This window comes from Pseudomonas sp. 1928-m (assembly GCF_029269135.1).
Lineage (GTDB): Bacteria > Pseudomonadota > Gammaproteobacteria > Pseudomonadales > Pseudomonadaceae > Aquipseudomonas.
Window position 1 is genome coordinate 1,820,146 of record NZ_JARIXO010000001.1, and the last position, 57,671, is coordinate 1,877,816.

Here is a 57,671-nt window from a genome sequence, read left to right on the forward strand (position 1 = left end):
AAGTGCTTTTAATTCATTGGTTTAGTGTTTCAGCGGGCAGGTGTGCGGCAAGGCTTTGCCGGTTAACTGGCGTGGCTGCTGGCAATTTGATGCCAGGTGATCTGGCTGCCGCCGGAAAACCGGCGGCAGTAGTGATGACTTATTGCGCGTCAAATGCCTGACCGTTGACGCCCTTACTGTCCGGCCCCATCAGGTACAGGTAGACCGGCATGATCGCTTCAGGCAGCGTGTTGTTCTGCGGGTTTTCCCCGGGGTAGGCCTGGGCACGCATATCGGTGCGCGTGGCGCCTGGGTTGACGCTGTTGGCGCGCACGCTGGCGATGCCGTCGATCTCATCGGCGAGTACCTGCATCAGGCCCTCGGTGGCGAACTTCGATACGGCATAAGCACCCCAGTAAGCGCGACCTTTGCGCCCGACGCTGCTGGAGGTAAACACCACCGAGGCGTCTGCCGACAACTTGAGCAGCGGCAGCAGGGTGCTGGTGAGCATAAACATGGCGTTGACGTTGACCTGCATCACGCGCATGAAGTTGTCGCCGGACAGCTGCTCCAGCGGTGTGCGTGGGCCGATGATCGAGGCGTTGTGCAGCAGGCCGTCGAGCTTGCCGAACTCGGCTTCGATCATCGCCGCCAGTTCGTCGTACTGATGCGGCAGGGCGGTTTCCAGGTTGAACGGGATAACTGCGGCCTGCGGGTGGCCGGCGGCTTCGATGGCGTCATACACGCGGCTGAGGTTTTCTTCGGTCTTGCCCAGCAGCAGCACCGTGGCGCCGTGGGCAGCAAAGGTCTTGGCGGCGGTTGCACCAATGCCACGGCCGGCACCGGTCACCAGAATCACGCGGCCCTTGAGCAGGTCGGGGCGGGCGGAATAGTCATGCATGGGTAAAGCCTCATTAATTCAAAAACGGGTGGCGTCGGCGCGCGCCTGGCAGGCGATTTTCAGCAGCTGCACAGGGCTCGTTCGAGTACGGCGCGCAGTTCTAGCGGGTGGTCCACCACCACATCAGCGCCCCAGTTGCGTGGGTTGTCCTGCGGGTGGATATAGCCGTAGGTGACAGCGGCGGTCTTGCAGCCGGCGGCGCGGCCGGCTTCGATATCGCGCTCGTCATCGCCGATAAACAGGGTGGCGGCGGGCTCTACACCCATCTTCGCGCAGGCCAGCAGGATCATCTCCGGGTCGGGCTTGCTGCGGCTGACGTGATCCGGGCAGACCAACACCGCCGAGCGCTGCGCCAGACCGAGCTGCTGCATGATCGGTTCGGCGTAGCGCGCCGGCTTGTTGGTCGCCACACCCCAGATCAGCTTGGCCTGTTCGATGTCATCGAGCAGCTCATTCATGCCATCGAATGGTCGGGTCAGCACCGCGCAGTGGTTCTGATAGCGTTCGAGAAACTCCAGGCGCAAGGCTTCGAAACCTTCGGCTTCGGGGTCCATGGCAAAGTTGGCGGCGACCATGGCGCGCGCCCCGCCGGAGACCTGATCCCGAATCAGCTTGTCGGCAATCGGCGGCAGGCCGCGCTCGGCGCGCATGGCCTGGCTGATGGCGACAAAGTCCGGCGCGCTGTCGAGCAGGGTGCCGTCCATATCGAATAAAACCGCGCGCAAGCGCATCAGGCCTCCTTGAGGGTCTGGATCATGTAGTTGACGTCGACATCGGCTTCCAGCTTGTAGCGTTTGCTCAGCGGGTTGTAGGTCAGGCCGATGATGTCCTTGACCTCAAGGCCCGCTTCGCGGCTCCAGGCGCCCAGTTCGGACGGCCGGATAAATTTCTTGAAGTCATGGGTGCCGCGCGGCAGCAGGCGCATCAGGTATTCGGCGCCGATGATGGCGAACAGGTAGGCCTTGGGGTTGCGGTTGATGGTGGAGAAGAACACCTGACCGCCAGGCTTGACCATGCGGTAGCAGGCACGGATCACCGACGCCGGGTCGGGCACGTGCTCCAGCATTTCCAGGCAGGTGACTACATCAAACTGCTCAGGCATCTCTTCAGCCAGAGCTTCGGCGGTGATCTGCCGGTATTCGACGCTGACGCCCGATTCCAGCTGATGCAGCTGGGCCACGGCCAGCGGCGCTTCGCCCATGTCGATGCCAGTGACGCTGGCGCCGCGCTGGGCCATGGATTCGCTGAGGATGCCGCCGCCGCAGCCGACGTCCAATACCTTCTTGCCGGCCAGGCCAACGCGTTCGTCGATCCAGTTGACCCGCAATGGGTTGATGTCGTGCAGTGGCTTGAATTCGCTTTCGCGGTCCCACCAGCGATGGGCGAGGGCTTCGAATTTGGCGATTTCGGCGTGGTCGACGTTGCTCATATAAATCCCTGAATCAGGCTGCGGCGAGAATGGGAGCGCAAGGTGCTCATGTTGCCAGTTTCGCCGGGTGGATTGGACGCCTGTTATGCGGCCAATGTATGTCAGTTTGTCGCAGTGTCTGCTGTGTAGCCCGGATGAAATCCGGGGTGGGCGCAACAGATGCGCGGTTGTTCCCGGATTTCATCCGGGCTACCTATCATCTTCCAGCGATCTTTTTCCCCCAGGCGCGGGCGTTGGCGATGATCCGTTGTTCGTCCAGGCGCGTCAGTTGGCCGGCGTCGAGCAATTGCTTGCCGCCAACCCATAGGTGTTCGACGCAGGCGCGGCCGCCAGCGTAGATCAGCTGCGATACCGGGTCGTAGACCGGTTGCTGGGCCAGGCCGGAGAGGTTGAACGCCGCTATGTCTGCAGCCTTGCCCAGCTCCAATGAGCCGATCTGCTCGTCCAGACCCAGGGCGCGTGCGCCGTTCAGGGTGGCCATGCGTAGCGCGCTATGGGCGTTAAGTGCCGTTGCCGAGCCGGCCACGGCCTTGGCCAGCAGGGCTGCAGTACGGGTTTCGCCGAGCAGGTCGAGATCGTTGTTGCTGGCTGCGCCATCGGTGCCGATGGCCACGTTGACTCCGGCCTGCCAGAGTTTTTCCACCGGGCAGAAGCCGCAGGCCAGCTTGAGGTTGGATTCCGGGCAATGGATCACGCTGCTGTTGCTTTCCACCAGCAGGGCCAGGTCTTCATCATTAATCTGGGTCATGTGCACGGCCTGGAAGCGCGGGCCGAGCAGGTCGAGGCGCGCCAGGCGGGCCAGTGGCCGCTCGCCGCGCTGCTCCAGGCTTTGCTGCACCTCAAAAGCGGTTTCGTGCACATGCATATGAATGCCGGCGTCCAGCTCTTCGGCGAGCATGCGGATGTTTTCCAGCTTGTCGTCGCTCACTGTATAGGGCGCGTGTGGGCCAAAAGCCACGCTCAGGCGCGGGTGATGCTTGAGGTCGTCGAACAGCGCCAGGCCCTTGCGCAACGACTCGTCTGCGTCGCGGGCGCCGGGAATCGGGAAATCTAGCACCGGAATGGTGATTTGCGCGCGGATGCCGCTGCTGTGCACCAACTGGCTGGCGGTTTCCGGGAAAAAGTACATGTCGGAGAAGCAGGTGATGCCGCCTTTGAGCTGTTCGGCGATGGCCAGCTCGGTGCCGTCCTGGACAAACTGCTCGTTGACCCACTTGGCCTCGGCCGGCCAGATGTGCTTCTCCAGCCAGGTCATCAGCGGCAGATCATCTGCCAGGCCGCGGAACAGGGTCATTGCCGCATGCCCGTGGGCGTTGACCAGGCCGGGTGTGAGTAGCCGGCCGGGCAGTTCAAGCACCTGCAGGGCTGCGTGTTTGAGTGCTTCAGCGCGCGGGGCGATCAGCGCGATGCGCCCGTCACGGATGCCCAGGCCGTGTTCCAGCAGCACCACGCCAGCAGGCTCGACCGGGACCAGCCAGGTGGGCAGCAACAGCAGGTCGAGTGGGGCTTGGGGCATGGCGACGCTTCCGACAGATATAAAGTGGCGAGTTTATAGGGGAACGCCCTAGGCTTGAAGCTGCACAGGCTTTATCTGGCGGGCTGCTGGCGCGATGCGCCGGGCGGTGTGCGTATAATGGTCGGCTTTTTCCGGCGGAGGTGTGTAATGCGCGAGCAATTGCTAGCGGCAGAGAAGGTCAGGGCCATTGAGTGGCGTGACGGCGCTCTGCACCTGCTTGATCAGCGCGCGCTGCCTTTCGAGGAAACCTGGCTGAGCTACCACTCGGCGGCGGATGTCGCTGAGGCGATCCGCAGCATGGTGGTGCGCGGTGCTCCGGCCATCGGCATCACTGCGGCCTATGCAATCGTCCTGGCTGCCCGGGCTCGTTTGCAGGATGGCGGCGACTGGTGTGCGGCGTTGCAGGCAGATTTCGACCTGCTGGCGGCCTCGCGGCCGACCGCGGTCAACCTGTTCTGGGCGCTTGAGCGCATGCGTGAGCGGCTGGCTCGGCTGAAAAGCCGCGACGATCCGCTGGCGCTGCTGGAGGCTGAAGCCATCGGCATTCATCAAAGTGATCGCGAAGCCAACCTGACCATGGCCCAGCTGGGTGTTGATCTGATCCGCAAACATCAAGGTAATCAGCAGAACCTGCTGACCCACTGCAATGCCGGCGCTCTGGCCACGGGCGGCTTTGGTACGGCGCTGGGGGTGATTCGCGCCGCTTTTCATGATGGGTTGCTTGAGCGGGTATACGCCGACGAAACCCGGCCCTGGCTGCAGGGTTCGCGTCTGACTGCCTGGGAGCTGGCGGCTGACGGCATTCCGGTGACGGTGAATGTCGATTCGGCTGCTGCGCACCTGATGAAAACCCGTGGCATCACCTGGGTCATAGTCGGGGCGGATCGCATTGCTGCCAATGGCGATGTGGCCAACAAGATCGGCACCTATCAGTTGGCGGTGAACGCCATGCACCACGGTGTGCGCTTTATGGTGGTGGCGCCCAGTTCAACCATCGATATGGCCATGGAGCACGGTGACGACATCGTGCTGGAGGAGCGCGATGCCAGCGAGCTGCTGGAACTGGGCGGCAAGCGCATCGCCGGCGGAATCGAAGCGCTCAATCCGGTATTCGATGTGACCCCGGCGGACCTGATCGACTTTATCGTCACCGAGAAGGGTGTGGTTGATCGTCCGGATGCCGAGAAAATGGCGCAATTGATGTGCCGCAAGCGCCTGCACTGAGTTTTTCTGCGGGTACGCGCACCTAGTCGGTAGGGTGGCGCTGGGGATAGGTGCGCCGCGGTGATTGTGGTAAGCTCCGGCGGTTTTCGGGGGTGCCCGTTATGGGCCTCTTATCCTGCGCAGATACATGGCATAACTTATTGATTTGTCGTGAGTCGCTATGAGCCTCAAGGCACGGCGACAGGCTCCACACCACTCAGGACGAGCGGCGCGGAGTTTCACCAGAAAAAGGAACAAGGCTACTCATGGGCGAACTGGCCAAAGAAATCCTCCCGGTCAATATTGAAGACGAACTCAAGCAGTCCTACCTCGATTACGCGATGAGCGTAATTGTTGGGCGCGCGCTGCCGGATGCACGTGATGGCTTGAAGCCCGTGCACCGCCGCGTGCTGTTTGCCATGAGTGAGTTGGGCAACGACTGGAACAAGGCATACAAGAAGTCCGCCCGTGTGGTCGGTGACGTAATCGGTAAGTACCACCCGCACGGTGATACCGCGGTGTACGACACCATCGTCCGCATGGCGCAGCCATTCTCCCTGCGTTACCTGCTGGTCGACGGCCAGGGCAACTTCGGTTCGGTGGACGGCGATAACGCGGCCGCCATGCGCTACACCGAAGTGCGCATGACCAAGCTGGCCCATGAGCTGCTGGCTGACCTGCACAAAGAAACCGTGGACTGGGTGCCGAACTACGACGGCACCGAAATGATCCCGGCGGTTATGCCGACCAAGATCCCCAACCTGTTGGTCAACGGCTCTAGCGGTATCGCCGTGGGCATGGCCACCAATATTCCGCCGCACAACCTCACGGAAGTGATCAATGGTTGTCTGGCGCTGATCGACAACGGCGAGCTGACTGTCGATGAGCTGATGCAATACATCCCCGGTCCGGACTTCCCGACTGCGGCGATCATCAACGGTCGCGCCGGCATCATCGAGGCCTACCGCACTGGCCGTGGCCGCATCTATATGCGTGCCCGGGCGATTATCGAAGACATCGACAAGGTCGGTGGCCGTCAGCAGATCATCGTCAGCGAGCTGCCGTATCAGCTGAACAAGGCGCGCCTGATCGAGAAGATCGCCGAGCTGGTTAAAGAGAAGAAGCTCGAAGGCATCACCGAGCTGCGCGATGAGTCCGACAAAGACGGCATGCGCATCGTGATCGAGCTGCGTCGCGGCGAAGTACCGGAAGTGGTACTCAACAACCTCTACGCCCAGACCCAGATGCAGTGCGTGTTCGGCATCAACGTGGTGGCGCTGATCGACGGCCAGCCGAAGGTCCTTAACCTCAAGGACATGCTCGAAGCCTTTATTCTGCATCGCCGTGAAGTGGTCACCCGCCGCACCGTATTTGAGCTGCGCAAGGCCCGTGAGCGTGGCCATATCCTTGAAGGCCAGGCGGTTGCTCTGTCCAACATCGACCCGGTCATCGCTCTGATCAAGGCCTCGCCGACCCCGGCCGAAGCCAAGCTGGCGCTGATTGCCACGCCCTGGGAATCCAGTGCAGTGGAAACCATGGTCGAGCGCGCGGGTGCTGACGCCTGCCGCCCGGACGATCTCGATCTACAGTACGGCCTGCGCGACGGCAAGTATTTCCTCTCGCCGGAACAGGCCCAGGCCATCCTCGAGCTGCGTCTGCACCGTCTGACCGGTCTTGAGCATGAAAAACTGCTAGCCGAATACCAGGAAATTCTCACCCAGATCGGCGAGCTGATCCGCATCCTCACCAGCGCCACGCGCCTGATGGAAGTGATCCGCGAAGAGCTGGAAGCGGTCAAGGCCGAGTTCGGCGATAAGCGTCGCACCGAGATTCTCGACAACCGTCTGGACCTCAGCCTGGCTGACCTGATCACCGAAGAAGAGCGTGTGGTCACCATCTCCCACAGTGGTTATGCCAAGAGCCAGCCGCTGCATGCCTACCAGGCGCAGCGTCGCGGCGGTAAGGGCAAGTCGGCTACCGGCGTGAAGGATGAGGATTACATCGAGCATCTGCTGGTCGCCAACAGCCACGCCACGCTGTTGCTGTTCTCCAGCAAGGGCAAGGTGTACTGGCTGAAGACCTACGAAATTCCGGAAGCCTCGCGCGCCGCCCGCGGTCGTCCGCTGGTCAACCTGTTGCCGCTGGACGAAGGCGAGCGCATTACCGCCATGCTCCAGGTCGATCTGGAAGCGCTGCGTCAGCAGGCTCCGGAAGGCGACGAGCAGGACGATATCGAAGGCGTAGTGGTCGAGGCTGAAGAAGTTGAAGACCTGGTTGAAGGCGATGACGCCGACGACGAAACCCCGGATGAGCCGACCGGTGCCTACATCTTTATGGCCACGGCCAAAGGCACTGTGAAGAAGACCCCGCTGGTGCAGTTCAGCCGTCCGCGCAGCTCGGGCCTGATCGCCCTCAAACTGGACGAAGATGACACCCTGATCTCCGCTGCCGTAACTGACGGCGCTCGCGAAGTGATGATGTTCTCCGACGGCGGCAAGGTGATTCGCTTCAAGGAAAGCAAAGTGCGCACCATGGGCCGTACCGCTCGCGGTGTGCGTGGTATGCGTCTGCCGGAAGGCCAGGAAATCATCTCCATGCTGATTCCTGAAGCCGATGCGCAGATTCTCACCGCTTCCGAGCGTGGCTACGGCAAGCGCACGGCGATGGCCGAGTTCCCGCGTCGCGGTCGTGGCGGCCAGGGCGTGATCGCCATGGTCAGCAACGAGCGTAACGGCAAGTTGGTCGGCGCCGTGCAGGTGCTGGAAGGCGAGGAAATCATGTTGATTTCTGACCAGGGTACTTTGGTGCGTACCCGCGTCAGCGAAGTCTCCAGCCTCGGTCGTAACACCCAGGGTGTGACCCTGATCAAGCTGGCCAAGGATGAAACCCTGGTTGGTCTTGAACGCGTGCAAGAGCCTTCGGCGGAAGACGACGAAGAGCTGCTGGAAGGCGAAGAGGGTGTTGAAGGCACAGTTGAGGATGCAGGTGATGCACCCGAAGCTGCCGCTGACGAAAGCCCAATCGGCGAAGAGTGATCTGTCGGGGCGAGTGCACTCGCCCCTGACGGCGTAGGATTTGGCGGCTGAGCAGTCATGGTCAGCCCGCCCACCATTTTTGAGCGAGAGTGGATGTGAGCAAGCGAGCCTTTAACTTCTGCGCCGGCCCGGCCGCGCTTCCTGAAGCTGTTCTGCAACGCGCCCAGGCGGAGCTCCTCGATTGGCAGGGTAAAGGCCTGTCGGTGATGGAGATGAGCCACCGTAGCGACGAATACACCGCCATCGCGGAAAAGGCCGAGCAGGACCTGCGCGACCTGATGGAAATTCCGTCCGACTACAAAGTGCTGTTCCTGCAGGGTGGGGCCAGCCAGCAGTTCGCTGAAATCCCGCTCAACCTGCTGCCCGAAGATGGCGTCGCCGACTATATCGATACCGGTATCTGGTCGAAGAAAAGCATCGAAGAAGCCAGCCGCTACGGCAATATTAATGTCGCCGCCAGCGCCAAGGCCTACGACTATTTCGCCATTCCCGGGCAGAACGAGTGGCAGCTGTCGAAAGACGCCGCCTACCTGCACTACGCCAGCAATGAAACCATCGGTGGCCTGCAGTTCGACTGGGTTCCCGAAGTCGGTGACGTGCCGCTGGTGGCGGATATGTCTTCCGACATCCTTTCGCGCCCGATCGATGTGTCGAAGTTCGGCCTGATCTACGCCGGCGCGCAGAAGAACATCGGCCCTAGCGGCCTGGTGGTGACCATCGTCCGTGAAGACCTGCTTGGTCGTGCCCGCAGCGTCTGCCCGACCATGCTCAATTACAAGATCGCTGCCGATAACGGCTCGATGTACAACACCCCGGCGACCTTCTCCTGGTACCTGTCCGGCCTGGTGTTCGAGTGGCTGAAAGAGCAGGGCGGGGTGGCCGCTATGGAGCGGATCAACCGCGCCAAGAAAGACCTGCTGTACAAGGCCATTGATACCAGCGATTTCTACAGCAACCCGATTGCCCATAACGCCCGCTCTTGGATGAACGTGCCGTTCCGCCTAGCCGATGAGAAACTGGATAAACCGTTCCTAGCCGGTGCCGATGCGCGTGGCCTGCTCAACCTCAAGGGCCACCGTTCGGTCGGCGGCATGCGTGCCTCCATCTATAACGCCGTGGGCCTGGATGCGGTTGAAGCGCTGGTGGCCTATATGGCTGAGTTCGAGAAGGAGCACGGCTGATGACCGATCCAATTTCCGAGCAGGAACTGCAGGCCCTGCGCCTGCGCATCGACAACCTCGATGAGAAGATTCTCGCGCTGATCAGTGATCGCGCCAGCTGCGCCGAAGAAGTCGCGCGGGTAAAGATGAAGGCCTTGCCGGAAGGCGAGAAGCCGGTGTTCTATCGCCCTGAGCGCGAAGCCCAGGTGCTCAAACGCATTATGGAGCGCAACCAGGGGCCGCTGGGCAACGAGGAAATGGCGCGGCTGTTCCGCGAAATCATGTCCTCCTGCCTGGCCTTGGAGAACCCGCTTAAGGTCGCTTACCTCGGCCCGGAAGGTACTTTCTCCCAGGCCGCGGCGATGAAGCATTTCGGTCACGCAGTGATCAGCGTGCCGATGGCGGCTATCGATGAAGTGTTCCGCGAAGTGGCTGCCGGTGCGGTGAACTTCGGCGTGGTGCCGGTGGAAAACTCCACCGAAGGCGCGATCAACCACACCCTCGACAGCTTCCTCGAACACGACATGGTCATCTGTGGTGAAGTCGAGCTGCGCATTCACCATCACCTGCTGGTCGGTGAAACCACCAAAACCGACAAGATCACTCGCATCTATTCCCACGCCCAGTCCCTGGCGCAGTGCCGCAAGTGGCTGGACGCGCATTACCCCAACGTTGAGCGCGTGGCAGTGTCGAGCAATGCCGATGCAGCCAAACGGGTGAAAAGCGAGTGGAACAGCGCGGCGATTGCCGGCGATATGGCGGCCAGTCTGTATGGCCTGACTAAGCTGGCGGAGAAGATCGAAGACCGTCCGGACAACTCCACGCGCTTCTTGATCATCGGCAGCCAGGAAGTGCCGCCGACCGGCGACGACAAGACCTCGGTCATCGTCTCCATGCGCAACAAGCCGGGCGCCCTGCATGAGCTGCTGGTGCCGTTCCACAACAACGGCATCGATCTGACCCGCATCGAAACCCGCCCGTCGCGCAGCGGCAAGTGGACCTACGTGTTCTTTATCGACTTCGTGGGTCACCACCGCGACCCGCTGATCAAGGACGTGCTGGAAAAGATCAATCAGGAAGCCGTGGCGCTCAAGGTGCTGGGTTCCTACCCGAAAGCGGTACTCTAAAACTGCTGCGGCACGCCTCAGGTCTCAAGCTACACGCGCATCGACGCCGGGCTGTACTTGAGGCTTGCGGCTTTAAGCGTGAGGCTTTGCTATGACCGATTTCCTCGCCCTGGCCCAGCCAGGCGTACAGCAGCTGTTGCCCTACGTGCCGGGTAAGCCGGTGGATGAGTTGGCCCGTGAGCTGGATCTGGACCCGGCCAGTATCGTCAAGCTGGCCAGCAACGAGAATCCGCTGGGCCCAAGCCCTAAGGCGCTGGAGGCGATTCGCAGCGAGCTCTCGGAGCTGACCCGTTACCCTGATGGCAATGGTTTCGAGCTGAAAAGCCGTCTGGCTGCGCGTTGCGGCGTGCAGATCAATCAGGTCACCCTGGGCAATGGTTCCAACGACATTCTCGATCTGGTCGCCCGTGCCTATCTGGCCCCCGGCCTTAATACGGTGTTCAGTCAGTATGCCTTTGCCGTTTACCCCATTTCGACCCAGGCCGTAGGTGCCCAGGGCAAAGTGGTGCCGGCGCAGGATTACGGCCACGACCTGGAAGCCATGCTCGCGGCCATCGACGCCAACACCCGCGTGGTGTTTATCGCCAACCCGAACAACCCGACTGGCACCTGGTTCGGCCCCGACGCACTGGAGCGCTTTCTCGCGCGCGTACCCAGTAATGTGCTGGTGGTACTGGATGAGGCTTATATCGAGTTCGCCGAAGGTGATGAGCTGCCGGACGGCCTCAAATACCTGGCGCGCTATGAGAATCTGCTGGTCTCGCGCACCTTCTCCAAGGCCTATGGTTTGGCGGCGCTGCGCGTCGGTTATGCGCTCAGCTCGGCGCAGATCGCCGATGTGCTCAACCGTGTACGCCAGCCATTCAACGTCAACAGCCTCGCCTTGGCGGCCGCCTGCGCGGCGCTGGATGATGCCGATTACCTGGCGCAAAGCCGTCAGCTCAATGACGCCGGCATGGCACAGCTGGAAGCTGGTCTGCGCGAGTTGGGTCTGAGCTGGATCCCATCGAAAGGCAACTTTATTGCCGTGGACTTTGGTCGTGATACCGCTGCGATCAACCAGGCGCTATTGCGCGCCGGTGTGATCGTGCGTCCGGTTGCCGGTTACGGCATGCCGAATTTCCTGCGCGTATCGATTGGCCTGCCGGCTGAAAATGAGCGGTTCCTCGAGGCCCTGGCCAAGGTGCTGAGCGCGTGAGTGAGGCCAAATCTGCTGTCACTCAGGTGCAACCTGTTGCCCCTAAGCTCGGCCGCCTGGTGGTTATCGGCCTGGGCCTGATTGGTGGCTCCTTCGCCAAGGGCTTGCGTGAACGCGGCTTGTTTCGCGAAGTGATTGGCGTCGATCTGGACCCCGAGTCGCGCCGGCTGGCCGTCGAGCTGGGGGTGGTCGATCGTTGTGAGTCTGATTTGGCTGCCGCTTGTCAGGGTGCCGATGTGGTCCAGCTGGCGGTGCCTATCCTGGCCATGGAGAAGCTGCTGACCGAGCTGGCCAAGCTTGAACTGGGCACGGCGGTGTTGACCGATGTCGGCAGTGCCAAGGGCAACGTGGTACGCGCGGCACGCCTGGCCTTTACCGGTAAGGCGGTGCGCTTTGTGCCTGGGCATCCGATTGCCGGCTCCGAGCAGAGCGGGGTGGAAGCGTCCAATGCGCAACTGTTCCGCCGCCACAAGGTCATCCTCACGCCCTGCGAGCAGAGCGATGAGCCTGCCCTGGAGCTGGTCGATGTGCTGTGGCGCGAGCTGGGCGCGGATGTTGAGCATATGGAGGTCGAGCATCACGATCAGGTGCTGGCCGCGACCAGTCACCTGCCGCATTTGCTGGCCTTTACCCTGGTTGACTCACTTGCCAAGCGCAGTGAGAACCTGGAGATCTTTCGTTACGCCGCCGGCGGTTTCCGCGACTTTACGCGGATTGCCGGCAGTGATCCGGTCATGTGGCACGACATCTTCCTCGCCAATCGCGAGGCGGTGCTGCGCACGCTGGACGTATTTCGCGACGACCTCGACGCCTTGCGCGACGCGGTCGACGCTGGGGATGGGCATCAATTGCTGGGCGTATTCACCCGCGCCCGCGTGGCCCGTGAGCATTTCGGCAAAATTCTGGCCCGCAGGGCCTATGTGGACGCTATGCACTCGAACGATCTGGTTTTTCTGGCTAACCCTGGCGGCAAACTCTCCGGGCGTATTCGCGTTCCGGGCGACAAGTCCATCTCCCACCGCTCGATCATGCTCGGCTCGTTGGCTGAAGGCACCACGCATGTCGAAGGCTTCCTGGAAGGTGAAGACGCCTTGGCAACGCTGCAGGCATTTCGCGACATGGGTGTGGTCATCGAAGGCCCGCATCATGGTCGCGTGACCATTCATGGGGTAGGCCTGCATGGCCTGAAGGCGCCGGCTGGCCCGCTGTACATGGGCAACTCAGGCACCTCGATGCGTCTGCTTTCTGGTCTGCTGGCGGCACAACCGTTTGACACCACGCTTACTGGCGACGCTTCGCTGTCCAAGCGGCCGATGAACCGCGTCGCCAAGCCGCTGCGCGAAATGGGTGCCGTGATAGAAACCGCTCCGGAAGGCCGTCCTCCGCTGATGATCAAGGGCGGTCAGCGCCTGACTGGCATGGACTACGAGATGCCCATGGCCAGCGCCCAGGTCAAATCTTGCCTGTTGCTGGCCGGTCTCTATGCTGCAGGCCGCACCTCGGTGACTGAGCCTGCGCCAACCCGTGACCACACCGAGCGTATGCTGCGCGGCTTCGGTTACCCGGTTACGGTGGATGGCAGCACGGCGAGCGTCGAGTCGGGGCATAAGCTGACCGCGACCCATATCGAAGTGCCGGCGGATATTTCCTCGGCCGCGTTCTTCCTGGTGGCCGGCAGCATTGCCGAAGATTCGGAACTGGTGCTGGAGCATGTTGGGATCAATCCGACCCGTACGGGCGTGATCGACATCCTCAAGCTGATGGGCGGCGACATCACCCTGGAAAACCAGCGTGAGGTCGGCGGCGAAACCGTGGCCGATATTCGTGTGCGCAGCGCCAAGCTGAAGGGCATCGATATTCCGGAAGATCTGGTACCGCTGGCTATCGACGAATTCCCGGTGCTTTTCGTCGCTGCTTCGGTAGCCGAAGGTCGCACCGTGCTGCGCGGCGCCGAGGAGCTGCGGGTCAAGGAGTCCGACCGGATTCAGGTGATGGCTGATGGTTTGATTGCGTTGGGCGTCAAAGCCGAGCCAACGCCGGATGGCATCATTATCGAAGGCGGCAGCATCGGTGGCGGCGAAGTCTGGGCGCACGGTGATCACCGTATCGCCATGTCGTTCAGCGTGGCATCGCTGCGCGCCACGGCCCCGATCCGCATTCATGATTGCGCCAACGTCGCCACCTCGTTCCCCAACTTCCTGGCGCTGTCGGCTCAGGTGGGTATCCGTGTAGCCGAGGAGGGCAAGTCATGATCGTCGCTCCGGTTATCACCATCGACGGGCCGAGCGGCTCGGGCAAGGGTACCATTGCCGGCCTGCTGGCCAAGCAACTGGGCTGGAATCTGCTGGACTCTGGCGCGCTGTATCGCCTGCTGGCCTTTGCCGCCGGTAATCACGGCGTTGATCTGACCAACGAAGAAGCGATGAAGCTGCTCGCCGCTCATCTGGATGTGCAGTTCATCGCCGCGGGTGATGGCCATGGTCAGCGCATCATTCTTGAAGGTGAGGAGGTCACTGATCTGATCCGCAATGAGCAGGTCGGTGCCGGTGCTTCGCAGGTAGCCTCGCTGTCTGCCGTGCGTGAAGCGCTGCTGCAGCGTCAGCAGGCATTCCAGGAAATGCCGGGTCTGGTCGCCGATGGTCGCGACATGGGTACGGTGGTATTTCCCGATGCGCCGCTGAAGGTTTTCCTCACCGCCAGCGCCGAGGAGCGTGCCCGTCGCCGCTACTTGCAGTTGAAGGCCAAGGGCGATGATGTTAATCTCGCGAGTCTTCTTGATGAGATTCAGGCGCGCGATGAGCGCGATACCCAGCGTGCAGTGGCTCCGCTCAAGCCGGCAGCCGATGCGATCCAGCTGGATTCCACTGAACTCTCCATCGAACAAGTGCTTGAACGAATTCTGAGTGAAGTCGCCAATCGCGATCTCGCCGGATGATCAGAGCCACAGCTGCTTTAAGCTGACCGGCTCGCAAGGAGGCGTACGGGAACCCAGTCCTCGTCCCGTTTGCCTCTTTTTATATGAACGTACCCACATTGTCTGGAGTGTGGTTTGGGCGGATTCCCTGCCCTGAATCAACAGGAATTAAAATGAGCGAAAGCTTTGCTGAACTGTTTGAAGAAAGCCTAAAAACCCTGAATCTTCAGGCTGGCTCGATCATCACCGCTATCATCGTCGACATCGATTACCAAGCTGGTTGGGTAACCGTTCACGCTGGTTTGAAGTCTGAAGGCCTCATCCCGCTGGAGCAGTTCCACAACGACGCTGGCGAGCTGACCATCAAGGTCGGTGACGAAGTTCACGTTGCCCTGGACGCGGTTGAAGATGGCTTTGGTGAAACCAAGCTGTCCCGCGAAAAAGCCAAGCGTGCCGAGTGCTGGATCGTTCTGGAAGCAGCTTTCGCCGCTGAGGAAGTGGTTACGGGCGTTATCAACGGTAAGGTTAAGGGCGGCTTCACTGTCGACGTTAACGGCATCCGTGCGTTCCTCCCAGGTTCCTTGGTTGATGTCCGTCCGGTGCGTGATACCACTCACCTGGAAGGCAAAGAGCTCGAATTCAAAGTCATCAAGCTGGACCAGAAGCGCAACAACGTTGTCGTTTCCCGCCGCAGCGTGCTGGAAGCCGAGAACAGCGCCGAGCGCGAAGCTCTGCTGGAATCCCTGCAGGAAGGTCAGCAAGTCAAAGGTATCGTCAAGAACCTCACCGACTACGGCGCGTTCGTGGATCTGGGTGGCGTCGACGGCCTGCTGCACATCACCGACATGGCTTGGAAGCGTATCAAGCATCCGTCGGAAATCGTCAACGTTGGCGATGAGATCGATGTCAAGATCCTCAAGTACGATCGCGAGCGCAACCGTGTTTCCCTCGGTCTCAAGCAGCTGGGCGAAGATCCATGGGTTGCCATCAAGGCGCGTTACCCGCAGGACACCCGTGTTACTGCGCGCGTAACCAACCTGACCGACTACGGCTGCTTCGCAGAGCTGGAAGAAGGCGTGGAAGGCCTGGTGCACGTGTCCGAAATGGATTGGACCAACAAAAACATCCATCCTTCGAAAGTCGTTAACGTCGGCGACGAAGTGGAAGTTATGGTTCTGGATATCGACGAAGAGCGTCGTCGTATTTCCCTGGGTATCAAGCAGTGCAAAACTAACCCGTGGGAAGATTTCTCCGGTCAGTTCAACAAGGGCGACAAAATCTCCGGCACCATCAAGTCGATCACCGATTTCGGTATCTTCATTGGTCTGGATGGCGGCATCGACGGCCTCGTTCACCTGTCCGACATCTCCTGGAACGAAGTCGGCGAAGAAGCTGTACGCCGCTTCAAGAAGGGTGACGAGCTGGAAACCGTTATCCTCTCCGTTGATCCGGAGCGTGAGCGCATTTCCCTCGGTATCAAGCAGCTGGAAGAAGATCCGTTCTCCGACTACGTTGCTGTTAACGATAAAGGCACCATCGTGCGCGGTATCGTTAAAGAAGTTGACGCCAAAGGCGCCATCATCACCCTGGCCGACGGCATCGAAGCCACTCTGAAAGCCTCCGAAATCAGCCGTGACCGCGTTGAAGACGCGCGCAACGTTCTGAAAGAAGGCGAAGAAGTCGAAGCCAAGATCATCAGCGTTGACCGTAAGAGCCGTGTAATCAGCTTGTCGGTCAAGTCGAAAGACGTTGAAGACGAAAAAGAAGCCATCAAAGAAATGCGCAAGCAGGAAGTTGAAACTGCTGGTCCGACCACCCTGGGTGATCTGCTCCGCGCGCAAATGGAAAAACAGAACTAAGTTCGGTTTGCCCAGAGAAAAAGGGCGACTTCGGTCGCCCTTTTTTGTACCTGAAAATCGCTAAGGTGTTGTTTTATAGGCTGTTCAAATCTGGCGAGGCGTGCTAAAACCTTTCTATCTAGTGATCTAGCCGCTTGAAAAAGAAGGGAAAACCATGACCAAGTCGGAATTGATCGAGCGCATCGTTACCCATCAGGGGCAGCTCTCGGCCAAGGATGTCGAGCTGGCGATCAAGACCATGCTTGAGCAAATGTCGCAGGCGCTGTCGACGGGGGATCGTATCGAGATCCGCGGTTTTGGCAGCTTCTCACTGCACTATCGCGCGCCGCGTGTAGGGCGTAACCCGAAAACTGGTGATTCGGTCAGGCTGGATGGGAAGTTTGTGCCGCATTTCAAGCCTGGGAAGGAATTGCGTGATAGGGTGAATGAGGATGAGTGATCCTGCGATCTTGGTCTCGCTCACCTTCGATGCTTGCTCTCAGTCGGTTGCTTATCTCCGTTGAGGCTACTGCTTTACCTTTTTGAAGCGGTGGCGCTCGTCTCGTGTAAAATATCCCGCATTGGAATGGTGCGTGCCTATTGCGCTGCCAGCGTTTCCCATCACCTATGATCTACTAGTGGGCCATGTGTCAGGTCTGCTATTCTTCAGGTTTTTCATTTTTACTTATGAGATATTTTGATGCTTCAGGTTTTTAAAAAGCTGAAAAATTTGCTTAGCGTCAGTGAGCGGATGCGAGCTTTTCTAGTGTTCTTATTAATGCTGGGTACTGCTTTTTTAGAAATGATTGGCGTGGCATCTATAATGCCGTTTGTAGCTGTTCTTGCTGACTCTCAAGCGGTAGAGAAGTACGAGTACTTAAGGTTTGTTTACGATGCTATGGGCTTTACTGATGCCAATAGTTTTTTGATCTTGCTTGGCGGGGCTGTTCTTTTATTATTTGTATTTAGTCTTGCTCTTAAAGCATTCACCACCTATGCGGTTTTACGATTTTCTAATATGCGGGCGCACAGTTTTTCCTTTCGTCTTCTTGAGGGATACCTGCATCGGCCATACAGCTTTTTTCTGGGGCGTAATACTGCTGAATTGAGTAAACGAATATTTTCCGAAGTGGGCGAGGTCATAAATGGTGCTCTGATTCCTGCGATGAAAGTAGTCTCAGGAGGCTTGGTTGCCGTTATGATCAGCGTTCTTCTTCTTGCGGTTGAGCCATTGCTTTCTGTGTTAGTCGGCGTTGTTTTGGGGGGGGCGTTTGTAGCTGTGTACGTTTCAACAAGGGGGTTGTTGCGTCGATTAGGGGAGCGTCGTGTCTATACCAATGAAAGAAGATTTATTCTAGCCTCTGAAGCCTTAAGCGGAATTAAAGAGTTAAAATTGATGGGGCGCGAGGGTAGTTATCTTGGTCGCTTTTCTCAGGTTTCGAAGTCTTTTGCTAAAGATGTTACTGTTAGTAAAGCGATTGGTGATTTGCCGCATTTTGCAATTCAGTCTATCGCGTTTGGTGGGGTTTTAGTTTTAGTTCTTTATCTGATGGGGGTGCATGGAGGGTTGCAAGGTGCTTTACCTGTGATCGCTCTTTACGCTTTTGCAGGTTATCGTCTATTGCCTGCGTTTCAAGAAGTTTTCAAAAATATTACTCAGTTGCGCTTTTATGATGCCGCTTTGGATAGTCTGGCTGAAGACTTGCTGGCTTTGTCGGCAGCTTCTGTCGCTAAAGTTGGACCGCACAGTGAAGTTAGACTCGGTGGTGATATTAGCTTGTCTGGTATTTGTTATCGTTATCCAGGTGCAGAAAGTAATTCCCTTTCAGATATATCGATTTCTGTTGCAAAAGGTACCAGTGTGGCGTTTGTAGGGACAACGGGTGCTGGGAAAAGCACTGTCGTCGATTTGATCCTTGGGTTGCTTGAGCCAAGTGCAGGTTGTATGCGTGTAGGGGGGCATCTTTTACAAGATGAAAGCCTAAAAGCGTGGCAGCGCAATATTGGTTATGTACCTCAAGCCATATATCTAGCCGATGCATCTATTGCTGAAAATATAGCGTTTGGGGTCCCCTCCCACGAAATCGATATGCAAGCAGTAGAAAAGGCCGCAAAAGCGGCGCGCCTGCACGACTTTATTATCAGTGAGCTCCCTGAAGGCTATCAGACTTCTACAGGAGAGAGGGGGGTGCGACTTTCTGGCGGTCAACGTCAGCGAATCGGTATAGCAAGGGCGCTGTACCATGATCCTGAGGTCGTGGTTTTTGATGAGGCTACCAGTGCCCTGGATAATGCGACAGAAGCGTTGGTCATGCAGGCAATCAATGAGCTGAGAGGCGGTAAAACTATCATTCTGATTGCTCATCGGCTAAGCACTGTAGAGCGTTGTGACACCATCTTTATGCTTGAGCATGGAAAGTTATGCGCGAGTGGTACATACAACGAATTAATGCTAAACAGCAGCGCCTTCGGCCGTCTGACTAGCGCCAATTCCTGAGCGGGAGCAGCAGCAGTGTTCAATGACAAAACTATTCTCATAACAGGCGGTACCGGCTCCTTCGGTAATACCTTCGTGCCCATGACTCTCGCCAAATACAACCCCAAGAAAATTATCATCTTCTCCCGCGATGAGATGAAGCAGTGGGATATGGCGAAGAAGTTCGAGGGCGACCATCGTGTGCGATTCTTTATCGGTGATGTGCGCGATAAGGATCGTCTATATCGCGCGCTGGATGGTGTCGATTATGTGGTGCATGCGGCGGCAACGAAGATTGTTCCGACTGCTGAGTACAACCCTTTTGAATGCGTGAAAACCAATATCAATGGCGCCATGAACTTAATAGATGCATGCATTGATAAAGGTGTTAAGGGTGTGGTGGCGCTTTCAACTGATAAAGCCAGCAGTCCGATCAATCTGTACGGCGCGACCAAATTGGCTTCGGATAAATTGTTCGTCGCTGGAAACTCCTACGTCGGTGGTCATGAAACGCGCTTTTCCGTGGTGCGTTACGGCAATGTCATGGGCTCGCGTGGCTCGGTTATTCCGTTCTTCATGTCGATCAAAGACAAAGGCGTGCTGCCGATTACTGACGAGCGTATGACCCGCTTTATGATTTCTCTGGAGGAGGGCGTCGAACTGGTTTGGCACGCTTTCGAGGACATGGAAGGTGGAGAGATCTACGTTAAAAAAATCCCATCCATGAAAGTCACCGATTTAGCTCGTGTAGTGGCCCCCGATGCGAAACAAGAAGTGGTTGGAATTCGTCCGGGTGAAAAATTGCATGAGCAGATGATTAGTGCGGAGGATGCGTACTACACCTACGAATACCCCGAGCACTTCAAGATTTTACCCACCATTCATGGTTGGGCCACCTGCCCTAAGCGAATCAAGGATGGCAAAAGGGTGCCTGAAGGGTTTGTCTATGCCAGCGATAACAACGCCGAGTGGATGAGCGATGACGATCTGCAGAGTTGGATTGATCTCAATCGTGAAAAAATCGGGAGCATCTAATTCATGATCCCTTACGGTCGCCAGGATGTAACCCAGGCCGACATTGATGCAGTTGTTGCAGTGCTGCAGTCAGACTTTCTCACTCAGGGGCCTATGGTTCCTCGTTTCGAGCAGGTCGTTGCGCAGCATATCGGTGCTCGCCACGCCCTTGCGGTAAACAGCGCCACTTCGGCACTGCACATTGCTTGTTTGGCGCTGGGGCTTGGCCCTGGTGACCGCTTGTGGACAACGCCGATCACCTTTGTTGCATCGGCTAACTGCGCGCTCTATTGCGGAGCCGAAGTTGACTTCGTGGATATCGACCCGCGCACTTACAACCTTTGTCCTCAGGCGCTAGCACGTAAACTGGAACAGGCCGAGCGTGAGGGCCAACTGCCTAAAGTGGTGATACCCGTTCACTTGTGCGGGCAGCCGTGTGACATGCAAGCTATTCACGCGTTGGCACAGCAGTATGGCTTCAAGATTATCGAGGATGCTTCACACGCTATTGGTGGTAAATATCAGGGCGAGTTTATCGGTAACGGCAAATATAGTGATATCACGGTCTTCAGCTTTCATCCGGTCAAGATTATTACCACCGCTGAGGGGGGCATGGCCTTAACCAATGATGCTGCGCTAGCTGAACGTATGGCACTTCTGCGTAGCCATGGCATCACCCGTGATCCAGCGCAGATGACGCATGCTGCCGATGGCCCGTGGTACTACCAGCAGATTGATCTTGGCTTCAACTATCGTATGACCGAGTTACAGGCAGCATTGGGCATTAGCCAAATGCAGCGTCTGGATCAGTATGTGCAACGTCGCCATGAGCTCGCCAGACGTTATGATGAGCTATTAGCTGAACTGCCAGTTCGCTGCCCTTGGCAGCATCCAGATAGTTATTCTGGTCTTCATCTCTACGTCATCCGTTTGCAGCTGGACAGGATTGCCAATAGTCACCTTCAGGCTTTCCAGGCACTTCGAGAACATGGTGTTGGTGTCAACCTGCACTACATTCCAGTACACACCCAGCCCTATTATCAGCGCCTAGGTTTTTCGCAGGGTGATTTTCCTGAGTCAGAGCACTATTACTCTGAAGCCATCAGCTTGCCTATCTACGCAACGATGACCGATGCGCAGCAGGATGAAGTGGTCGCTGTCCTTAAGCGTGTTCTCTGCCCATGAGGCTCGCTCTCGGTACCGTTCAGTTTGGCATGAACTACGGGGTAGCCAATCAGCAGGGGCAAGTAGACCTCGCTCGGGCGCAAAGCATTATTGAAACCGCACGCCATGCCGGTATAGACACATTAGATACCGCTATTGCATACGGTGAGAGTGAGTCGACCCTAGGTCAGGTCGACCTTGAGGGTTTCAAGGTAATTACCAAGCTCCCGGCGCTACCCGACAGTTGTGCGGATATTGCCGGTTGGGTCGAAGAGCAATTAGTGGGCTCGTTAGAGCGTTTACACTGCGGTGCTATGCAAGGTTTGTTGTTACATCGACCGGAGCAGTTGCTTGGCCCAAAAGGTGCCGAACTCTATCGCGGCCTCGCTGAAATGAAAGCCCAAGGTCTGGTAGAGCAGATTGGCATTTCGATTTATGAACCGCAGGAGTTAGATAAGCTTTTTGCGGCGATGGACTTTGATCTGGTGCAGGCACCTTTCAATATTCTGGACACCCGCCTTACCGACTCTGGCTGGCTTCAACGTTTATCTGCACGTGGTACAGAGCTTCATGTGCGCTCGGTATTTATGCAGGGACTTCTGTTGATGACGGCGGCAGAGCGGCCAAACAAGTTTTCGCGCTGGAGTGCACTTTGGCAGGAATGGCATAGCTGGCTAGACACGAGTGGAGTAACGCCTGTTCAAGCTTGCTTGCGTCATGCGCTTTTGTTCAATGAGATATCTCGGGTGGTTGTTGGGGTTGATACGGCTGTTCAGCTGCAGGAAATCGCATCGGCGGCTAATGGTCCTATACCCACAATTCCCCATACACTGCGCAGCATTGATCCCGATTTATTGAACCCTTCGCGCTGGAATCAGCTATGAAAGTCGTTGCTATTGTGCAGGCCCGTATGGGCTCGACTCGTTTGCCGAATAAGGTGATGAAGCCTATCGGCGATATACCTATGATCGAGCTACTGCTGACACGCCTTGCACGTGCTGCACAGCTTGATGAAATCGTCGTGGCAACTTCCGTTGACCCGCGCAATCTACCTTTGGCTGAGTATGTTAGGGCTTTGGGATATCGATGCGTACAGGGCAGCGAGGATGACGTACTCACACGTTATCTGCTGGCTGGGGAAGAAAGCACAGCAGATGTAATTGTGCGTATTACTGGGGATTGTCCCCTAGTTGACCCCGTCCTAGTTGATCAGGCAGTTAGCCAATTTCTGACATCTGATGTTGATTACTTGAGCAACGTTAAACCTGCAACCTTCCCTGATGGTCTGGATATCGAGGTCTTTAGGTTTTCCGCCCTAAAACAGGCAGCGCAAGAAACTGATTTGGCATTCGACCATGAACATGTCACGCCTTATCTGCGTGAGTCAGGACGCTTCACCCAAGCCTCGATTGAGCACACAGAAGATCTGTCCGGGCTGCGCTGGACTGTTGATGAGCCGGCTGACTTTGTGGTGATTGAGCGTGTGTTCACGCACTTTACTCCGGATAGACACTTTACCTGGCAACAGGTGCTTGAACTGCAGCGCACACAGCCGCAACTGTTTGCAGATAACCATCAATTGAAACGAAATGAAGGAGCGGTGATGGGTACCGGTCAGAAACTGTGGAAGCGTGCTAAGCAGGTCATTCCTGGCGGCAATATGCTTCTCTCCAAGCGCGCGGAAATGTTCCTGCCGGAGCAGTGGCCGGCCTATTTCAGCAAGGCCAAAGGCTGCAAGGTTTGGGACCTGGACGGTAATGAATATACCGATATGTTCATTATGGGGATCGGCACCAATACGTTGGGTTATGGCGATCCAGAGGTTGATGATGCGGTGCGCAGTACTATCGATAGCGGCAATATGTCGACATTCAACTGCCCGGAAGAAGTCTATCTGGCTGAAAAGCTGATCGAACTGCACCCATGGGCTGACATGGTTCGCTTTGCTCGTTCCGGTGGTGAAGCGAATGCCATTGCCATTCGTATTGCTCGAGCCGCCTCGGGCCGCGATAAGGTTGCAATCTGCGGCTATCACGGTTGGCACGACTGGTATCTATCTGCCAATTTGGGTGATGACAAGAACCTGGCGGGTCATCTGTTGCCGGGGCTTGAGCCAAAAGGTGTGCCTGCGAACCTGCGCGGTACGGTTTTTCCGTTCAACTACAACAACTTTGCCGAGCTGCTGGCCTTGGTCGACGCCCATGATATTGGGGTGATCAAGATGGAAGTGTCGCGTAACCGTGGTCCAGAAGACAACTTCCTGCACAAGGTGCGGCAGCTAGCAACCGAGCGCGGCATTGTGTTGATCTTTGACGAGTGCACCTCCGGTTTCCGCCAGACCTTCGGCGGCTTACATAAGATATATGGTGTCGAACCAGATATGGCCATGTTTGGTAAGGCGTTGGGTAACGGTTATGCCCTCACCGCGACTATTGGTAGACGCGAGGTAATGGAGGCTGCGCAAAGTACATTTATCAGCAGTACCTTCTGGACCGAGCGCATCGGGCCGACAGCTGCGCTGAAAACCCTGGAGGTCATGGAGCGCGTGAAGTCATGGGAAAGTATCACCCAGGCCGGCCTTGATATCACTGCCAAATGGCAGGCATTGGCGCAAAAGCATGAACTCTCCATCACCACCAGTGGCCTTCCAGCATTAACGGGATTTGCCTTCAACAGCCCTGAAAACCTGGCCTACAAAACCCTGATTACCCAAGAAATGCTAGGTAAGGGCTATTTGGCGGGCACTAGTGTGTATGTCTGTACCCAGCATACGCCTGAGGTGGTGGATGGCTATTTTGCTGCCCTTGATCCTATCTTCGGTTTGATCAAGGAGTGTGAAGAAGGCCGTTCAGTGCAGAGCTTGCTCAAAGGACCAGTGTGCCATGGCGGCTTCAAGCGCTTGAACTGACCTTGATGAAGGTTGCCTTCCGAGTGGATGCCTCGCTGCAAATGGGCAGCGGGCATGTCATGCGTTGCTTGACCTTGGCCAAGGCTTTGCGCGCTATGGGCACTGAGTGTCATTTTCTCTGTCGTGAGCACCAGGGAAATATGCTCGTGCAGATTCGGGCCGCAGGTCATCATGTCCATCCGCTTGCGCTAGCCGAGAACTCTGCTGTTGTTCAGACGCAGCAGGGAACTCTGGCCCATGCAACCTGGCTGGGTGCGTCGCAGTTAGAGGATGCCCAGCAAAGTATTGATGTCCTGCAAAGTCTGCGGCCCGATTGGGTGGTGGTTGATCACTATGCGCTGGATGCTTGCTGGCATCGGCAATTGCAAGCACTTTGCAGGAGCCTGATGGTGATTGATGATCTGGCAGATCGCGAACATGACTGCGATCTGCTGCTTGATCAAACCTTTGGCCGTCATGCAGCGGATTACCAAGCGCTGGTTCCCGAGAATTGTAAGATGCTTTGTGGTTCTCGGTTTGCCTTGCTCAGGCCCGATTTTGCTGCGCGGCGTCTTGATAGCCTTGCCCGTCGCGCCAAGCAGCGCGAGATCAAGCACGTACTCATTACCATGGGCGGTGTTGATCAGGCTAATGCGACAGCCGCAGTGCTTGATGCGCTAGCTGGTGTAGCACATGTGGCAGAACTAAGGGTCACCGTGGTGATGGGAGCTAAGGCTCCCTGGCTGGAAACTGTACGTCAGCAAGTTCTGCAATTGCCATTTGCGGTTGACGTGTTAGTTGACCGGCATGATATGGCCGACCTGATGGCAATGGCCGATTTTGCAATTGGTGCGGCGGGTTCGACGGCCTGGGAGCGTTGCTGCCTTGGTCTGCCCTGCATCATGGTGATATTGGCGGACAACCAACGGACAGTCGCAGCCGGGTTGCATGCTGCAGGTGCTGCGCAAGTGATTGCCGGTGTCGATGCTATTCGTGACCAGCTACCAGGTATGTTTGCAGCGTTCCTGAACCAGCCACAACGTATTCAGGCAATGTCCGCAGCTGCTAGCCAGATCACCGATGGCGCGGGCGTGCAGGCGGTTGTCCAGGCTCTAGGTGTGAGGTCGACTCTGTGAGTGATTTGTTGCCGCTGCTGCGTACCATGCAGGAAGGGGATCTGTCTCTCGTGCTGGCATGGCGTAACCATCCTGACGTGCGCCAGTTTATGTATAGCCAGCACGAGATCAGTCCGGTTGAACATGCACGTTGGTTTGCCAGTGCCTCACAGGACCCGCAACGTGCACTGCTGATCTATCAGATTGATGGTACGCCTCAGGGGTTTGTTAGTTTTCATCGCGTGCGTGCTTCAGCTATCGCTGAATGGGGCTTCTACTTAGCTCCGGATGCTCAGCGCGGGACGGGGCATGCGCTAGGGCGTGCAGCTCTGGATTACGCCTTCACTACGCTGAATCTGCACAAGGTGTGTGCCGAGGCGTTGGGCTTTAATGAGCGCTCGCGTCGCTTTCATGAGCGCCTGGGGTTTCAGCAGGAGGGCATACTGCGTGATCACTATTTTGACGGCAGCCGGTATCATGCCGTTCATTGTTTCGGGCTCCTGGCCAATGAGTGGTGCAGGGGCGCTTCGGAGAGTTGAGTATGTCAGTGCATCCCTCTATCAGTATTGCCGGGCGACGTATTGGTCTGGATGAGCCGCCTTATGTGATTGCCGAACTGTCGGCGAACCACAACGGCAGCTTGGATACTGCCAAGCGCATCATGACCGCTGCCAAGGCGGCGGGTGCCGATGCGATCAAATTGCAAACCTATCGTCCGGATACCATTACCCTGAATTGTGACTCTAGTGATTTTCAGATTCATGGTGGGTTGTGGGACGGCAAGACGCTTTACAAGCTCTATGAAGAAGCCCACATGCCCTGGGAATGGCATGCGGTGTTGTTCGAGCATGCTCGGCAACTGGGCATCACCACCTTCAGCTCTCCGTTCGATACAACCGCAGTGGATCTGCTTGAGGATCTCAACGCGCCAGCCTACAAAATTGCCTCATTCGAAGCTGTGGATCTGCCACTGATCAAATACGCTGCCGCCACCGGTAAGCCGATGATTATTTCCACAGGCATGGCCGATGCCGAGGAAATCAGTGAAGCCATTGATGCAGCGCGTGCCGGTGGTTGTAAAGAGCTCGCCATTCTGCACTGCGTCAGCGGTTATCCGGCACCTGCCGAAGATTACAACCTGCGCACATTACCGGACATGATTGAGCGTTTTGGTCTGGTTACCGGCTTGTCTGACCATACCCTGGACAACACCACGGCTGTCGCCAGCGTTGTGCTGGGCGCGTCAATCATTGAAAAGCACTTCACACTGGATCGCAGTGGCGGTGGCCCGGATGACAGCTTCTCTCTGGAGCCTTCAGAGCTGGCTGCGCTGTGCCGCGACAGCCGTACGGCCTGGCAAGCGCTCGGGCGAGTGGACTATGGCCGCAAGTCCAGCGAACAGGGTAACGCCCAGTTCCGCCGTTCGCTGTACTTCGTTGCAACCGGCAAGGCCGGTGATCTTATTACCGCTGATATGGTGCGCAGTGTGCGACCTGGTTTTGGGCTGCCACCGAAGATGCTGGATCAGGTTGTTGGCAAGCGTTTAAGCCGCGATGTGCATTATGGGATGCCGGTAACCCATGAGGCGCTACTGTGACGGCGGAGCAGGTTAATACACGGGCTCAGAGCAAGCCTGAGGAGATACTGCTGCAGTTGGCAAGCGAGCACGAGCTGCATGTCAGTTTAAGAGCGGCAAGTGTTCCTGAATGGGATCAGGTGCTTGAACAGGCGGCCTATGTTCCGGTGTTTTATTCCCAAGCCATGCTCGATTACCAGGGGGCCTATTACAGCGGGCAGGGTAGTGCATGGCAGGATTGTTCACTGGTTTTGTTCAATGACCGTAAGGCATGCGCTGTTTGGCCTTTGAGCTTGGCTTTTGATGGGGTGCAGTGGCGTCTCAGCAGTGCCGGCGACGCTATCCTCGGCCCATTGTTCAGTCAGCGGTTATCAAACAAGAGCGTCAAGTCGTTAGTAACTGCATGCCACGCTCTGTTGAACGCATTTGCCGCGCAGATGGAGTGTGACGCGCTGTACCAGGAGTCATTTCGAGATAGCCTCGGGCTCAGTGAGTGGTATTCGCGAGTTGTGCAGGACGCGCGTCCAAAAGCAGTTCGGCATGATCTCTATATTGATCTGCGCCCCGATCTGAATGAGATTCGCGGGCATTTCCGCAAGAGCTACAAACCGCTGATTTCCTCGGGGGAGAAACTCTGGCAGGTTACCGTCTGCCGGGATTACGAGCCGGCAGTTTGGGACGAGTTTCGCTTGTTGCACCTTGCTGTTGCTGGGCGGGCCACTCGCTCCTTACAAAGTTGGGAGGCGCAATTGCAGGCAATAGCAACGCGTGCGGCATTTCTGGTTTATCTGCGTGATCCTGATGGGCGCATGGTTGGCGCTGGTCTCTTTCATGTTACTCGTGATGAGGGCTTGTATGCCGTAGCAGCTTACGACCGAGCATTATTCGATAAGCCTCTGGGGCATGTGGTGCAATACCACGCCATCCTGGAAATGAAAAATCGCCACCTACGTTGGTACAAGCTCGGAAATCGGGTGTTTCCTGGGGATGAGCCTCAACCATCGGCCAAGGAACTCTCCATCGCGGATTTCAAACAGGGCTTTGCCAGCCATATGTTTCCGCGTATTGAATTGCACAAAGCCTTTATTCAGGCCTGAGCCTCCGTGCATAACAGCAGTCAGAGTAGTTAATGCATGAAAACGATTTCCCCGCTGGTGAGTGCCTGGGTTGGCCGCGGTAATTTTGGTGATGAGCTGCTTTCCTACGGGCTGCGTTTGGAGCTTTATCAGGCATCTGCCGTGGCCTCGGTGAGCTACTACGAGAAAGGCATATCTTCAATTTATCGTGCCCCCGATGATGCTCCCATTCAGGCCTGCAACGTTGCAGGGCAGTCACGCTGGGTAAGGCTTTACAAGCGCTATACGCAATCCTGTTCTGCCTATGACAGTCTGTTTTTCGGTGGTGGATCGGTCTTGCACTCAGCTAATAGCATTGCCTGGAAACACGACCTTTTACGACATTTTAGATCCGGGCGATCAAGCGCTGCGTTGCTTTCGGCGGCGGTTGGCGTATCGCTTGGCCCCTTCCCTGACGTTCAGGCTGAGCGGCAAGCAAAAGCCTTTCTGGCAGAGCTGGATGTGGTGCATTGCCGAGATGCGCTATCAGCTGACTTTGCACGACAGATTCACAATGGACCTGAGGTGATTGAAGGGCGTGATCTGGCCTTCTCGGTTCGAGCGCTGCGCCCTGATATGTTCGCGGTGACAAAACAACGAGAGCGCATCGGTGCTTCTTTTATCCTAAGCCCGAAGCTGGGAGAGGAGGAGCAGCGCGAGCAGTTCAGCAAGATGTTGGCGTTGATAAATTACCTTACTGCTGCTGGGCATCAGGTGCTCTTGGCATCTCTTTATTCCGGCGAAAAATATGCGGACAACCGCTTGCATCAGCGTTTGCGTGAGGCCGCCACGCAGCCGGGGCTGGTTGAATTGCATGATTATGTTGGTGATGTCCGGGCTACGGCTGAAAAAATTGCTTCCTGCAGTTTTTATCTGTCCATGCGCCTACATGGTGTGATTACCGCCTATCTGTCCGGAACCCCTTTCTTTGCGCTTAACCGTCATCCCAAAGTGCGCGAGTTTTGCTCGGCTGTGCTGGGGCAGCAGGCAGAGATTTGCCAGGGTGACTTGAGCCTCGCGACTCCGGAGTTGCTCGAACGCTTGGAAATTGCCTTGCAATGTGCTCAGGTTCAGCCGCGCTATGAGCCCCAGAGCGATAGTCGTTATACCGACTCCAGTATGGCTTTGATGGCTCGACTGAGGGCAATGGCGTGAGCGACGTGAAACAAGCCAAGCCGACGATTTACTTGCCGGTAGAAATCAAGGCTCGAGAGTTCAAGGCCAAGGTGCTGTTGGCAATGATTGCCGCTCGCCAGGGGTTTCGAGTGTATCTCGGCAGCAAGGTGTCAATTGACCGGCTTGTTCGAGAGAAATCAGGCAACGGCGGGATTTATTTTTACAAAGGTGGCAAAGCTGCAAAAGACTTGCAGGCAATCAAGCAGCGCACTGAGCGATTTGTGGTGCTGGATGAGGAGCTAGGACCTGCGGTGCAGGATCTTGAATATGCCTATAAGCGTCGGATTTATCCAGGTACTGAAGCATTAATAGACAAGTTGTATGTCATTGGTGATGTTCATAAAGATGTGATTGCTCATGTGCGTCCAGAGTTGTTGGGAGCAGTTGAAGTGACAGGGTGGCCGCGCGTTGACTTATGGCGTGAAGACTTCAAGGCGCTTCATGCAGACGAAATTCAAAGCTTAGAAGCGCGTTTCGGCAGATTTATTTTGTTCTCCTCGGACTTTGGTATTCTGTCTGAGCAGACGATTGCTCAGGAAATGACACGCCTACATTTAGTCGAATCCTCACCGGATGAATATGACTATCATGAAAATTCAATGCGCTCAGCCTATGCGGACTTTCTTGATTTTGTTGAGCTAGTTAAACGCATAGACGCTGACCTGGAGTTCCCGCCGCTGATTATTCGGCCTCACCCATCCGAGGACATTCGTCACTGGCACAGGCATCTTGGTGCGCTTCGTCGTGTGAAGGTGCTCTTTGAGGGGGAAATCAGTCCATGGCTGTATGCTTCTAGCGGTCTTATGCATCGCGGATGCACCACAGCAGTTCAAGCTTATGTAGGTAAAACTCCGGTTTTATATTGGCTTGGGGGGCGCTCCGCTATAAAAAATGAGACGTTGTCCTATCAGGTTTCATATTCAATAGAGAAGTATGAAGATATCAAGAAGTCTTGCCTGGAGATAATGGCGGGTGATTTTAAACCGGCTATTTCTGTTGATGTAAGCCGTAAGCTTTATATTGATGATGAGTTGGCCTGCCATAAAATAGTAAATTCTTTAGAGGCGTTTGCTGTGGCTACTGAGCCAGCTTTTCGCTTGCCAGGCTGGAAGCGAAAAATTCGCTTTTTATGGGGGCGTGTGAATGAGTATCGCGAAGAGCGTGGTTGGGGCTATGCGCCTCAGAAATTAGCTAAAGCACAGCGAAAGATGTCTGGAGGCATCCATTTGCCTGAGGTAGCTCATGTGGCAAAAAAATTGTTGCCTAATTTTACTGGGGCAATTAATGAGATCGACTTCAATGTTATAGAAATTGAAGGTTGAGACTATCCGCACCTAATGAACTGAAAGGTGGTGCGTTATGGGGACGGATAGTGTTAAGAAATTTTATGATGAAAGTTATGCGAGCTTAGGATTTTCGGCTCAACGTAAATACCCAAATGAAGAGCTATGCCGCTTTGTAGGGCGTAATTTTTCACGTTTCACCAATGCTGAGAAAAGTTCCAAGCGTGTTCTTGAGGTCGGGTGTGGCAGCGGTTCGAATCTTTGGATGCTCGCGCGTGAAGGCTTCGATGCCTTTGGCGTCGATTTGTCCCGAGAGTCCCTATTGCTTGCTGAGCGCATGCTTGAGAGCTATGGCGTTTGTGCGTCGTTGAGTGTTGCTGATATGACGCAGCTGGAGTTCGACGACGAATTCTTTCAGGTAGTTGTTGATGTGTTTTCTTCTTACTGCTTGGATGCGCAGCAAGCTAAATTGTTCATTAATAGCGTTAGGCGTGTTTTGGCGAAGGATGGCATGTTCTTTTCCTATTTTCCGGCTAAGACTTCTGATGCTTACACCAATCACCGGCCTGCTCGCATGCTTGATAGCGACACGTTGTCCGGAATTTATCGGCCAAACTCCCCTTTTTCGGGTAATCATTACCCGTTCCGCTTTCTTCACCCTTTAGAGTATGAGCAGATGCTGGTCGAGGCCGGTTTTGAGGTGCAGTACAGTGAGATCGTGAGTCGATCTTATAGGCATCGTACAGAGCAGTTTTCCTTTATCACGATTGAAGCTAGGAAAGTAGGTTGAAATGATTTCACCTCGTACAGATGGCTTCGCCGTAACAGTCGTTATCCCCACTGCCGATCGCGGCGCCTTGTTGCAGCGTTCACTCGACTGCGTCCTGGCACAGACCATTGCGGCTGCAGAAGTCATTCTGGTCGACAATGGGCGTGAAGATGCGCATACCCAGAATTTGCATGAGCGGGTTCGGGTTATTCGCACCGCGCCGCGTATTGGCCCTGGGCGCGCTCGCAATATCGGTGCGCAGGCCGCTTCGAGTGAGCTGGTGGCTTTTCTCGATGATGATGACCTGTGGCAGCCTGATTATCTTGAGCGCGTTATCGAGCGCTTTCAGGAAACAGCAGCCGATGCTGTGCTGGGTCAGTTGATGCGTCAGCCAGTGGGGCAGGAGGCTCAACCCTATAAGGTGCTCCCCGATGCGGCTGAGCAGCAGCGTCGGGTGTTTTACTCCAATCCGGGGTTTGGCGGGCAGAACCTGACAATTCGACGTGAGGTCTTTCTTGCCTTTGGCGGCTTTGATGAAAGCATGCCGGCTTCGGAAGATCGTGATCTTGCCGCGCGTATGCTGCTTGCGGGTAAGCGTCTGGCTTCACAGCCGCGCGCGGTTGCGATTCTGTGTGATCATGCCGGTGGTCGTGCTCGCCATAGCCTGGCGATGGGAAATTGGGTTTTTTTCAAGAAGCACTGGCGTAATATGCGCGCCGCCGAGTTGTACCGAGCACTCAAGGTGTTGATAAAGCGCCGCTTGCTGGTATTGCTAGGGCGTTAGATAAGCAAATCAGAGCGTGCACGTGGCAGATCTTCTTGCAACAGTATTGAGCAAACTCGGCGGCCGCTTGCAGTCGCTCGGACGTCGGCGTGCCTTGTCTGCCTTCCCGGGTACGGTCCGTGTGGCAGGCTATCAGGTTACTGAACTAAAACCCTTGGGTGGGTATCGTCAGCCAGGTGTAACCAAAGCCGGGCGTTTGTCTTTTGCAGGCCTGTGTGACGGACGCAAGGTCAAAGTTTACAGCGCGTTCTCCACGGCTCAGGTCGCGTTGCGCTTGGCTGTGCAGAAGCATTCTTTTCCCGGTTGTGCATTTCCGCAAATCATCGCAACCGATGGGCTTTTGATTGTTGAGGCTTGGGTTGAAGGGGAGGCTGTTGCATCGTTACCAGATGCTCAGCGCCTCGAAGCAGCCGATGCGGTGTCCTCATTCCTAATCAGTGTTCAGACTGATCCTGCGCTATTGGCGCTGGCGCGAGAATACGCCGGCTCTTTTTGCTATCTAAATGATTATCTGCTGAAGCGTTTGGGTGTTTGGCGTTACTGGGATGAGGTAGGCACTTTTATTCAGCAATGGAGTGGTGAGTACCAGGCTTTACAGTCGGCAGAGGTCATCCCGCATTTTTTAAGTCATCCGGACCTTTCCGCGGCGAACCTGATCCGCGAACGTGAAACGGGGCGTTGGGTGATTATTGACAATGAGCTACTGGGGGTTGGTCCCGGCTGGATTCTCGATGCACAAAACTCGTTGTTGAAAAGTGAGATTCCCTTATCTCTCGGCGAGATCAGTGTTCCACGCAGTTTTGTTGAGCGTACATGGCGTTTACGTCAGTTAGGCTCGGCTCTGGATGCCGATGATTTTATCCGCGCAGCGTCGCTGTGCCGTCCAGATTAAATGTTGTGCTTTTGCCATGAGGTGTAGCGGGCAGTGGGAAATATAAGAAATTGGCTCGCTGTTCTAGGGCGCGATCCACTCCGTGAAACGCTGGCTGATGCATTGCAGATTCAGGTTGATCCTGCCTCTGTACGTGATTATGCGCTGCCTGGGTATGTCCGCTACAAGCACGTCCGTGCGCCTTGGTTACGCCGGTGGATGAAGAAAAACCCGGTGTACCCATTGATCAAGGGCGGTGCTCCGCTTGTACTGGCGGGTAATTGGGATCAGGGCTGTATGCCTTTTGCCAGCACGCCGGTCTATACATTTCTTGCCGATCTACAGGCGTGCGCGTTCGATTACCAACGCACGCATTTTTACCGTGCTCTGCTGTCTGACCTGCAGGCAGGCAAGCAGCGCTCATATAAGTCTCTGCTCTTGGACTCTGAACAGGCTATTGAACAGTTGTTCGATGGCTACGTGCGGGTGTTCAAAAGCATGGCGGCTGAAGGGTACAAGGCCGATAAGGCTCTCGATCCTATTTGTGTGATGGTCGGGCGCGATGGCCGCTTGATCAAGGAAGAGAAAGGTCGCCACCGCCTGGCTATTGCGCAATTGGTGGGTGTTAAACGTGTGCCTGTGCTGGTTCGGCATATTCACCCTGGCTGGCTGGCGAGTGTAGGAGGAGGGGCTGGTTCATGCCAGGGCCCTGATAATATTCTGCGCGCTTTGCAGCAGCTGTCGGTTTGAGAGTGGGGCTGTACATGTTGCTAAAAAAGATAGTGCGCCGCTGGCGTGTGCTTCGTTTGGTTGGTGCAAATACGATCGAACAACTATTGGCTGGACGTCAGGATATTTCCGCAATCAGGCTTCCTAACCTGTTACTGGCTCCGGTCATCTACATCGACCCGAACAAAATTCTTTATGCCACCAGCGTGGCGATCAAACCGGCAAAAGGGAACGCATTGTTCTTGTCTGGTGACTGGGATTTGCAGCGTCAGTCATTGCAGGATATTGAAACCAATAATCCCAAGTACGTGTCATGTCGGCAGTTACTTGATGGTGATGTCGGCCTTGAGGACACGCTTGAGTACGCTTTGATTATGGCTGCCATCCGCGAGCAAGGTAGCTATCGAGGCTGCCGCAATGCAGCTGACGCGTTGCATCATATTAAGGCCCGACAGGATTTTTATAGGGCGATGCAGCGCGATGGTTACAAGAGTCAGGCTGTGTTGGGCGGCAGCCGATACCAGGGCGAGATTGAGTGTGCCTTGGATCGTGAGGGTAATCTGCTCAAAATCAATGCAGGCAATCATCGTTTTGCCGCGGCACGTTATTTGGGGCTGAAAGCGGTTCCCGTGCACCTTGCGGTCATCCATTCTGACCATCTTCAACGCGTTCCCAATAACCTGCCTGCTCTTCGTGATTTGATTGCAGGGGTTGAGGCACGCTATGCCTGAGCCGAGCACATCTTGAGTGCGCGAGGAGCAGGTTCTGAGACTCGATCTTGTGGGTAAAGCTGAATCTTTAGTTTGTGGGGTGTATGTGTGAAGCTGCTTTATCTCGCACAGTCTGATATTCCATCTCAGGCCGCCAATAGTATCCATGTGATGAAAATGTGCGATGCCTTTTCCGCACAAGGTTGCGAGGTAAGCCTCTGGTTGCCTGCAAGAAAAGCACCAGCGAATGCTGTGGATGTATGCCATTACTACGGCGTTTCACCCAGTTTTGAGATCTGCTGGCTTTCTCGCATTGCCTGGCTAAAACCGTCCTATGCCTACGCATGGCAGATTTGGGCGCGGTTGCTAAAGGCGCGGCAATTACCTGACTTGGTATTTTCTCGTTCTTTGCTCGGCGCTGTTAGCGCGTTGCTGGCTGGCGCCAATGTGGTGCTGGAAGTCCATCAGTCTATGCGTGACTCAGGCTTTTTGCAGGGGCTGATCTTCAAGTGGATTGTTCGGCACAAGCGTTTCCAGCGTCTTGTCGTGATTACTAAGGCCCTCAAGGATTGGCACGTGCAGCAGGGCTTGCTTGCTGCCGATCTGATTCATGTAGCTCCCGATGGTGCTGAGCTTCCAGTATCTGGTACGACGGGTGCAGTTTATGGGTTCGCAAAGACTGCGCGTTTCAACGTTGGTTATGTGGGCAGCCTGCATCAAGGCAAGGGTATGGAAATCGTGCTGCCCCTGGCCCGGTTACTTGCAGATGTCGATTTTCATGTCGTAGGGGGATCGGATGCGCAGTTGCGCGATTGGCGAGGTAAGGCCGCAGGACTCGAAAATCTGAGGTTCCATGGCTTTATGCCGCCAGCCGATGTGCACAGGTTCATGCTAGATATGGATGTGCTGTTGGCTCCGAACCAGCGCGTGGTTAAAGGTGTGGGTGGCAGTGATATAGGGCGCTGGACTTCGCCCTTGAAAATTTTCGAATACATGGCCGCACGAAAGCCGATTCTGGCTTCGGATTTGCCGGTATTGCGTGAGGTCTTGCTGCATGAGGTGAACTGCTTATTGTGTACAGCCGATTCTCCAGAGTATTGGGCGCAGGCGGTACGCCGCTTGCGTGATGATCACGCTTTGGCGCAGCGCTTGGCTGAGCGGGCACATGCCGATTTGCTGGAGATGTACAGCTGGAGTTGCCGGGCCTCAATTTTGTTGGCCACGCTTGCTGGGGATGAAGGTTGAAGGCGCTACTGAAGAACCGCTTGGCCTGTTTGGACGCGTTCGCCAATGCATGGATGTTCCAGGTTATTCACGGCGATCAGCTTGCTAAACTTGAATACCTTCGTGTACCCAACGCGAAGTTATTGCCTTGCATATATATCGACCCGCTTAAAGTCGAATTCAAATGTAATCTGCGTGGTGCGGTTCAGACTAAAAGAACGCTCGTGCGCGGTGGTGATTGGGATTTGCGGCGTAAGACCTTTGCAGAGGTTGAGGCAACAGATCCCCGCTATATCAGTTGTCGTGAATTGCTTGATGGCACTACACCGATAGAGCAATTGTTGGAGTTTCGTCAGTTACTCTCCCGTCTAGAGCAGCGCGGTGAAGCGCGTGGGATGAAAAGTTATGCGCAGCTCTACGAATACATGCAGGGCTTGCAGAGCCTCTATCGTCGCATTGCAGATACCGGGCGACTCATGACCCAACCTGAGCTGGGTCGTTGTGCTTTCGGTGGGGAAATTAATTGTGCCGTTTCTCGTGACGGTCTTTTGATGAAAACGGATGATGGCAATCACAGATTTGCCATTGCACGGGCACTTGGTTTGCGGGAAGTGCCAGTGCAAATATCGGTAATACATGCTAATCGGATTGCTGGTTTTTCAGGTGACTCAGCGTGCTCGGCAGTGAATAAATTTTTTTTAGATATACAGTGCACAAATTCTTAACTTCTAAGGTGCATGATGTCCGGCAATGTACATGCTAATTATCGTGGCGATGTTGATGGTCTAAGAGCTATTGCTGTCGTCGCGGTAATCTTGAACCACTTTTATGCTGGTTTTATGCCGTCAGGGTTCTTGGGGGTCGATGTTTTTTTTGTGATCTCTGGTTATGTAATCACGCAGAGCTTGGTCTCCATGAAAAGTGGGGGGTGGGTTGATTATTTGACAGATTTTTATGCTAAGCGAGTTCGGCGCTTGTTGCCGGCTTTAATTTTTTGCGTGGTGGTTACTGCACTTTTATTTATTTTTCTTACGGTTGACCCGCAGCGTGAAATTTTTGTAACGGGTGGGCTTTCACTCTTGGGGTTGTCTAACCTGTATTTGTTAAAGATTGCAAGTGATTATTTCTCTATTGATGCTCACCTTAATCCATTTACCCATACGTGGTCACTTGGTGTTGAGGAGCAGTTTTATTTTATATATCCAGCGTTAATTGCCTTCTGTGGTCTTACCTTGGTCAAAGCCGATCGTGCATGGTCGAGAACATTTAAGGTGCTTGCGGTATTCTCGCTAATTTCATTTGTGCTGTATTGTTTTTTATTTTTTAGTCATCCGGTGGTTTCATTTTATTCTATGCCGGCAAGATTTTGGGAGTTCTGCTTTGGGGCATTTGTATTTATCTTTATAAGCAAACAGCAGTCTATTGGATTGAGTGGGCAGTGGCAAAATACTCTGCTGTCACTATTCTTTTTTGGTTTGCTCGGGTTGTTTTTTGTTCCTGTTGAGTATCAGCTCTATACTACGATCTCTGCCGTGCTTTTGTCGGCAGGGTTGATTGCACTTTCGAGCTCTGGAAAATTTGTTTTCCGCATGCTGTGTTCAAAACCGTTCTTGTATTTAGGAGGACTGTCATATTCGTTGTATCTGTGGCATTGGAGTGTTTTGGTTTTAGGACGTTACACATTGGGTGGCTCATGGTTAGCGTCTTTAATACTGCTTTTAATTGTTATTGTCTTCGCTTTGTTTTCTTACTATTTCATTGAGCGTCCAATGCGTTATTCAGCGCTCTTGGCTGGAAAAATTCGGCCGCTGCTGCTTGTTGTTATTTTGGTTTTGCCCGGCGCCTACTTTATTGTTCGTGAGGCTCCTGAGATGCGTGTCGATGGATTAAATCTGGCATCGTTTATGGGCGTTGAGACTGCGCCGTCTTGGGCTGGGACAATCCCATGCCATGGAGATAATCAAGCTGGGAATGATGAGGCTTTTTTCAGTGTTTGCTTGAAACCTGAACGAACAGTTGAGCGGCCGTATGTTTTTTTTCTTTTGGGTGACTCTCACGCTGCACAGTTGACTTTCATGTTCAATAAGGCTGTTGAACATATGCCTTACTCTGTGCGCTTTGCTCACAATGCAAGTGATGACGATTTTCCACGAAGCTTTTTGTCTGGCAAAGCCAGTGCCCCGACTTTGGATTATGTAGTAAAAGTGCTGCGCCCAGGTGATGTTGTTGCTATTGCGATGCACCGCGGGCGTTTGAATCATGATCGGGATAGGCATATTGATTTATCTGAATCTGTTGAGTTAGATGAACGAGCTGGTTTTTTTGAAGAGCATGCCGCTCTGTACATTAAAAAAATACTCGCAAAGGGAGGCAAGGTTTTATTGATCCGGGATACGCCGCTTATGTCGGTTGTTGCAAAAAGTGAGGCGTGTAAATTACAGATTCGCTTCTTGGGTGAAAGTGTATGTCGGGTGTCTAAAGAACAGGATTTGCATACAAGGCAGCGGCTGGACTTCGTGTATGATCGTTTGCTCTCTGGTTCTGCTGATGTTTACGATTGGGATCCGTTCGATTTGATCTATCCTGCAACAGGATACGTAGATGTTGTTGACGACTCAGGGCGTTATGTGATGATGGATAGCCATCATATTACTCGTTACCAGTCAGAGAAAATGGCGGCTGGTTTTTCTGCATTTATACGTTCGCAGATGTTGAAGTGATTTGAGGCTTTTGTGATGAATTTTCGCTATGACATAAATGGCTTGCGAGCAGTTGCTGTTCTGATTGTGGTGTTGTTTCACTTTTCTGTGCCTGGGTTTTCGGGTGGTTTTGTTGGTGTTGACGTGTTTTTTGTAATATCTGGCTATTTAATGGCTCAGATTATTTGTGAGCGTTGTGCACAAGGGGGATTTTTGTTTTACGATTTTTATATGGCGCGAGTGCGGAGGATTTTTCCGGCGCTGATTGCTATGGTTGCGGTGGTGCTGATTTTTACAGGGTTTATTCTGCTTCCGGTTGAATATGATGATTTAGGATTGCATGCGTTTTCTTCTATTTTGGTGTTTTCTAATGTTTTGTATTGGCGCGAATCTGGATATTTTGATGAGGATGCGCTCGATAAATGGTTATTGCATACCTGGTCTCTATCAGTAGAGTGGCAGTTCTATCTTGTTATTCCATTGCTGCTTGTTCTAGTAATACGTTGGCGCTCTGGTAGTTATCTTGTTCCGCTATTGTGGATGGCTCTTGCAGGGTCGTTGGGTTTGTGCGTAATAGCCTCGCAATATTTTGAGGCGGCATCTTTTTATTTGTTGCCGACAAGGATCTGGGAGTTTTTGGTAGGCGCTTTGCTTTATGTGCATGCTGCACGTTTGCGTTGGCTGGCTCGCTCGCTATTCTTGTATATAGGTTTATTGCTGATTTTAAGTTGTACCTTGCTCTATTCCAAAGCGCTGGACTACCCCTCTTTTTGGCCTTTGCTTCCAGTGCTGGGTGCGGCTTTGGTGATTGGCTCGGCTGTGCGTTCACCGTTATTGGATAATTGGCTGATGCAGTTTCTGGGTAAGACGTCTTACTCATTGTATTTGTGGCACTGGCCAGTATTGGTTGCTGCTGTTTATTTGGGCGTTGAATTGCAGGCAGGCACCCAGGCGATACTGTTTTTTTGCTCACTGGTACTAGCTTCGTTATCTTTCTATCTGGTGGAGGAGCGAGTCCGTCGAGCCTCCGGAGCTGCTTCCGTCTTCAGATTTCCACTACTGAGCCGTGATTGGGCGATTCTTGCTGTTGGGGGGGCGGTTGCGTTTTGTGCTGGCTTGGTTTACTGGACTAATGGCTTACCTATTCGCTTATCAAACCAGATTGTTGCGATTGCTGAAGAGGCTGAAAGCAAGAACCCGAGGCGTGATGAGTGTTTCCGACCTGGTAAACGCTTGGAGTTCCCTGAATGTCGCATGGGCACATCAAGCGATGAACCACAGTTGGTTTTCTGGGGCGACTCACACTCTGATGCGACGTTTACTGGTTTTGCTGATGCGGTGGGTCGGGCAGGTAAAAGTGCTATTTACTATGGTCGATCAGGTTGTGGCCCCGCGTTGTTTCAAGAGGTGGTTGAAGGTGATGATGAAGATGACTTGAGTGAGTGTCTGGAATATAACCAGAGAGCTTATGAACGTATCGTTAAAAATGCCTCAGTAACTGACGTTTATCTAGCTGCGCGTTGGGCTGCCGAGAAGTATCAGAGGGGGCAAGCGGATTTTTCCGGCTTGATGTGTAAACTGGCCGCTGCTGGCAAGCGCGTGCATGTCATGGCACCTGTTCCGGTTTATGACAAAGAAATTCCTGACTACTTAGCACATGAACTCATGAAAGGTGGCGTTTTGACAGAGTTGGAACGCAGCTTGGCGCAATCTTTTACGCAGTATCGGGAGCAACAGGCGTTTGCTTTTGAGCAGTTTGCAAAGGCTGAACAGTGCGCTGTTCAAGTCCTTGATCCTCTTCCGCACCTTTGCCCGCAAGGCTATTGCGTACCAGTACGCGACGGTATGCCTATCTATTTTGATGGTGGTCACTTGAGTGAACGTGGTTCGAAGTTGCTAACCCCCATGTTTTACCAATCAATCATGGCTGCTGGAGACGCGAGTTGATTATTTTATATGTTGTTTCAACCCTGAAGCGTTGTGGCCCTACGAATCAGCTGTTTGGATTAATAAAGAATCTTGATCGCTCACGTTTCACGCCTGTCGTATTGACTCTTTCGCCTGAGCCGAGTGAGTCGCGCTGGGGCGATTTTGTTGCGCTCGGAATTGACGTGCAATCACTCCGTTTGGGGCGTGTGGCGGGTGTGTTGATGGGGGGGCGAGCACTACGCGCTCGCTTGGCTGTAATTAAGCCTGTATTGATCCATAGTCAGGGCATTCGTGCGGACAGCCTATGTGTTTGGGCTGTACCGCCCTCTGTGGTGCATGTCGCGACGCTGCGTAATTATCCGTTCAAGGATTATGTGATGTCTTTTGGGCGGGGGCAGGGCGGGCTAATGGCGCGCTGGCATCTGTTTAATTTACGTCGGGTACATGCAGTTGCTTTGGTATCCAACGCCATCTATGGAATGCTCGATGGGCGCTTAGAGCAAGCGCGAGTGATACAAAATGGGGTGGATGTAGACCGCTACTACAAAGTTGATAGTGCTGAGCGTGATGCCCTGCGAAACCGTCTTGGGTTACCGTTGCACGCTCGATTATTTGTTTCGACAGGACACCTCGATCCCCGGAAGGATCCTGTTACTGCTATTGACGGCTTCTTGGCTGCAGCGCGCCAGAGTGATCAGTTCTTGGTGCTGGGCGATGGCACCATGCGTGAGGAATTGAAAAGCCGATATCGCCAATCTGGGCAGGTAAGGTTTTTTGGGCGGGTTGCCAATGTGCAGGAGCACCTGCAAGCCAGCGATTATTTTATTTCTGCTTCGTTGGCCGAAGGGTTGCCGAATGCTGTGTTGGAAGCGCTTGCCTGTGGCTTGCCCTGTTTGTTGAGCGATATCGCCGAGCATCGTGAAATCCTCGCAGGTTCCAGTTTGCAACATATGCTTTTCGCAACGGGCCAGGCTGCGGCGTTGGCCGAATGTCTGGCGGGCTTGAACGATGAGGCTTATGAGCAAGCAAGGGGTGTTGCGAGCGCCATAGTGGCAAGTAGTTTCAGTGCTGCGCATATGTCGGCTCAATACCAGGCACTTTATGCGGAGCTGCAATCTTGAGTGTGGCTTTTTCCGTTCTGATGTCTGTTTATGCTCGTGAGCAGCCTGCTTTTCTAGATGCAGCCCTGCACAGTCTTGCTGGACAGCTTGAGCCTGCCGAGCAGGTGGTCTTGGTAAAGGATGGGCCGCTAACTCCAGAGCTAGAGGCCGTTATTGAGTCCTTTGTTGGGCGCCTGCCTTTGGATATTTGTGCCCTGTCGACGAACCAGGGGTTGGCAGTTGCTTTGAATGAAGGCCTTAAATTTTGCCGGCATGATTGGGTGGCGCGGATGGACAGTGATGATGTCGCCTTGCCCGAGCGCTTTGTTGTGCAGGCTGCGTTCCTTGCCAAGCATCCTGATGTCGATGTGTTGGGCGCCTGTATTGAAGAGCGAGATGTCAGCATGAGGCGAGTATTGGCATTGCGTGAAGTGCCGTGCGCGCATGCCGATATCAAGCGCTTTGCCAAGCGTCGCAGTCCAATGAGTCATCCTGTGGTCGTGTTTCGCAAGGCTGCGGTGCTCGCTGTGGGAGGTTATCCACTGTTTCAACGGGCACAGGATTATGCACTGTGGTCGTTGATGCTCGTGCGTGGCTATCGCTTTGCAAATCAGGCGGAGTGTTTGCTGTGGATGAGAACGGGCGAAGGGTTGATGGCCCGTCGAGGTTATCAGTACTTTCTTAATGAATTGAGACTGTTGCGTTTCCAGCGCGAGATTGGCCTGCTGGGATGGTCCGACTATGTGCTGAATGTCACTGCACGCTTTATTTTGCGGGTTGCGCCTAGTCGCTTGAAACAGCTTATTTATCATGTCGCAAGGTAATAGCAAGGTAAGCTTTGCTGCCGTCTTAAAGTAGCGCTGTGGTATCGTTGCCGCATTTTTTCAGGTGGGGCGAGTCTTTTATGAATATCACTGTCTTCGGCACGGGTTACGTTGGCCTCGTTACCGGCGCTTGCCTAGCCGATGTCGGCCATCAGGTTATGTGCGTGGATGTTGATCAGGCCAAGATCGAAGGGCTCAAACAGGGCATTTTGCCAATTTACGAGCCAGGCCTTGATTCGATGGTTACCCGTAACCACGCCGAAGGCCGATTGCATTTCACCACCGACGCCGCAACGGGCGTAGCCTTCGGCGAGGTGCAGTTTATTGCTGTGGGAACTCCGCCAGATGAGGATGGTTCGGCCGACCTCAAATATGTGCTTGCCGTGGCCACGACCATTGCTACCCATATGACGGGCTATAAAGTAGTGGTCGATAAGTCCACAGTCCCCGTGGGCACGGCCGACAAGGTCAAGGCTACGATCGGGCAGATTCTGGAGCGGCGTGGTCAGTCCCTGCCGTTCGATGTTTGTTCCAATCCCGAGTTTCTCAAAGAAGGTGCGGCCATCGAGGACTTCACCAAGGGTGCGCGCATTGTCGTGGGTACTGATTCCGAAGCCGTGCGCACGCGTATGCGCGAGTGCTATGCGCCCTACAGCCGTAACCATGACAAGCTGATTTTCATGGACGTACGCTCAGCCGAGCTGACCAAGTACGCAGCCAACGCAATGCTTGCGACAAAAATAAGTTTTATGAACGAAATGGCGCAATTGGCCGAGCGCCTGGGCGCTGATATCGAGCAGGTGCGCCTGGGAATTGGTTCCGACCCACGTATCGGCTTCCACTTTATCTACCCAGGATGTGGGTACGGTGGCTCTTGTTTCCCCAAAGACGTGCAGGCCCTAGCGCGTACTGCGCAGCAAATCGGTTATGAGGCCGAGCTACTCAACGCCGTGGAAGCGGTTAATGACCGACAGAAGACCGTACTGTTCAGCAAGTTGAGTAGCGCTTTTGATGGCCAATTGGAGGGCAAAACCATCGCCTTGTGGGGCCTGGCGTTCAAGCCCAACACCGACGATATGCGTGAGGCGCCCAGTCGTGAGCTGATGGAGTCGCTTTGGGCCGCGGGTGCCAAAGTGCAGGCGTTCGACCCCGAAGCGATGAAGGAAACCGCGCGCATCTATGGCGAGCGGAGCGACCTACACCTGGTTAACAGCCGCGAAGCCGCCCTGCAGGGTGCCGACGCCTTGGTGATTTGTACCGAGTGGAAGCAATTCCGCACCGTTGATTTCAGTTGGCTCAAGGCCCAACTGGCGAGTCCTGTACTGGTGGATGGGCGTAATCTGTTCGATCCGCAAACAGTCAAGGCGGCCGGCCTGATGTACTACGCCATCGGCCGTGCCGATTCGCTGCAACCCGTTCTCTGATCGTAGGCTGATGCTATGAAAGTCCTAGTAACGGGAGCCGCTGGTTTTATCGGCTTCCATGTCTGCCGCTATTTACTCGAACGCGGAGACGAGGTTGTCGGTATCGACAACCTCAATGACTATTACGAAGTCGAACTCAAGCATGCCCGGCTGGCAGAGCTGGAGCCGCAGGCGCGATTCCGCTTCGTGCGCATGGACATTGCCGACCGCGAAGCCATGACGGCGCTTTTTGCCAGCGAATGTTTCAATCGAGTCGTGCATTTGGCGGCCCAGGCCGGTGTGCGCTATTCCATTGAAAACCCGAATGCCTATGCAGATAGCAATCTGCTGGGTTTCCTCAATGTGCTTGAGGGTTGTCGTCAAGCGGTGGTCGAGCATCTGGTCTATGCATCCTCCAGCTCGGTATACGGCGCCAACGAAACCATGCCGTTCAGCGCCCATGACAACGTCGATCATCCAGTGTCACTGTACGCCGCAACCAAGAAGGCTAATGAGTTGATGGCGCACTCCTATAGCCATCTGTACGGTCTGCCGACCACAGGACTGCGTTTCTTCACCGTTTACGGGCCTTGGGGCCGGCCGGACATGTCGCCGTTTCTGTTTGTCCGGGCGATTCTTGAAGGTACGCCGCTAAAGGTGTTCAACCATGGCAAACACCGTCGTGACTTTACCTATATCGACGACATAGTCGAGGGTGTGGTGCGTTGTCTGGATCGTGTCGCTGAGCGCAATGCCGAGTGGTCTGGCTTGCAGCCGGATCCGGCCAGCAGCAAGGCGCCTTGGCGCGTTTACAACATCGGTAATAGCGAGCCGGTAGAGCTGCTCGCCTATATCGAATTTATCGAGAAGGCCCTGGGTAAGACCACCACTAAGGAATTGCTGCCACTGCAACCTGGCGATGTTGAGCACACCTATGCCGATGTGGCGGATCTGGTGCGCGATACGGGCTACACACCAAATGTGCCGGTAGAGCAGGGTATACAGCGTTTTGTTGACTGGTATCGGGCGTTTTACAAAGTCTGAAGCACTTGCGCTGGATTGGCGGCGGACAGGATTAAAGGAGTAGTCGATGCTGGATATGCCGTCCGGGAGCCTCTCACGCTGCCTGGTAACCGGGGCCAATGGTTTTATTGGCTCGGCACTGGTGGAACATTTGCAAGCTCAAGGCTGGCGAGTCAGGGGGGCGCTACGGCAGCCCTGTCATGCCCCCGGAGACTGGGTTCAGGTGGCTTCTCTCGATGCCGATACGGATTGGCGTCAGGCTCTGCAGGGTTGCGATGTGGTTGTGCATACTGCAGCTCGCGCCCATGTGCTGCGTGAGCAGCTTGATGATCCGTTGACTGAACTGCGCCGGGTTAATGTCGAGGGTACCCTTGTCTTGGCCGAGCAGGCTTTGGCGGTTGGCGTTCGGCGCTTCGTATTTATCAGCTCGATCGGGGTCAATGGTGCGGTCAGTGCAGGGGCCTTCCGCGAAACCGATCTGCCCGCCCCTCATTCTCCTTATGCGCAATCCAAGCTTGAGGCCGAGCAAGGGTTACGCAGCCTGCTGCGGGGGCAGTCGATGGAGTTGGTCATTGTCCGGCCTGCACTGGTCTATGCTGCCCATGCACCGGGGAATTTCGCGCGCTTGCTGAAACTGGTTAGCAGCGGTTTTCCATTGCCTCTGGCTAGCCTAGATAACAGGCGCAGCATGATTGCGTTGAGTAATCTGGTGAGCCTGCTTGAGGTCTGTCTGCGGCATCCATCGGCCGCAGGAGAGCTGTTTCTGGCTGCCGATGATGGCGATGTTTCGACTGCAGATCTGGTGCGATTGTTGGCGCAGGGCATGGGTCGCAAAGCGCATCTGTTGCCTATGCCGGTCGGTTTGCTTGCCTTGGGGGCGCGGCTAATTGGTAAGCAGATCCTCTATACGCAGTTATGCGAGTCCTTGAGGGTCGATATCTCGAAAGCCAGGGATGTTTTGGGGTGGCAGGCGCCCAACGATATGCATGAAGCGTTGCTGGAAAGTGGAAGGCTGTATGCTTGTCGTCATTAATTAGTGGAGAGACAGCTTGAGTCGTTGGCCGTGTTTTCCTCTACCGGTCTTCGGTTGGGATTTCATTTTTTAAAATTGGATATGTGGATATCGGATGATTCGTTTTTTTGACGTTGTGTTTTCCTCGTTGGGGTTGGTTTTGGGCTTTCCGGTTTTGTTGTTGATATATCTGCTCGGGCTTTTAGATACCGGTTCTCCCCTGTTTCTTCAGGAGCGTGTCGGTAGAAATAAACGGCCCTTCACGTTGGTCAAATTCAGAACCATGGCGCTAGATACCGCGTCGGTAGCCAGCCATTTGGCATCGTCAGCCTCCATCACGCGGGTGGGTGGCTTTCTGCGTAAGAGCAAGTTGGACGAATTGCCGCAACTCTGGAATGTGCTCAAGGGTGAGATGAGTCTGGTGGGGCCGCGACCTAATCTGTTCAACCAGCAGGAGCTGATTGCCGAACGAGACTCTCTTGGGATTTATGCCGTTAGGCCTGGTATTACGGGTGTTGCGCAGATCAATCACATCGATATGTCTACGCCTCGCCTGTTGGCACAAACCGATGCTGCGATGATTCGGTCGATGTCTGTGCCCCTGTACTTCAAATTATTGCTGCAGACGGTTCTGGGGAAGGGGAATGGTGATCGTGTTGCCAATTGATGCGTTTGTAAGCGTTTTGCAACTGAGCACTTAGCGTTCACTTTTTACTCCAGTTACATGTTTCGTGTTGTGTTCCTGAGAATTGATGGTTGGGTTTTGATGATTGGATTACGTCGGTGGTTGTTAAAGCTGCCGAGGCGCAAGAAGCGTCTGATTCAGCTGTTGGCTGATACCCTATTGGTCTGGACTGCTCTGTGGCTGTCTTTTGCCGTGCGCTTGGGTGATTTTTACGCAGCCAAACCGTTTGCCGGTCATGGCTGGCTATTCTTACTTGCGCCCGTCATTGCGCTGCCGATCTTTATTCGCTTGGGCATGTACCGTGCCGTCATGCGCTATGTGGGTAGTGATGCGCTGATCACCATTGCTAAGGCTGTAACCCTCTCTGCCCTAGTGCTGGCCCTTGCGGCTTATTGGTATCGTGGGCCTACCGCGCTGGTGCCGCGTTCAATGGTTTTCAACTATTGGTGGTTGAGCTTGTTGCTGCTTGGCGGCTTACGTCTTGCCATGCGCCAGTATTTTGTTGGCAGCTGGTTTGAACCGAATGTTGGGCATGCACAAGCTGACTCTTTGGAGGGAACTAAAGTTGCGATCTATGGTGCTGGCGCAGCCGGTAATCAGCTGGTCGCAGCGTTGCGCTTGGGGCGGGTCATGCGGCCGGTGGCTTTTATTGATGATGACTCTGGAATTGCTAATCGGACGATTGCAGGCCTGTCCGTCTACACACCCAAGCACATTGAGCAGATGATCGAGGAAACCGGCGCCGATGAAATCCTATTGGCCATGCCTTCCGCTTCACGCGGGCGGCGGCGGGAGATTCTAGAGGCTTTAGAGCCTTATCCACTGCATGTGCGCAGCATTCCCGGCTTTATGGATCTGGCCAGTGGTCGGGTGAAGGTTGAGGACGTGCAGGAAGTGGATGTTGCTGATTTGCTTGGGCGCGATCCGGTGCCGCCGAGGCAAGCCCTTTTCGAGCGTTGTATTCGTGGCCAAGTGGTCATGGTCACTGGGGCAGGCGGGTCAATCGGCTCTGAGATATGTCGGCAGATCCTAGTCAATAAGCCGATGACTCTGTTGCTGTTCGAACACAGCGAGTTCAACCTATACAGTATTCACAGCGAGCTGGAGGCGCGCACCAGGCGAGAATCGTTGCCTCTGCGATTGGTGCCGATTCTAGGCTCTATTCGCAATGCCGACAGGCTGCTGGATGTGATGCGTACTTGGAAGGTAAATACTGTTTATCACGCTGCCGCTTACAAGCATGTCCCAATGGTTGAGCACAATATTGCTGAGGGCGTGCTGAATAATGTGTTGGGCTCACTGTATACCGCCCAAGCGGCTATCAAGGCGGGAGTCGAGCATTTTGTGTTGATTTCCACTGACAAGGCGGTTCGCCCGACCAATGTGATGGGCAGTACCAAACGTCTGGCCGAGATGGTTTTACAAGCTTTGAGTCGCGAGGCAGCGCCTGTTCTATTTGAGAGTGATGGGGCATTGCGTCAGGTCAACAAGACTCGTTTTAGCATGGTGCGTTTTGGCAATGTTCTTGGTTCTTCTGGCTCGGTGATTCCGTTGTTTCATGAGCAGATCCGCAAAGGTGGGCCTGTTACTGTCACCCATCCTAATATTACCCGTTACTTTATGACGATTCCTGAAGCGGCACAGTTAGTGATTCAAGCCGGCGCTATGGGGGAAGGCGGTGATGTGTTCGTTCTCGATATGGGGGAACCAGTAAAAATTGCTGCGCTGGCCGAGAAAATGATTCATCTCAGTGGTTTTAGTGTTCGTTCAGAGGCGAACCTGCACGGCGATATCGTTATTGAGTTCACCGGTTTACGCCCTGGAGAGAAACTATATGAGGAATTGCTGATCGGCGATAACGTCAGTCCCACCGAGCATCCGATGATCATGCGTGCCGATGAAGAGCATCTCTCCTGGGAGGATTTGAAGGGTACGCTGACTGAGTTACTGGCCGCAGTAGCTCGTGATGACTACGACCACGTTCGTCAGCTTTTACGAGCAACTGTTCGAGGCTATCAGCCTGAAGGTGAGATAGTAGATTTGATTCATCAGCAGCGCCGAATGGAGCCCTGAAGTGTTTTTACTTTGCACAATTGCATCAGGTTTTCGATTTTGGCTTGAGTGATTTGACAGTAGCGTAGCAGCGTCTAGTTTTGAAGGGCGTGGAGAAGGAAGTCCCACGCTCTGAAAAAATCTAACGAAAGGATTCTCGTATGCTAAAAGCCAAACTGTCTTCTCTGCTGTTCGCTGTTCTTGCTTCCATGTCCCTGGCGGTTTCTGCTGCTGAAACGCAGAGCCAGCCAGTTCCTGCTGTTAAAACAGCTGAAGTGGCTCCGCTCGGTAAGGTCAATCTCAATACGGCTGATGCGGCCACTTTACAGCGTGAGTTGTTGGGGATTGGTGAGGTGAAGGCGCAGGCGATTGTTGCTTATCGTGATGAGCACGGCGACTTTGCTTCAGTGGATGAATTGCTGGAGGTCAAGGGTATTGGCGAGGCAACGTTGGAGAAGAATCGCGACAAGTTGAGTATTAACTGACGCGCTCAGTTGTTTTAATTAAGGCCGGTTATTAACCGGCCTTTTTGCATTCTGGCGATCGTTTTTTGAATACTGTGCGTGTTATGCGCTTGTAATAAGGTCAGGGATTAACAACGAGGCAATTTATGTTTTGGTTGGCTGTGGCGGCAGATGGAGTGGTAGTTGTGCATCTGCTGTTTATTCTATTTGCGGTGTTGGGCGGGTTGCTGGTGTGGCGTTGGCGCGGGTTGGTTTGGTTGCATGTGCCGGCGGCCTTGTGGGGTGTGTTGGTGGAGTTGATGCATTGGCCCTGTCCGCTGACGCCACTGGAGCACAGCCTGCGTCTGGCTGCAGGGCAGGCGGGGTACAGCGGCGGTTTTGTTGAGCACTATTTGCTGCCGATCATTTACCCGGCTGGGTTGACGCCGCAGATTCAGATTGGCTTGGGGCTGTTCGTCCTGCTGCTCAATACGCTGATATATGGTGGATTGCTCTGGCAGCGCTGGCGGCGGCCGTGAGTTGAGCTTAGGCCGCCTTATTCAGATGGATGATGGTGTGCAGGCAAGATAATTTCCCCGGCTACACTGGCCCCATCAATCACCGCATTACAAGGCAGCTTTCCTATGCAAAATCGCATGATGATCACCGGCGCGGGTTCGGGTTTGGGGCGTGAGATTGCCCTGCGTTGGGCGCGTGAGGGCTGGCAGTTGGCACTGTCGGATGTCAACGAGCCGGGCTTGGTGGAAACCCTGCAGATGGTGCGTGAGGCGGGTGGTGATGGTTTCACCCAACGCTGCGACGTGCGTGATTACAGCCAGCTGACCGCGTTTGCCCAGGCCTGTGAGGAGAAGCTTGGCGGCATCGACGTGATCGTCAACAACGCCGGCGTTGCCTCCGGCGGTTTCTTCAGCGAACTGTCGTTGGAAGATTGGGATTGGCAGATCGCGATCAACCTGATGGGCGTGGTCAAGGGCTGCAAGGCCTTCCTGCCGCTGCTGGAAAAGAGCAAAGGCAAGATCGTCAATATCGCCTCCATGGCGGCTTTGATGCAGGGTCCCGCGATGAGCAACTACAACGTGGCCAAGGCCGGTGTTGTGGCGTTGTCGGAAAGCCTGTTGATCGAGTTGAAGCTGCATGAAGTCAGCGTGCATGTGGTGTGCCCATCGTTCTTCCAGACCAATCTGCTGGACTCATTCCGCGGCCCGACGCCGGCGATGAAGGCGCAAGTTGGCAAACTGCTGGAAAGCTCGCCGATCAGTGCGGCGGATATTGCCGACTATATCTACCAGGAAATCGGTAAAGGCGAATTTATGATTCTGCCCCATGAGCAGGGCCGTATGGCCTGGGCGTTGAAGCAGAAGAATCCGCAGTTGCTGTACAACGAAATGACCAGCATGGCCGACAAGATGCGTGCGCCGCGCGCCAAGTGACAGGCCGTGGTGACGTGAGTTAGTTGATTTAAAGGTCAACTTAATCGCCGTTCGGGGTTGTCTGCGATGAGCTTGCGCTCTAAGGTTTGCGGTCATGTCGGCATGGCCGCGAAACTGATGGATTTACTGTGAAACCTTTCCCGCGGGCCATGCTGTTGCTGGCCCTGATCCTGGCCGCAATCAACTTGCGGCCCGGTATCACCTCCCTGGCACCGTTGATCGAACGGATTGCCGAAGAGCTGGCCTTGAGCCGCGGCCTGATCAGCCTCACCACTGCATTGCCCGTGTTGTGCATGGGCTTGTTGGCACCTTTTGCGCCGCGTTTGGCCGTGCGTCTAGGTCTCGAACGCACCATCGCCCTGTGCATGGCGGTGATCGCAGTGGCGCTGCTGCTACGTGCAGTAGGGCATGCCAGTGCGATCCTGATTGGCAGTGCGGTACTGCTGGGCGCGGCCATCGCGGTTGCTGGGCCCTTGCTGTCGGGCTTTATCAAGCGGCACTTTGCCGGGCGTATGGGCAGTGTGGTGGGCTGGTATTCGCTGAGCATGGCGATTGGTGGTGCCGGTGGTGCGGTGCTTACCATCCCGGCGACGCAGTGGCTGGGTAATGACTGGACCTACGGTCTGGCCATCTGGGCACTGCCGGCTGTAGTCGGGCTAGTGCTTTGGTTGTGCCTGCCGAACCGGGTCGAAAGCGAGAGTGAGGAGGGCGGCATGGGGCTGCCCTGGCGGCAGCCGCGTGCCTGGTTGATCAGCGCATTTTTTGCCATTCAGGCCGGTTTGTTTTATGCCCTCGCCACCTGGGCTGTAGCGCGTTATCACGAAGCGGGTCTGAGCCTGATGCACAGCAACAGCCTGTTCAGTGTGTCGATGCTGATGGGCCTGCCCAGCGCATTTTTGCTGCCCTGGTTGGCGCAGCGTTTCAAGAATCGCTACCTGCTGCTGGTGGGCTGCGGGCTGTTGTCGTCGATCAGCCTGGCGATGATCACCTTCCAGCCTTCTGTGCTGCCTGAACTGTGGGCGGTGACCATCGGCTTTGGCCTGGGCGGCTCCTTTGCCTTGTCGTTGGTGCTGCCGTTATACGAGGCGGGCTCGCCCCTGGCAGTCAGCCGCTGGACGGCGATGATGCTGTGCATGGGTTACAGCATTGCCTGTCTGACCCCGGTGTTGACCGGTCTGGCGCGCGATCTTGCGGGTAACTACCAGTTGCCGTTTATGGTGCTCACCGGGCTTGCGGTGCTGATGACGCTGCTGGCCTGGATGATGCGCCGCGGCCCGAAGCGCCCATAACTGACGCCGGTCAGGCGTCGTTGCGGCGCTGTGCTGACGCTTATTTGGCAGCAGTTCCTTCCTTGGCCTGGGCGGCTGTGATAGAAGGCAGCCTTGATTTGCTGGAGTGCCTGCGTGGAGTCCGAATCCATCGTTTATGGTTGCATCCGTGACTGGCCGTCGGACAGTCCGGCGGAAAGCCGTCTGCGTCGTGAAATCAATCGGCAGGTGCTCGATGAGTTGCCGGCGGGCGATGCCTGGAGTTTTCTCGGGCGGGAGATGTTTGCCTGTTGCGAGCAGCCGGGTGACGGCCTGTACCAGACCCAGGTGATCCACTTCGGCGCCAGCTACCGCACGGTGGAGTATGAGTGGAGCCTGTGGATCAAGCAGTTCGAGGCGCTGCTTAAGCGCTTGTACTGGGCCAGCGCGGTGGTGCATCTGGAAACCGAGCTGAACGGCACGCACACCTTTCGCTGGGAGTCGGATAACGGCTTTCACAGCCCGCAGGAAGGTGAGTTGCGCGTGCGCTGCGCCTGGGAGCGCGAAGGCGGCCTGCGCGGGTAGGTTGAGTTGAGGCGCGCAGCGACGAAGCCCAACGAACATGTTGCCTTGTTGGGCTTCGCTGCGCTCAGCACCAACCTACGAGGATGAGGTTACCCTGCGGCGTTTATTCCTCAAGCGCATCCAGCCACTCTTTCGGCACATCGCGTTTCAGTGCCAGCTGGCATTGCTGGCTCTCCGCATCAAACACAATCACCGCCTGGCCTTTGCTCAGCGCGTGGCGTACCCGTTCGATACGCGTATCCAGTGGGGTTTCGTCGCCGTTGTCGGTGCCGTCGCGGGTGACGAAATCTTCGATCAGACGGGTCAGGGTTTCAGCTTCGAGCAGGTGATAAGGAATCAGCACGGTAAGGCCTCCAGAGCGCAGCGCGGATGCTAGCAGGCCGTTGAAAAATTACCTACGTTGGCAATACTGCGTTAAAAACGGCCTCGGAATGCTCATGTACAACTCGTACACTCCACTTCCTCGGCGCTTTGACCAGCCTTCGGCTGTTACTACGTAGCGCCTTGTCTTGCCTGCCTCGCCTACATTTTTCAACGGCCTGCTAACGCGCGCAGCCCTGGCTGGCCATGTTTGCTGCGCCGTTACTGCGCGGGCGGTTCTGCCGGTTGCAGGTAGATTTCCAGGGTGCTGTACAGCTTGGCGCTGTCCAGCGGTTTGCCGAGGAAGTCATTCATCCCGGATTCGACCCCGTGCTGGCGGTGCTCATCGAGAATATGCGCGGTCAGGGCAATGATCGGCACGGCCGGCAGGTTGTGTTGACGTTCCAGGCGGCGGATCTGTCGGGTGGCTTCGAAGCCGTCCATCTCCGGCATTTCGCAGTCCATCAGGATCAGTTGCGTGGCGCTCGGGTCGCGCTGGTATTCATTGAGCGCGGCCAGGCCGTTAGTCACCAGGCGTACGTTGTAGCCGCGCTTTTTCAGAAAGCCCTGCACCACCAGTTGATTCACCGGGTTGTCTTCGGCCACCAGGATGCACGGCGTGCTGCCGGTGTCGTGGTAGGTTTTTGGCAGCGGTTTGATTTCCGCCGCGCGCGGTTCTTCGTAGAGTTCCAGCAGCGCACTGCGCAGGGCATTGATTGCCAGCGGTTGCGGCAGGCCGAGCAGGCGTAGGCCACCAGAGCTGGGCAGTTGCTGGCATTGCTCTGGCGCGCAGAGCAACAGCACGCGTTGCCCGGGTTGTAGCAGCGGGCGCAGTGAGTCCAACCAGTGCTGAATACTGCCCGGCCATGGCGCCATCAGCACCAGCAGCGGCGGGGCGGCGAAATCCTCCAGGTAGCCGAGCAGGGTTTCCGGGTTCTGGCAGCGTTCGGTGCGCATGCCCCAGCGCCCGAGCAGGCGACTCAAGGCATCCAGGCCGAGGCCATCGAGGGAGGTGAGCAGCGCGGTGCGGCCCTTGAGCAGTTCGTGCAGCGGGTCGACGGGCAGGGCGTCATCCCCTTGCGGAATATCAAAGGCGAAGCGTGTGCCCTGGCCAGGGGTGCTCTGCACTTCAATACGTCCGCCCATCATTTCCACCAGCTCCTTGCTGATCGCCAGGCCCAGACCGCTGCCGCCGTAACGACGGGTGGTGCTGGAGTCGCCCTGAGCGAAGGATTCGAACAGCTGGGTCAGGGCCTTGTCACTGATGCCGATACCGCTGTCGCTGATGGCGAACACCAAATGCGGTTTGCCCTGGGAATCATTGCGTCGGCAGACATTCAGCGCCACATGGCCTTCGGCAGTGAATTTCAGGGCATTGCTGAGCAGGTTCATCAGCACCTGCTTAAGCCGCGTCGGGTCGCCCTGGGCGCGGCGCGGCACGCCATTTTCCAGGCTGACGTAGAGGCGCAGGCGCTTGTCCAGGGCCTGCCCGGTGAACAGGCTGAGGGTGTCGGAAATCAGCTCTTCCAGATCGAACTCGATATGTTCCAGGCTGAGCTTGCCGGATTCGATCCGCGCGTAATCGAGGATGTCGTTGATCACCGCCATCAGCGAACTGCCGGAGCTGGAAATGGTGTCGACATAGAAACGCTGGCTGCGATCCAGCGGGGTTTCCTTGAGCAGCTGCAGCATGCCCAGCACGCCGTTGAGTGGGGTGCGGATCTCGTGGCTCATCTTGGCCAGGAAGCGGCTCTTGGCCTGGTTTTCGATTTCTGCCTGTTCGGCGGCGCGGCGCGACTGGAAGCCTTCTTCCTTGAGCAGGTTGATGCGGTCGGCCAGGCCAATCGACAGGGTGATCAGTTCTATGGTTACGCCGATCTTCACCACCGTGGCGCCGAACACGCCCAGCACTTCCAGGCCCAACGAGCCGGTGGTGGCCTGGATAAAGGCGAACAGCAGAATGGCCCAAGCCAGGGTGTAATAAGAGCCGTAACGTACGCCGCGCCGCCATACGTAGAGGCCGGTGAGAAGCAGGATCAGTGAAACCAGCGAGACGGTGACGCTGGCCAGAATATTCCAGGCCGCGAAACCGATCAGCGGCACCGACAGCAGGCAGCCGGCACAGGCCAGCATCAATAGGCGTAGGCCAGTGTCCAGGCGTGGGAAGTACTGCGGCGCATGCAGGAAGTGGCGGCTGAACTGGATGGCCGTCAGGCAGTGCAGGTACATCAGGATGTAGATGCTCACCGACTGGAATGCCACATGCTCGGGCAGCAGTTTGAACAGCATGCCATCGAAGCAGGCGGCCAGCAGACCGACGTTGAGGTTGTAGGCCAGGTACCAGAGGTAGGCAGATTCGCGTAGCGAGATAAACAGGAACAGGTTGTAGCAGAACATCGCAAACAGCACGCCGTAGAACGCGCCGTTGAAACCCATAAGGTTTTCCTGGGCGGCGGCACTGGCCTGGTAGGTGCTGAAGAACAGCGGCATAAAGATCGTGCTGGTAGTCTCGACCCGCACCAGCAGAGTGCTTTCGCCGGGTGTCAGTTCAAGCGGAAACCAGAAGTTGCGCACCTGCACCGGGCGCTGGGAGAAGGCGTAGCGGTCGCCGCTTTCCTGCATCTGCCACTGGCCATCGGCGCCGGCCAGAAACACCTGCAGGTGGTCGAGCAGCGGGTAGTTGACCTCCAAATAGCCGGCCAGGTTCTGCGCCAGGCTGTTGTTCAGGCGTACCTTGAACCACCAGACCGAATCATTCTTGCCGAGGTTGGCGTGCTCGCCCTTCACTGGGGTAAAGCGCTCATCGCTCAGGGCGCCGACCTGCTCAATGCTCAGCTCACCCTGCGGGTCTTCCAGGTAGGCCATGGACGGGCCGAGTGACAGGCGCAGGTCGGCGTTGTCCAGCGTTGCAGGCTGCAGCGCCCACGCCGATCCGCACAGCCAGAACAGCACCACCGCCAGCCAAATCCGAGGCATTCACCGACCTCAATATTATTATTTGAGGCCTGATCCGGCCCCGCGTCATGCCGTCACTTTGCCCGGATGCGCGCAGCCCTTCAAGCGTCCTGATCGCGGGGGCGTAACAGGCTGTCGACAGTGGGCACACGGGTATCACTTTCCATCTGCGCATCGTGTTCCAGTTGATGGCTGAAGCGCTCTAGCGAGGCCTGCGCCGGCTGGGCGTCACTGGCAAATACCGGTGGGCTGAGCAGGTAGGAGGCGAGCAGGCGGCTAAGTGCTTTGAGGCTGTCGATATGGGTGCGTTCATAGCCGTGGGTGGCATCGCAGCCGAAGGCCAGCAGGGCGGTGCGGATGTCGTGGCCGGCGGTGACCGCCGACTGTGCATCGCTGTGGTAGTAGCGAAACAGGTCGCGGCGCACCGGGATTTCATTCTCGCTGGCCAGGCGCAGCAGTTGGCGCGACAAGTGATAGTCGTAAGGCCCGCCGGAGTCCTGCATGGCCACGCTGACGGTGTGTTCGCTCGATTGCTGGCCCGGCGCAACCGGGGCGATATCGATGCCGACAAATTCGCTGACATCCCAGGGCAGGGCCGCGGCCGCGCCCGAGCCGACTTCCTCGGTGATGGTAAACAGCGGGTGGCAGTCGATTTCCGGCTCCAGGCCGCTTTCCTGGATGGCCTTGAGCGCAGTGAGCAGGGCGGCGACGCCGGCCTTGTCGTCCAGGTGGCGGGCGCTGATATGGCCACTTTCGGTGAACTCGGGTAGCGGGTCGAAGGCGACGAAGTCACCCACGGAAATGCCCAGCGACTCGCAGTCGGCGCGGGTGCTGCAGTAGGCGTCCAGGCGCAGTTCGACATGGTCCCAGCTGATCGGCAACTGGTCCACGGCGGTATTGAACGCGTGCCCCGAGGCCATCAGCGGCAGCACGCTGCCACGAATTACGCCCTGATCGGTAAACACGCTGACGCGGCTACCTTCGGCGAAGCGGCTCGACCAGCAGCCGACGGCGGCCAGGCCAAGACGGCCGTTGTCCTGCAGTTCGCGGACGATCGCGCCAATGGTGTCCAGGTGTGCTGAAACCGCGCGGTCCGGGCTGCTCTGTTTGCCTTTGAGGGTGCCGCGAATGGTGCCGCGCCGGGTCATTTCGAAGGGGATGCCGATCTCCTCCAGGCGTTCGGCGACGTAACGCACGATGGTGTCGGTGAAACCGGTGGGGCTGGGAATGGCGAGCATTTCCAGCAGTACTTTTTGCAGATAGACGAGGTCGGGTTCGGGGAGTTGTTGCATGGTGTCTCCTTGCGAAAAGTGTCTGAATGGCCACCTGGTCGGCTAGCTACGCGGTTCTTGCTTCCCGGACTGCGCTGCGCTTGTCCGGGCTACGGTGAGCTGTAGCCCGGATAGGCCTTGGCGCAATCCGGGAACAGGCAGCGCGGCGCTGGTTCAATCCACCTGGCTAAGCGGAAACAGCAGGTCGATAAAGCGCTCGGCGGTGGGTTGCGGCTGGTGGTTGGCCAGGCCAGCGCGCTCGTTGGCCTCGATAAACACGTAGTCGGGTTGATCGGCCGCAGGCACCAGCAGGTCGAGGCCGACCACCGGGATATCCAGGGCGCGGGCAGCTTTGACTGCGGCATCGGCCAGCACCGGGTGGAGGATCTCGGTGACATCTTCCAGGCTGCCGCCGGTGTGCAGGTTGGCGGTTTTGCGCACGGCCAGGCGCTGGCCGGCGGGTAGCACGCTGTCGTAGTCGACCCCTGCGGCATGCAAGGTGCGTAGGGTTTCGGCGTCCTTGGGGATACGGCTTTCGCCTTCGGTGGCGGCTTGCCGGCGGCGGCTCTGTGCATCGATCAGTTCGCCAATGCTGTGCTGGCCATCGCCGATTACCTCGGCCGGACGGCGAATGGCGGCGGCGACCACGGCAAAGCCGATCACCAGAATGCGCAGGTCATGGCCTGGGTGAAAACTCTCAAGCAGTACGCGGCTGTCGAAGCTGCTGGCGCGCTCGATGGCGTCCTGCACATCCAGCGGCGTGCGCAGGTCTACCGCTACGCCCTGGCCCTGTTCGCCATCCACCGGCTTGACCACCAGGCTGCCGTGTTCGGCGAGAAACGCGGCGTTTTCTTCGGCACTGCCGGCCAGGCGCTGGGCCGGCAGGTGCAGGCCGGCGCGGGCCAGGGCGCGATGGGTCAGGCGCTTGTCCTGGCACAGGGTCATGCTCACCGCGCTGGTCAGGTCGCTCAGCGATTCCCGGCAGCGGATGCGCCGGCCGCCATGGCTCAAGGTAAACAAGCCGGCGTCGGCATCGTCGACCTGCACTTCGATGCCGCGGCGCAGCGCTTCATCGACGATGATTCGCGCATAAGGGTTCATCGGTGTATGCGGGCCTGGGCCGAGGAACAGTGCTTCGTTGATGCCGTTTTTGCGCTTGATGCTAAAGGTCTGCAGCTCACGAAAGCCCAGCTTGGCGTACAGCCCCTTGGCCTGCTGGTTGTCGTGCAGCACGGACAGATCGAGGTAACTCAGGCCGCGACTCATAAAGTGTTCGATCAGGTGGCGCACCAGCACCTCGCCGACACCGGGTCGGCTGCAGCGTGGGTCGACCGCCAGGCACCACAGGCTGCTGCCGTGCTCCGGGTCCTGGCAGGCCTTGTGGTGATTGAGGCCCATAACGCTGCCGATCACCGCACCGCTGTCTTCATCCTCGGCCA

The 57,671-nt window shown here is 56.0% G+C and carries 49 protein-coding genes (1 of these 49 running past the window's edge); 41 read left to right on the top strand and 8 right to left on the bottom strand.

The features are described 5' to 3' along the window. Positions 1-139: 139 nt before the first annotated feature. From P3C18_RS08215 to P3C18_RS08230, 4 genes are all read right to left on the bottom strand, one after another. Positions 140-880, bottom strand: a complete 741-nt coding sequence (locus P3C18_RS08215; RefSeq protein ID WP_275961331.1) for a YciK family oxidoreductase — start codon at positions 878-880, stop codon at positions 140-142. Between the two features lie 59 nt (positions 881-939). After that, complete coding sequence (gene mupP / locus P3C18_RS08220; protein ID WP_275961332.1) at positions 940-1,611, bottom strand: N-acetylmuramic acid 6-phosphate phosphatase MupP; 672 nt, start codon at positions 1,609-1,611, stop codon at positions 940-942. After that, the gene (ubiG, locus tag P3C18_RS08225; RefSeq protein ID WP_275961333.1) at positions 1,611-2,309 is read right to left on the bottom strand and encodes a bifunctional 2-polyprenyl-6-hydroxyphenol methylase/3-demethylubiquinol 3-O-methyltransferase UbiG; all 699 of its coding nucleotides are present in this window, start codon (positions 2,307-2,309) and stop codon (positions 1,611-1,613) included. Before ubiG ends, mupP begins: the two co-directional genes overlap by 1 nt. 196 nt (positions 2,310-2,505) lie before the next feature. Then, a complete protein-coding gene (locus P3C18_RS08230; RefSeq protein WP_275961334.1) occupies positions 2,506-3,825 on the bottom strand; it encodes a TRZ/ATZ family hydrolase in 1,320 nt (439 codons plus the stop codon). Between the two features lie 147 nt (positions 3,826-3,972). Here P3C18_RS08230 and mtnA point away from each other — a divergent pair, with 147 nt between their 5' ends. The 41 genes from mtnA (at position 3,973) to P3C18_RS08435 (ending at position 51,646) form a co-directional block, all read left to right on the top strand. Next, positions 3,973-5,049 carry an S-methyl-5-thioribose-1-phosphate isomerase gene (mtnA, locus tag P3C18_RS08235; RefSeq protein WP_275961335.1) on the top strand — a complete coding sequence of 359 codons (1,077 nt, stop codon included), beginning with the start codon at positions 3,973-3,975 and terminating at the stop codon, positions 5,047-5,049. Positions 5,050-5,294: 245 nt separating this feature from the next. Beyond that, positions 5,295-8,063, top strand: a complete 2,769-nt coding sequence (gyrA, locus tag P3C18_RS08240; RefSeq protein ID WP_275961336.1) for a DNA gyrase subunit A — start codon at positions 5,295-5,297, stop codon at positions 8,061-8,063. A gap of 95 nt (positions 8,064-8,158) precedes the next feature. Beyond that, the gene (gene serC, locus P3C18_RS08245; RefSeq protein WP_167141466.1) at positions 8,159-9,244 is read left to right on the top strand and encodes a 3-phosphoserine/phosphohydroxythreonine transaminase; all 1,086 of its coding nucleotides are present in this window, start codon (positions 8,159-8,161) and stop codon (positions 9,242-9,244) included. After that, positions 9,244-10,350 carry a prephenate dehydratase gene (gene pheA, locus P3C18_RS08250; RefSeq protein WP_167141464.1) on the top strand — a complete coding sequence of 369 codons (1,107 nt, stop codon included), beginning with the start codon at positions 9,244-9,246 and terminating at the stop codon, positions 10,348-10,350. The genes serC and pheA overlap by 1 nt, the downstream gene beginning before the upstream one ends. Positions 10,351-10,441: 91 nt before the next feature. Beyond that, positions 10,442-11,548, top strand: coding sequence for a histidinol-phosphate transaminase (gene hisC, locus P3C18_RS08255; protein ID WP_275961337.1), 1,107 nt, complete (start codon positions 10,442-10,444; stop codon positions 11,546-11,548). After that, on the top strand, positions 11,545-13,800 hold the full coding sequence (locus P3C18_RS08260; protein WP_275961338.1) for a bifunctional prephenate dehydrogenase/3-phosphoshikimate 1-carboxyvinyltransferase: 2,256 nt from the start codon (positions 11,545-11,547) through the stop codon (positions 13,798-13,800). Before hisC ends, P3C18_RS08260 begins: the two co-directional genes overlap by 4 nt. Next, positions 13,797-14,483, top strand: coding sequence for a (d)CMP kinase (cmk, locus tag P3C18_RS08265; protein ID WP_275961339.1), 687 nt, complete (start codon positions 13,797-13,799; stop codon positions 14,481-14,483). Before P3C18_RS08260 ends, cmk begins: the two co-directional genes overlap by 4 nt. A gap of 152 nt (positions 14,484-14,635) precedes the next feature. Beyond that, a complete protein-coding gene (gene rpsA / locus P3C18_RS08270) occupies positions 14,636-16,321 on the top strand; it encodes a 30S ribosomal protein S1 (RefSeq protein ID WP_160015557.1) in 1,686 nt (561 codons plus the stop codon). Between the two features lie 154 nt (positions 16,322-16,475). Beyond that, the gene (ihfB, locus tag P3C18_RS08275) at positions 16,476-16,760 is read left to right on the top strand and encodes an integration host factor subunit beta (RefSeq protein WP_275961340.1); all 285 of its coding nucleotides are present in this window, start codon (positions 16,476-16,478) and stop codon (positions 16,758-16,760) included. A 240-nt stretch (positions 16,761-17,000) separates the two neighbouring features. Then, complete coding sequence (locus tag P3C18_RS08280) at positions 17,001-18,797, top strand: ATP-binding cassette domain-containing protein (protein ID WP_275961341.1); 1,797 nt, start codon at positions 17,001-17,003, stop codon at positions 18,795-18,797. 15 nt (positions 18,798-18,812) lie between these two features. Continuing rightward, positions 18,813-19,811 (top strand): UDP-N-acetylglucosamine 4,6-dehydratase (inverting), encoded by a 999-nt coding sequence (gene pseB / locus P3C18_RS08285; protein WP_275961342.1) that lies wholly within the window; start codon positions 18,813-18,815, stop codon positions 19,809-19,811. A 3-nt stretch (positions 19,812-19,814) separates the two neighbouring features. After that, positions 19,815-20,975, top strand: a complete 1,161-nt coding sequence (gene pseC, locus P3C18_RS08290) for a UDP-4-amino-4,6-dideoxy-N-acetyl-beta-L-altrosamine transaminase (RefSeq protein WP_275961343.1) — start codon at positions 19,815-19,817, stop codon at positions 20,973-20,975. Further along, the gene (locus tag P3C18_RS08295; protein WP_275961344.1) at positions 20,972-21,838 is read left to right on the top strand and encodes an aldo/keto reductase; all 867 of its coding nucleotides are present in this window, start codon (positions 20,972-20,974) and stop codon (positions 21,836-21,838) included. The genes pseC and P3C18_RS08295 overlap by 4 nt, the downstream gene beginning before the upstream one ends. After that, positions 21,835-23,862, top strand: a complete 2,028-nt coding sequence (locus P3C18_RS08300; protein WP_275961345.1) for an aminotransferase class III-fold pyridoxal phosphate-dependent enzyme — start codon at positions 21,835-21,837, stop codon at positions 23,860-23,862. Before P3C18_RS08295 ends, P3C18_RS08300 begins: the two co-directional genes overlap by 4 nt. Positions 23,863-23,867: 5 nt before the next feature. Continuing rightward, positions 23,868-24,977: a UDP-2,4-diacetamido-2,4,6-trideoxy-beta-L-altropyranose hydrolase gene (pseG, locus tag P3C18_RS08305; RefSeq protein ID WP_275961346.1), complete on the top strand. Its 1,110-nt coding sequence runs from the start codon at positions 23,868-23,870 to the stop codon at positions 24,975-24,977. Beyond that, positions 24,974-25,495, top strand: coding sequence for a UDP-4-amino-4,6-dideoxy-N-acetyl-beta-L-altrosamine N-acetyltransferase (pseH, locus tag P3C18_RS08310; protein WP_346015625.1), 522 nt, complete (start codon positions 24,974-24,976; stop codon positions 25,493-25,495). Before pseG ends, pseH begins: the two co-directional genes overlap by 4 nt. 2 nt (positions 25,496-25,497) lie before the next feature. Next, a complete protein-coding gene (pseI, locus tag P3C18_RS08315; protein ID WP_275961611.1) occupies positions 25,498-26,553 on the top strand; it encodes a pseudaminic acid synthase in 1,056 nt (351 codons plus the stop codon). Next, positions 26,550-27,629 (top strand): FemAB family protein, encoded by a 1,080-nt coding sequence (locus P3C18_RS08320; protein WP_275961347.1) that lies wholly within the window; start codon positions 26,550-26,552, stop codon positions 27,627-27,629. Before pseI ends, P3C18_RS08320 begins: the two co-directional genes overlap by 4 nt. Before the next feature lie 36 nt (positions 27,630-27,665). Next, positions 27,666-28,802 (top strand): polysaccharide pyruvyl transferase family protein, encoded by a 1,137-nt coding sequence (locus P3C18_RS08325; protein WP_275961348.1) that lies wholly within the window; start codon positions 27,666-27,668, stop codon positions 28,800-28,802. Further along, positions 28,799-30,145, top strand: coding sequence for a surface carbohydrate biosynthesis protein (locus tag P3C18_RS08330; RefSeq protein WP_275961349.1), 1,347 nt, complete (start codon positions 28,799-28,801; stop codon positions 30,143-30,145). Before P3C18_RS08325 ends, P3C18_RS08330 begins: the two co-directional genes overlap by 4 nt. A 37-nt stretch (positions 30,146-30,182) precedes the next feature. Then, positions 30,183-30,896, top strand: a complete 714-nt coding sequence (locus P3C18_RS08335) for a class I SAM-dependent methyltransferase (protein WP_275961350.1) — start codon at positions 30,183-30,185, stop codon at positions 30,894-30,896. 1 nt (position 30,897) lies between these two features. Continuing rightward, on the top strand, positions 30,898-31,659 hold the full coding sequence (locus P3C18_RS08340; protein WP_275961351.1) for a glycosyltransferase family A protein: 762 nt from the start codon (positions 30,898-30,900) through the stop codon (positions 31,657-31,659). 22 nt (positions 31,660-31,681) lie between these two features. After that, on the top strand, positions 31,682-32,551 hold the full coding sequence (locus tag P3C18_RS08345) for a hypothetical protein (protein WP_275961352.1): 870 nt from the start codon (positions 31,682-31,684) through the stop codon (positions 32,549-32,551). 102 nt (positions 32,552-32,653) lie between these two features. Next, the gene (locus P3C18_RS08350; protein WP_275961353.1) at positions 32,654-33,280 is read left to right on the top strand and encodes a hypothetical protein; all 627 of its coding nucleotides are present in this window, start codon (positions 32,654-32,656) and stop codon (positions 33,278-33,280) included. Between the two features lie 14 nt (positions 33,281-33,294). Beyond that, on the top strand, positions 33,295-33,990 hold the full coding sequence (locus tag P3C18_RS08355) for a hypothetical protein (protein WP_275961354.1): 696 nt from the start codon (positions 33,295-33,297) through the stop codon (positions 33,988-33,990). Between the two features lie 87 nt (positions 33,991-34,077). After that, positions 34,078-35,214: a glycosyltransferase gene (locus P3C18_RS08360; RefSeq protein ID WP_275961355.1), complete on the top strand. Its 1,137-nt coding sequence runs from the start codon at positions 34,078-34,080 to the stop codon at positions 35,212-35,214. Next, positions 35,211-35,918, top strand: a complete 708-nt coding sequence (locus tag P3C18_RS08365; protein WP_275961356.1) for a hypothetical protein — start codon at positions 35,211-35,213, stop codon at positions 35,916-35,918. Before P3C18_RS08360 ends, P3C18_RS08365 begins: the two co-directional genes overlap by 4 nt. A 15-nt stretch (positions 35,919-35,933) precedes the next feature. After that, positions 35,934-37,913, top strand: a complete 1,980-nt coding sequence (locus tag P3C18_RS08370) for an acyltransferase family protein (protein ID WP_275961357.1) — start codon at positions 35,934-35,936, stop codon at positions 37,911-37,913. Positions 37,914-37,928: 15 nt separating this feature from the next. After that, positions 37,929-39,839 carry an acyltransferase family protein gene (locus tag P3C18_RS08375; RefSeq protein WP_275961358.1) on the top strand — a complete coding sequence of 637 codons (1,911 nt, stop codon included), beginning with the start codon at positions 37,929-37,931 and terminating at the stop codon, positions 39,837-39,839. After that, positions 39,836-40,942 carry a glycosyltransferase family 4 protein gene (locus P3C18_RS08380; protein ID WP_275961359.1) on the top strand — a complete coding sequence of 369 codons (1,107 nt, stop codon included), beginning with the start codon at positions 39,836-39,838 and terminating at the stop codon, positions 40,940-40,942. Before P3C18_RS08375 ends, P3C18_RS08380 begins: the two co-directional genes overlap by 4 nt. A 2-nt stretch (positions 40,943-40,944) precedes the next feature. Continuing rightward, positions 40,945-41,745, top strand: a complete 801-nt coding sequence (locus P3C18_RS08385; RefSeq protein ID WP_275961612.1) for a glycosyltransferase — start codon at positions 40,945-40,947, stop codon at positions 41,743-41,745. An 80-nt stretch (positions 41,746-41,825) separates the two neighbouring features. Further along, positions 41,826-43,169: a UDP-glucose/GDP-mannose dehydrogenase family protein gene (locus tag P3C18_RS08390; RefSeq protein WP_275961360.1), complete on the top strand. Its 1,344-nt coding sequence runs from the start codon at positions 41,826-41,828 to the stop codon at positions 43,167-43,169. Positions 43,170-43,184: 15 nt separating this feature from the next. After that, the gene (locus P3C18_RS08395) at positions 43,185-44,192 is read left to right on the top strand and encodes an NAD-dependent epimerase (protein WP_275961361.1); all 1,008 of its coding nucleotides are present in this window, start codon (positions 43,185-43,187) and stop codon (positions 44,190-44,192) included. A gap of 46 nt (positions 44,193-44,238) precedes the next feature. Next, the gene (locus tag P3C18_RS08400) at positions 44,239-45,204 is read left to right on the top strand and encodes an NAD-dependent epimerase/dehydratase family protein (protein ID WP_275961362.1); all 966 of its coding nucleotides are present in this window, start codon (positions 44,239-44,241) and stop codon (positions 45,202-45,204) included. 94 nt (positions 45,205-45,298) lie between these two features. Beyond that, entirely contained in the window at positions 45,299-45,850 is a 552-nt protein-coding gene (locus P3C18_RS08405) for a sugar transferase (protein ID WP_275961363.1), read from the top strand. A 99-nt stretch (positions 45,851-45,949) separates the two neighbouring features. After that, positions 45,950-47,941 carry a nucleoside-diphosphate sugar epimerase/dehydratase gene (locus tag P3C18_RS08410; RefSeq protein WP_275961364.1) on the top strand — a complete coding sequence of 664 codons (1,992 nt, stop codon included), beginning with the start codon at positions 45,950-45,952 and terminating at the stop codon, positions 47,939-47,941. Between the two features lie 140 nt (positions 47,942-48,081). Then, complete coding sequence (locus P3C18_RS08415; RefSeq protein ID WP_275961365.1) at positions 48,082-48,405, top strand: ComEA family DNA-binding protein; 324 nt, start codon at positions 48,082-48,084, stop codon at positions 48,403-48,405. 125 nt (positions 48,406-48,530) lie between these two features. Next, positions 48,531-48,902 (top strand): DUF2784 domain-containing protein, encoded by a 372-nt coding sequence (locus P3C18_RS08420; protein WP_275961366.1) that lies wholly within the window; start codon positions 48,531-48,533, stop codon positions 48,900-48,902. A gap of 105 nt (positions 48,903-49,007) precedes the next feature. Beyond that, positions 49,008-49,814, top strand: a complete 807-nt coding sequence (locus P3C18_RS08425) for an SDR family oxidoreductase (RefSeq protein ID WP_275961367.1) — start codon at positions 49,008-49,010, stop codon at positions 49,812-49,814. 128 nt (positions 49,815-49,942) lie between these two features. Continuing rightward, entirely contained in the window at positions 49,943-51,103 is a 1,161-nt protein-coding gene (locus tag P3C18_RS08430) for an MFS transporter (RefSeq protein WP_275961368.1), read from the top strand. A 114-nt stretch (positions 51,104-51,217) separates the two neighbouring features. Further along, on the top strand, positions 51,218-51,646 hold the full coding sequence (locus P3C18_RS08435; protein WP_257778120.1) for a hypothetical protein: 429 nt from the start codon (positions 51,218-51,220) through the stop codon (positions 51,644-51,646). A 103-nt stretch (positions 51,647-51,749) separates the two neighbouring features. Here the strand turns inward: P3C18_RS08435 and P3C18_RS08440 are convergent, their stop codons facing one another. The 4 genes from P3C18_RS08440 to ngg all read right to left on the bottom strand — a co-directional run. Beyond that, complete coding sequence (locus tag P3C18_RS08440; RefSeq protein ID WP_275961369.1) at positions 51,750-51,989, bottom strand: YheU family protein; 240 nt, start codon at positions 51,987-51,989, stop codon at positions 51,750-51,752. A 239-nt stretch (positions 51,990-52,228) separates the two neighbouring features. Beyond that, positions 52,229-54,982, bottom strand: a complete 2,754-nt coding sequence (locus P3C18_RS08445) for a hybrid sensor histidine kinase/response regulator (RefSeq protein WP_275961370.1) — start codon at positions 54,980-54,982, stop codon at positions 52,229-52,231. Between the two features lie 80 nt (positions 54,983-55,062). Then, complete coding sequence (locus tag P3C18_RS08450) at positions 55,063-56,253, bottom strand: osmoprotectant NAGGN system M42 family peptidase (protein WP_275961371.1); 1,191 nt, start codon at positions 56,251-56,253, stop codon at positions 55,063-55,065. A gap of 153 nt (positions 56,254-56,406) precedes the next feature. Next, positions 56,407-57,671: the 3' portion of an N-acetylglutaminylglutamine synthetase gene (ngg, locus tag P3C18_RS08455; RefSeq protein WP_275961372.1), read on the bottom strand. Its footprint extends 472 nt past the window's final position; the window shows 1,265 of its 1,737 coding nt (coding positions 473-1,737); its start codon lies off the right edge, out of view — the gene reads right to left on this strand; the stop codon is at positions 56,407-56,409.

Excerpts from the sequence above, each read along its gene's own strand:
- cmk (WP_275961339.1), top strand. The coding sequence starts at position 13,797 with ATGATCGTCGCTCCGGTTATCACCATCGACGGGCCGAGCGGCTCGGGC.
- ubiG (WP_275961333.1), bottom strand. The coding sequence starts at position 2,309 with ATGAGCAACGTCGACCACGCCGAAATCGCCAAATTCGAAGCCCTCGCC.
- P3C18_RS08420 (WP_275961366.1), top strand. The coding sequence starts at position 48,531 with ATGTTTTGGTTGGCTGTGGCGGCAGATGGAGTGGTAGTTGTGCATCTG.
- rpsA (WP_160015557.1), top strand. The coding sequence starts at position 14,636 with ATGAGCGAAAGCTTTGCTGAACTGTTTGAAGAAAGCCTAAAAACCCTG.
- P3C18_RS08415 (WP_275961365.1), top strand. The coding sequence starts at position 48,082 with ATGCTAAAAGCCAAACTGTCTTCTCTGCTGTTCGCTGTTCTTGCTTCC.
- P3C18_RS08280 (WP_275961341.1), top strand. The coding sequence starts at position 17,001 with ATGCTTCAGGTTTTTAAAAAGCTGAAAAATTTGCTTAGCGTCAGTGAG.
- hisC (WP_275961337.1), top strand. The coding sequence starts at position 10,442 with ATGACCGATTTCCTCGCCCTGGCCCAGCCAGGCGTACAGCAGCTGTTG.
- P3C18_RS08375 (WP_275961358.1), top strand. The coding sequence starts at position 37,929 with ATGAATTTTCGCTATGACATAAATGGCTTGCGAGCAGTTGCTGTTCTG.
- P3C18_RS08355 (WP_275961354.1), top strand. The coding sequence starts at position 33,295 with ATGTTGCTAAAAAAGATAGTGCGCCGCTGGCGTGTGCTTCGTTTGGTT.
- mtnA (WP_275961335.1), top strand. The coding sequence starts at position 3,973 with ATGCGCGAGCAATTGCTAGCGGCAGAGAAGGTCAGGGCCATTGAGTGG.
- ihfB (WP_275961340.1), top strand. The coding sequence starts at position 16,476 with ATGACCAAGTCGGAATTGATCGAGCGCATCGTTACCCATCAGGGGCAG.
- P3C18_RS08390 (WP_275961360.1), top strand. The coding sequence starts at position 41,826 with ATGAATATCACTGTCTTCGGCACGGGTTACGTTGGCCTCGTTACCGGC.
- P3C18_RS08295 (WP_275961344.1), top strand. The coding sequence starts at position 20,972 with ATGAGGCTCGCTCTCGGTACCGTTCAGTTTGGCATGAACTACGGGGTA.
- P3C18_RS08300 (WP_275961345.1), top strand. The coding sequence starts at position 21,835 with ATGAAAGTCGTTGCTATTGTGCAGGCCCGTATGGGCTCGACTCGTTTG.
- P3C18_RS08325 (WP_275961348.1), top strand. The coding sequence starts at position 27,666 with ATGAAAACGATTTCCCCGCTGGTGAGTGCCTGGGTTGGCCGCGGTAAT.
- gyrA (WP_275961336.1), top strand. The coding sequence starts at position 5,295 with ATGGGCGAACTGGCCAAAGAAATCCTCCCGGTCAATATTGAAGACGAA.
- P3C18_RS08425 (WP_275961367.1), top strand. The coding sequence starts at position 49,008 with ATGCAAAATCGCATGATGATCACCGGCGCGGGTTCGGGTTTGGGGCGT.
- pseI (WP_275961611.1), top strand. The coding sequence starts at position 25,498 with ATGTCAGTGCATCCCTCTATCAGTATTGCCGGGCGACGTATTGGTCTG.
- P3C18_RS08395 (WP_275961361.1), top strand. The coding sequence starts at position 43,185 with ATGAAAGTCCTAGTAACGGGAGCCGCTGGTTTTATCGGCTTCCATGTC.
- P3C18_RS08340 (WP_275961351.1), top strand. The coding sequence starts at position 30,898 with ATGATTTCACCTCGTACAGATGGCTTCGCCGTAACAGTCGTTATCCCC.
- P3C18_RS08445 (WP_275961370.1), bottom strand. The coding sequence starts at position 54,982 with ATGCCTCGGATTTGGCTGGCGGTGGTGCTGTTCTGGCTGTGCGGATCG.
- mupP (WP_275961332.1), bottom strand. The coding sequence starts at position 1,611 with ATGCGCTTGCGCGCGGTTTTATTCGATATGGACGGCACCCTGCTCGAC.
- pheA (WP_167141464.1), top strand. The coding sequence starts at position 9,244 with ATGACCGATCCAATTTCCGAGCAGGAACTGCAGGCCCTGCGCCTGCGC.
- P3C18_RS08405 (WP_275961363.1), top strand. The coding sequence starts at position 45,299 with ATGATTCGTTTTTTTGACGTTGTGTTTTCCTCGTTGGGGTTGGTTTTG.
- pseC (WP_275961343.1), top strand. The coding sequence starts at position 19,815 with ATGATCCCTTACGGTCGCCAGGATGTAACCCAGGCCGACATTGATGCA.
- P3C18_RS08335 (WP_275961350.1), top strand. The coding sequence starts at position 30,183 with ATGGGGACGGATAGTGTTAAGAAATTTTATGATGAAAGTTATGCGAGC.
- P3C18_RS08370 (WP_275961357.1), top strand. The coding sequence starts at position 35,934 with ATGTCCGGCAATGTACATGCTAATTATCGTGGCGATGTTGATGGTCTA.
- P3C18_RS08215 (WP_275961331.1), bottom strand. The coding sequence starts at position 880 with ATGCATGACTATTCCGCCCGCCCCGACCTGCTCAAGGGCCGCGTGATT.
- P3C18_RS08450 (WP_275961371.1), bottom strand. The coding sequence starts at position 56,253 with ATGCAACAACTCCCCGAACCCGACCTCGTCTATCTGCAAAAAGTACTG.
- P3C18_RS08400 (WP_275961362.1), top strand. The coding sequence starts at position 44,239 with ATGCTGGATATGCCGTCCGGGAGCCTCTCACGCTGCCTGGTAACCGGG.
- P3C18_RS08230 (WP_275961334.1), bottom strand. The coding sequence starts at position 3,825 with ATGCCCCAAGCCCCACTCGACCTGCTGTTGCTGCCCACCTGGCTGGTC.
- pseG (WP_275961346.1), top strand. The coding sequence starts at position 23,868 with ATGAAGGTTGCCTTCCGAGTGGATGCCTCGCTGCAAATGGGCAGCGGG.
- P3C18_RS08410 (WP_275961364.1), top strand. The coding sequence starts at position 45,950 with ATGATTGGATTACGTCGGTGGTTGTTAAAGCTGCCGAGGCGCAAGAAG.